This is a genomic window from Flavobacterium aestuarii (genome assembly GCF_040049115.1).
GTDB classification, from domain to species: Bacteria; Bacteroidota; Bacteroidia; order Flavobacteriales; family Flavobacteriaceae; genus Flavobacterium; species Flavobacterium aestuarii.
In genome coordinates, this window is record NZ_JBDLZZ010000006.1 from 1 (window position 1) to 57,671 (window position 57,671).

The 57,671-nt window shown below is 36.6% G+C and carries 45 protein-coding genes (1 of these 45 running past the window's edge); 24 read left to right on the forward strand and 21 right to left on the reverse strand.

Annotated elements, in window-relative coordinates:
* Positions 1-607: 607 nt before the first annotated feature.
* From xerA to serS, 8 genes are all read right to left on the reverse strand, one after another.
* Complete coding sequence (xerA, locus tag ABEG11_RS07925) at positions 608-1,645, reverse strand: site-specific tyrosine recombinase/integron integrase (protein ID WP_348823631.1); 1,038 nt, start codon at positions 1,643-1,645, stop codon at positions 608-610.
* A gap of 125 nt (positions 1,646-1,770) precedes the next feature.
* Positions 1,771-2,913 (reverse strand): SGBP N-terminal domain-containing protein, encoded by a 1,143-nt coding sequence (locus ABEG11_RS07930; RefSeq protein WP_348823632.1) that lies wholly within the window; start codon positions 2,911-2,913, stop codon positions 1,771-1,773.
* A gap of 462 nt (positions 2,914-3,375) precedes the next feature.
* Positions 3,376-4,152, reverse strand: coding sequence for a pyrroline-5-carboxylate reductase (proC, locus tag ABEG11_RS07935; RefSeq protein ID WP_348823633.1), 777 nt, complete (start codon positions 4,150-4,152; stop codon positions 3,376-3,378).
* Positions 4,153-4,300: 148 nt separating this feature from the next.
* Positions 4,301-5,653, reverse strand: coding sequence for a magnesium transporter (gene mgtE, locus ABEG11_RS07940; RefSeq protein WP_348823634.1), 1,353 nt, complete (start codon positions 5,651-5,653; stop codon positions 4,301-4,303).
* Positions 5,640-6,422 carry a 16S rRNA (adenine(1518)-N(6)/adenine(1519)-N(6))-dimethyltransferase RsmA gene (gene rsmA / locus ABEG11_RS07945; RefSeq protein WP_348823635.1) on the reverse strand — a complete coding sequence of 261 codons (783 nt, stop codon included), beginning with the start codon at positions 6,420-6,422 and terminating at the stop codon, positions 5,640-5,642. The genes mgtE and rsmA overlap by 14 nt, the downstream gene beginning before the upstream one ends.
* A 124-nt stretch (positions 6,423-6,546) precedes the next feature.
* On the reverse strand, positions 6,547-6,858 hold the full coding sequence (locus ABEG11_RS07950) for a DUF4286 family protein (protein ID WP_348823636.1): 312 nt from the start codon (positions 6,856-6,858) through the stop codon (positions 6,547-6,549).
* Positions 6,859-6,949: 91 nt separating this feature from the next.
* Positions 6,950-8,728 carry a tetratricopeptide repeat protein gene (locus tag ABEG11_RS07955; RefSeq protein WP_348823637.1) on the reverse strand — a complete coding sequence of 593 codons (1,779 nt, stop codon included), beginning with the start codon at positions 8,726-8,728 and terminating at the stop codon, positions 6,950-6,952.
* 247 nt (positions 8,729-8,975) lie between these two features.
* Positions 8,976-10,247, reverse strand: coding sequence for a serine--tRNA ligase (serS, locus tag ABEG11_RS07960; protein ID WP_348823638.1), 1,272 nt, complete (start codon positions 10,245-10,247; stop codon positions 8,976-8,978).
* 439 nt (positions 10,248-10,686) lie between these two features.
* Between serS and ABEG11_RS07965 the strand changes: the two genes are divergently transcribed.
* The 3 genes from ABEG11_RS07965 (at position 10,687) to ABEG11_RS07975 (ending at position 13,966) form a co-directional block, all read left to right on the forward strand.
* The gene (locus tag ABEG11_RS07965) at positions 10,687-11,214 is read left to right on the forward strand and encodes a ferritin (protein WP_348823639.1); all 528 of its coding nucleotides are present in this window, start codon (positions 10,687-10,689) and stop codon (positions 11,212-11,214) included.
* 671 nt (positions 11,215-11,885) lie between these two features.
* Positions 11,886-13,418: a GNAT family N-acetyltransferase gene (locus ABEG11_RS07970; RefSeq protein ID WP_348823640.1), complete on the forward strand. Its 1,533-nt coding sequence runs from the start codon at positions 11,886-11,888 to the stop codon at positions 13,416-13,418.
* Positions 13,418-13,966 (forward strand): YfiT family bacillithiol transferase, encoded by a 549-nt coding sequence (locus tag ABEG11_RS07975; protein WP_348823641.1) that lies wholly within the window; start codon positions 13,418-13,420, stop codon positions 13,964-13,966. Before ABEG11_RS07970 ends, ABEG11_RS07975 begins: the two co-directional genes overlap by 1 nt.
* 122 nt (positions 13,967-14,088) lie before the next feature.
* Here ABEG11_RS07975 and ABEG11_RS07980 read toward each other — a convergent pair whose 3' ends face one another.
* Positions 14,089-14,388: a GIY-YIG nuclease family protein gene (locus ABEG11_RS07980; protein WP_435302836.1), complete on the reverse strand. Its 300-nt coding sequence runs from the start codon at positions 14,386-14,388 to the stop codon at positions 14,089-14,091.
* A gap of 198 nt (positions 14,389-14,586) precedes the next feature.
* Entirely contained in the window at positions 14,587-14,907 is a 321-nt protein-coding gene (locus ABEG11_RS07985) for a single-stranded DNA-binding protein (RefSeq protein ID WP_348823642.1), read from the reverse strand.
* Between the two features lie 166 nt (positions 14,908-15,073).
* Here ABEG11_RS07985 and ABEG11_RS07990 point away from each other — a divergent pair, with 166 nt between their 5' ends.
* The 4 genes from ABEG11_RS07990 (at position 15,074) to ABEG11_RS08005 (ending at position 19,976) form a co-directional block, all read left to right on the forward strand.
* Positions 15,074-15,721, forward strand: a complete 648-nt coding sequence (locus tag ABEG11_RS07990) for a hypothetical protein (protein WP_348823643.1) — start codon at positions 15,074-15,076, stop codon at positions 15,719-15,721.
* A 188-nt stretch (positions 15,722-15,909) separates the two neighbouring features.
* Positions 15,910-16,944 (forward strand): serine hydrolase domain-containing protein, encoded by a 1,035-nt coding sequence (locus ABEG11_RS07995; RefSeq protein WP_348823644.1) that lies wholly within the window; start codon positions 15,910-15,912, stop codon positions 16,942-16,944.
* A gap of 280 nt (positions 16,945-17,224) precedes the next feature.
* Entirely contained in the window at positions 17,225-17,572 is a 348-nt protein-coding gene (locus ABEG11_RS08000) for a DUF2116 family Zn-ribbon domain-containing protein (protein WP_348823645.1), read from the forward strand.
* Between the two features lie 10 nt (positions 17,573-17,582).
* On the forward strand, positions 17,583-19,976 hold the full coding sequence (locus ABEG11_RS08005) for a M28 family peptidase (protein ID WP_348823646.1): 2,394 nt from the start codon (positions 17,583-17,585) through the stop codon (positions 19,974-19,976).
* 228 nt (positions 19,977-20,204) lie between these two features.
* On the opposite strand, the gene ABEG11_RS08010 is transcribed toward ABEG11_RS08005, so the two are convergent.
* Positions 20,205-22,007: a GNAT family N-acyltransferase gene (locus ABEG11_RS08010; RefSeq protein WP_348823647.1), complete on the reverse strand. Its 1,803-nt coding sequence runs from the start codon at positions 22,005-22,007 to the stop codon at positions 20,205-20,207.
* Between the two features lie 127 nt (positions 22,008-22,134).
* On the opposite strand from ABEG11_RS08010, the gene ABEG11_RS08015 reads away from it, so the two are divergent.
* The 3 genes from ABEG11_RS08015 to ABEG11_RS08025 all read left to right on the forward strand — a co-directional run bounded on the left by ABEG11_RS08015 (position 22,135) and on the right by ABEG11_RS08025 (position 25,372).
* Positions 22,135-22,896, forward strand: a complete 762-nt coding sequence (locus ABEG11_RS08015) for an exodeoxyribonuclease III (protein WP_348823648.1) — start codon at positions 22,135-22,137, stop codon at positions 22,894-22,896.
* Positions 22,897-23,134: 238 nt separating this feature from the next.
* The gene (locus tag ABEG11_RS08020; protein ID WP_348823649.1) at positions 23,135-24,073 is read left to right on the forward strand and encodes an OmpA/MotB family protein; all 939 of its coding nucleotides are present in this window, start codon (positions 23,135-23,137) and stop codon (positions 24,071-24,073) included.
* A gap of 261 nt (positions 24,074-24,334) precedes the next feature.
* Complete coding sequence (locus ABEG11_RS08025; RefSeq protein ID WP_348823650.1) at positions 24,335-25,372, forward strand: aldo/keto reductase; 1,038 nt, start codon at positions 24,335-24,337, stop codon at positions 25,370-25,372.
* A gap of 180 nt (positions 25,373-25,552) precedes the next feature.
* On the opposite strand, the gene ABEG11_RS08030 is transcribed toward ABEG11_RS08025, so the two are convergent.
* From ABEG11_RS08030 to ABEG11_RS08050, 5 genes are all read right to left on the reverse strand, one after another.
* Positions 25,553-26,980 carry a gluconokinase gene (locus tag ABEG11_RS08030; protein ID WP_348823651.1) on the reverse strand — a complete coding sequence of 476 codons (1,428 nt, stop codon included), beginning with the start codon at positions 26,978-26,980 and terminating at the stop codon, positions 25,553-25,555.
* The gene (locus tag ABEG11_RS08035; protein WP_348823652.1) at positions 26,968-28,287 is read right to left on the reverse strand and encodes a gluconate:H+ symporter; all 1,320 of its coding nucleotides are present in this window, start codon (positions 28,285-28,287) and stop codon (positions 26,968-26,970) included. The genes ABEG11_RS08030 and ABEG11_RS08035 overlap by 13 nt, the downstream gene beginning before the upstream one ends.
* A gap of 60 nt (positions 28,288-28,347) precedes the next feature.
* Complete coding sequence (gene gnd / locus ABEG11_RS08040; protein ID WP_348823653.1) at positions 28,348-29,247, reverse strand: phosphogluconate dehydrogenase (NAD(+)-dependent, decarboxylating); 900 nt, start codon at positions 29,245-29,247, stop codon at positions 28,348-28,350.
* Between the two features lie 165 nt (positions 29,248-29,412).
* Positions 29,413-31,068 (reverse strand): DUF4139 domain-containing protein, encoded by a 1,656-nt coding sequence (locus ABEG11_RS08045; protein ID WP_348823654.1) that lies wholly within the window; start codon positions 31,066-31,068, stop codon positions 29,413-29,415.
* A 187-nt stretch (positions 31,069-31,255) separates the two neighbouring features.
* Positions 31,256-32,416: a VWA domain-containing protein gene (locus ABEG11_RS08050; RefSeq protein WP_348823655.1), complete on the reverse strand. Its 1,161-nt coding sequence runs from the start codon at positions 32,414-32,416 to the stop codon at positions 31,256-31,258.
* Between the two features lie 612 nt (positions 32,417-33,028).
* Here ABEG11_RS08050 and ABEG11_RS08055 point away from each other — a divergent pair.
* Both ABEG11_RS08055 and ABEG11_RS08060 read left to right on the forward strand, forming a co-directional pair.
* Positions 33,029-34,846, forward strand: a complete 1,818-nt coding sequence (locus tag ABEG11_RS08055) for a tetratricopeptide repeat-containing sensor histidine kinase (RefSeq protein ID WP_348823656.1) — start codon at positions 33,029-33,031, stop codon at positions 34,844-34,846.
* Positions 34,843-35,589 (forward strand): LytR/AlgR family response regulator transcription factor, encoded by a 747-nt coding sequence (locus ABEG11_RS08060; protein WP_348823657.1) that lies wholly within the window; start codon positions 34,843-34,845, stop codon positions 35,587-35,589. Before ABEG11_RS08055 ends, ABEG11_RS08060 begins: the two co-directional genes overlap by 4 nt.
* 288 nt (positions 35,590-35,877) lie before the next feature.
* On the opposite strand, the gene ABEG11_RS08065 is transcribed toward ABEG11_RS08060, so the two are convergent.
* The 5 genes from ABEG11_RS08065 to panC form a co-directional block, all read right to left on the reverse strand.
* Positions 35,878-37,839 carry a transglycosylase domain-containing protein gene (locus ABEG11_RS08065; RefSeq protein ID WP_348823658.1) on the reverse strand — a complete coding sequence of 654 codons (1,962 nt, stop codon included), beginning with the start codon at positions 37,837-37,839 and terminating at the stop codon, positions 35,878-35,880.
* A gap of 40 nt (positions 37,840-37,879) precedes the next feature.
* Positions 37,880-39,241 (reverse strand): DNA repair protein RadA, encoded by a 1,362-nt coding sequence (gene radA, locus ABEG11_RS08070; protein ID WP_348823659.1) that lies wholly within the window; start codon positions 39,239-39,241, stop codon positions 37,880-37,882.
* A 2-nt stretch (positions 39,242-39,243) separates the two neighbouring features.
* Positions 39,244-40,506, reverse strand: a complete 1,263-nt coding sequence (locus ABEG11_RS08075) for an alpha/beta hydrolase (RefSeq protein WP_348823660.1) — start codon at positions 40,504-40,506, stop codon at positions 39,244-39,246.
* An 87-nt stretch (positions 40,507-40,593) separates the two neighbouring features.
* On the reverse strand, positions 40,594-40,944 hold the full coding sequence (gene panD / locus ABEG11_RS08080) for an aspartate 1-decarboxylase (protein WP_348823661.1): 351 nt from the start codon (positions 40,942-40,944) through the stop codon (positions 40,594-40,596).
* 6 nt (positions 40,945-40,950) lie between these two features.
* On the reverse strand, positions 40,951-41,799 hold the full coding sequence (gene panC, locus ABEG11_RS08085) for a pantoate--beta-alanine ligase (RefSeq protein WP_348823662.1): 849 nt from the start codon (positions 41,797-41,799) through the stop codon (positions 40,951-40,953).
* Positions 41,800-41,906: 107 nt separating this feature from the next.
* On the opposite strand from panC, the gene ABEG11_RS08090 reads away from it, so the two are divergent.
* The 12 genes from ABEG11_RS08090 to bioA all read left to right on the forward strand — a co-directional run.
* Complete coding sequence (locus ABEG11_RS08090) at positions 41,907-42,713, forward strand: glycogen/starch synthase (RefSeq protein ID WP_348823663.1); 807 nt, start codon at positions 41,907-41,909, stop codon at positions 42,711-42,713.
* Positions 42,714-42,734: 21 nt separating this feature from the next.
* Positions 42,735-44,360: a BamH family beta-barrel-assembly machinery protein gene (gene bamH, locus ABEG11_RS08095; protein WP_348823664.1), complete on the forward strand. Its 1,626-nt coding sequence runs from the start codon at positions 42,735-42,737 to the stop codon at positions 44,358-44,360.
* Positions 44,361-44,368: 8 nt separating this feature from the next.
* On the forward strand, positions 44,369-46,216 hold the full coding sequence (gene glmS, locus ABEG11_RS08100; protein WP_348823665.1) for a glutamine--fructose-6-phosphate transaminase (isomerizing): 1,848 nt from the start codon (positions 44,369-44,371) through the stop codon (positions 46,214-46,216).
* A gap of 309 nt (positions 46,217-46,525) precedes the next feature.
* Complete coding sequence (locus tag ABEG11_RS08105; protein ID WP_348823666.1) at positions 46,526-49,369, forward strand: TonB-dependent receptor; 2,844 nt, start codon at positions 46,526-46,528, stop codon at positions 49,367-49,369.
* 37 nt (positions 49,370-49,406) lie between these two features.
* Positions 49,407-50,993 carry an SGNH/GDSL hydrolase family protein gene (locus tag ABEG11_RS08110; RefSeq protein ID WP_348823667.1) on the forward strand — a complete coding sequence of 529 codons (1,587 nt, stop codon included), beginning with the start codon at positions 49,407-49,409 and terminating at the stop codon, positions 50,991-50,993.
* 259 nt (positions 50,994-51,252) lie between these two features.
* Positions 51,253-52,761 carry a F0F1 ATP synthase subunit beta gene (gene atpD / locus ABEG11_RS08115; RefSeq protein ID WP_348823668.1) on the forward strand — a complete coding sequence of 503 codons (1,509 nt, stop codon included), beginning with the start codon at positions 51,253-51,255 and terminating at the stop codon, positions 52,759-52,761.
* Between the two features lie 76 nt (positions 52,762-52,837).
* Positions 52,838-53,122 carry a F0F1 ATP synthase subunit delta/epsilon gene (locus tag ABEG11_RS08120; RefSeq protein WP_348823669.1) on the forward strand — a complete coding sequence of 95 codons (285 nt, stop codon included), beginning with the start codon at positions 52,838-52,840 and terminating at the stop codon, positions 53,120-53,122.
* Between the two features lie 223 nt (positions 53,123-53,345).
* Positions 53,346-54,467: a hypothetical protein gene (locus tag ABEG11_RS08125; protein WP_348823670.1), complete on the forward strand. Its 1,122-nt coding sequence runs from the start codon at positions 53,346-53,348 to the stop codon at positions 54,465-54,467.
* A 191-nt stretch (positions 54,468-54,658) separates the two neighbouring features.
* A complete protein-coding gene (locus ABEG11_RS08130) occupies positions 54,659-55,405 on the forward strand; it encodes a porin family protein (protein ID WP_348823671.1) in 747 nt (248 codons plus the stop codon).
* A gap of 80 nt (positions 55,406-55,485) precedes the next feature.
* Entirely contained in the window at positions 55,486-56,625 is a 1,140-nt protein-coding gene (locus tag ABEG11_RS08135; RefSeq protein ID WP_348823672.1) for an aminotransferase class I/II-fold pyridoxal phosphate-dependent enzyme, read from the forward strand.
* 45 nt (positions 56,626-56,670) lie between these two features.
* The gene (gene bioD / locus ABEG11_RS08140) at positions 56,671-57,288 is read left to right on the forward strand and encodes a dethiobiotin synthase (RefSeq protein WP_348823673.1); all 618 of its coding nucleotides are present in this window, start codon (positions 56,671-56,673) and stop codon (positions 57,286-57,288) included.
* A 104-nt stretch (positions 57,289-57,392) separates the two neighbouring features.
* Positions 57,393-57,671, forward strand: partial view of an adenosylmethionine--8-amino-7-oxononanoate transaminase gene (bioA, locus tag ABEG11_RS08145; protein ID WP_348823674.1) — the beginning only. It continues 993 nt past the right edge of the window; the window shows 279 of its 1,272 coding nt (coding positions 1-279); the start codon lies at positions 57,393-57,395; its stop codon lies off the right edge, out of view.

Consider the following 57,671-nt stretch of genomic DNA (forward strand, 5'->3'; position numbering starts at 1 on the left):
AGGGTTGTATTGCGGTTTGAGGACAGGTTTTTTGCCTTGCAACTATCGAAAAAAGAGGTTTTTTCACAGCCTGACGTTCTCGCGCTACAAGCGGTTTGGGACTAAAGTAGCTTTATTTTTCGGATTCACCAAATTCTCACAAATACAAGATCATTTTTAAATTAAGCCAAATGCCCAAATCGCTTGTAGCGTGTGTTAGGAGAGGTTGCGACACGGACGAAAAGCACGAACGATTAGCCGTTCCGATTTTCGATTCCAATTTCGGCAAGTTTTTCCGCCTTCCAATTTTCCGTTCCAATTAGTTTCAGCAGTTGAATTTTTAACTTCAGTTAAGCACAAAAAAATCCGCTTTCGTTTGTCCGAAAAGCGGTTCACGTTTTGCTTGTCCGCAATATTTTCCACGTCCAATTTTCGTCAGCTAGCTTTAGACGTTTTTTTTGTCTTTTCCGCTTTCAAAAACCTTATTAAATTCATCTGTTGTTCGTCCACGGAGCAATCTCTCCTAACTTGTATATACTCGCTGCTTCATAGCGAGTATATATCCCATTTTGGGTGTATATGCGCTGCTGAGTAGCGTGTTGTTACAAATATAGAGATAATATTTTTATTACAAATCATCAAATGGGCTTTTTATCTGCTGTAAGCTTTTGGTACTCACATGGGTGTAAATTTCGGTGGTTTTGCTGCTGTTGTGTCCTAGTAATTCTTGTATGTAGCGCAGATCGGTGCCGTTTTCTAATAAATGTGTGGCGTAGCTGTGCCGTAACCAGTGTAAAGTAGCTCTTTTGGCAATTCCTGATTTTTTCAGGGCATGTTTCAAAACCTGCTGCAGGCTGCGGTTATCATAAGGCTCTCCTTTGGTTTGCCCTTCAAACAGATAAGCTGCGGGTTTAAATAAAAGATAATATTCCCGAAGCATTTCCAGTATCTTTGGACTCAAAGGGACAATCCTGTCTTTTCTGCCTTTGCTTTGGCGTATAATCACAATATTTCTTTTAGAATCAATATTTGAGGGGCGCAGCGCCAATAATTCGCCACAGCGCAGGCCACAGCTGTATAGCAGCGACAGCATCGTTTTGTGCTTAATATTCGAATGGGCATTCAAAATCAATTTTACTTCCTCCTTGCTCAAAACGTTTGGCAAAACCTTGGCACGTTTTGGCCGGTGAATTTTATCTATTTCGATCTTTGTTTCCTTAATGGTGGCAAAGTACAGTTTGATTGCATTGACAATCTGGTTCTGATACGAATCCGAAAGGTTATTTTTCAGAATATGCTTGTTGTTGTACACAATAACATCCTCGTTAGTAATTTCGGCAATGGGTTTTTCCTTATAAAAAATCAAAAAGGATTTCAAAGCCTCACTATAAGCAGTAACTGTATTCTCGCTGTATCGCCTGGAGTGCAGGTATTGTTTAAATTGGTCAATATTTTCGATTCCTTCCCGCGATGGCTGTGGAGCAGGGGTTATCTTGAACCGCATCCGGTTTTCGTCGGTATCAGGAATGTGCCAGGCCTGAAGTGTCTGGCTCCATCTGGCGTCCTCCAGCTGCCTGATGCGTGCTATTAAGTCAATATTATTTTCAAAATATACAGCTATCCGCTGCTGTTCCCGATGCTGTACTACTTTTGCAGACCAATTCATTTGTATTGATTTAAAAACCAAGTGAATATATGAATTTTATGCATGTATTAAAATGCTTTTAGCAAAAAACATAAGGATTTTACGTCACTTTTTTCGGTTTTAAACTTTCAACTTTCAACAGTGCCTTACTCAATCAGATTTACTTGCACGGCAAGCTCAGATGGTTGAAGTAATTGTGCTGCATCTGGCGGCCAGTTAAGAATTTCAAAAAATCCTGGTGGTACTACTGCTGTAAATTGATAAGTTCCTGCTGGAACTGCTTTGGCCAGTGTCTTGTTCAATGAAAATTTTACATCGCTGCTTTCCCCCGGCAGGAGTCCGCCACCTGGTATCGTGAGGCTTATCAGCCCAATGTTGCTGGTGTCAAGATCAGGAATTTTGTTTTTGTAGGTATTGGCAAATGCCGTAATAGGGTGATTGCCCTGATTGGTAAAGGTGCCTATTTTTTCGAAAAAGTCTTCATTCTTTTTTACATTCGGGACCTCAACGGTTGCCACTTCAAATTTGATTGGATTCTTCACATCAACAATTACCGAATAAAACTGGCTTTTGGCACCAGCATCACTCTCTATCTGGATGCTGAAAGTCTTAGGGTATTTAAAATCGGTTTTCTTTCCAGCGGCAGGATATTCCTCTTTGGCGTTACCGTTTAGGATATAAAGCTTTTCCCCTTTGAAGGTGATTGTCGGGGTAAGGCTGCTAAAGTCGGTTCCGACAGGCACAAAGATAAACAGCTGCTTTTTTTCATTATCAATTTTTGCAGCAGCAATGTCCTGAGCCAGTGCATTGTTTTTGCTTTTTTCAAATTTAAATGCTGTTATTTCTGGTGTTTCTGATGTATGGGGGACTTCCAGTTCTATCAATACTTTGTAGTGAATAACCTGTTTAGGGTTTTTAAGCGATACAATGGTATACACTACAGGTTCTGTTGTCGAAAAAGTTTTTTTTGTGCCTGCTGCTGGCGTAATGCTGAAAGCGGCAGGATCAAGATTGGTTTTTTTCAGACTCAGTTCTAATGCTGATCCGTTAGGGACTTTTATTTTTATTTCGCCAGGTTTGGTTTCTAGATTATCCTTGATTTCGGGCTGGGTAATATCAATAGAAATATATGCAGCTTCCGAAAAAGAAAAGTCGTCCAATAAAGCTTCTTTCAAATCAACAGTTTTATCTGCCGCTGGTTCAGGATCCGAACTTTCGCTGCTGCAGCTGGTCAATAAGCTGCCAAATACTATCATAATCAAGCTGATTGGTTTAATAGAAAAATTCATAACGGTTTTTTTAAATTAATAAATTTCGTTTACAATTTTTCAAAAATAAGAAAAATAGTATCTATAACGCAACTATTTTTCTTATGATTTATTTATTATTTTTTTGTATAGAATTGATTAATAAATCGTTATCATCCTGAACTAGATTAATAATATATTTCGCTCCTATGGAGCTTAGATATCACAACAATTTGTTTTCTATAAATATTATGTTCTTACGGAGCTTTAATATTGTTAAAAAAAACTGAGGTGAACCACAAGGAGTACAATATTTATAGGAGCGAAATATTTTAATGATAATAATAATCGAGTTCAGATTATCAGTAAATACAGTTAATGGATTGTAATTTTTTGATTGAAAAAAGGGCAGGAGCAGCCCACAAAAAAAGAGGCTTACTGGCATAAAACCAGAAAACCTCTTATTTATTGCATGCGATGCAGATTTTAAGGGGCATATAATTTTTAACCCTTAATCTGTTTTAGAGAAGTCTTGATGCCTTTGATCAAAGAAGAACTGAAACCATGAAGTTCCATCTCGTTCAATCCTGCAATGGTACAGCCCTGCGGTGTAGTAACGCGGTCGATCAATTGTTCCGGATGTCCTTTTTCCTCAAGAAGCATTTCGGCTGCACCTTTAACAGTCTGTGCCGATATCTCCAAGGCAGTCTTCCAGTCAAAACCAATTTCGATTCCCGCCTGCATAGAAGCACGAATGTATCTCAAGGCAAATGCAGTACCACTTGCAGCAAGAACGGTTGCTGCATCCATCAGTTTTTCGTCAATGATAGGCGCTGTCCCTAATCCCTGAAAAAGAGTTACTGTTGGCTGCGCTTTTTCTTTGTTTTTTTCATGAAAAGCAATACAGGTAGCTGATGCACCAAATTGTGCAGCAATATTGGGCATAATACGTACCGCGCTGTGATTGTCGCCTATTTTGTTCTGTAAATTCTCAATAGAAAGCCCACTCACTGCCGAAGCGATTACTTTGTTGGAAATCACAGGCAGAATCTCAGCCAGAACTGTATCTACCTGATAAGGTTTTATCGTCAGGATAATAACATCTGCTTCCTGAATATTGCTGGTATTATCTGTAGTGACAGTAATTCCTAATTCTTTTAAATGCGAAATAGGAGCCAAGTTGCGTCTCGTTACTGTTACCTGGTTATCTTTAGTGAATTTTGCTATTCCGATTGCGACAGAAGCCCCAAGGTTTCCTCCGCCTATGATATGTACTTTCATTCTTGTATCTTTTTATTCTTTGATTGATTAATAGTATTTTCGGATGCCGAAAAAAAGGAATTACAAAGAACACAAATTATCCCGAATCTATTATTTTTAAATTTAAATAAATTCGGGATAATTGTTATATTCTAAAAGTTGCCGATGTTTAATATCCTAATATCAGTCTGGCTATCCCAAAATAAATCATGATGCCAAAAACATCATTTGTTGTAGTAATAAAAGGTCCTGTCGCTATAGCAGGATCAATTTTTCTTCTATATAAAAACAATGGCACCAATACCCCTAACGAAGCCGCAAATACGATAACCACAAGCATGGAAATAGAAATGGCAAATCCAACTAAATACTGCTGATACATTAGCGAATGGTACAAAAACAAAAACAATGATATTATCGTTCCCGAAATCATAGCAACCGAAAGTTCCTTAGAAAGGTACTGTCTGCTGTATTGTTTTAAAGTTCCGTTTGCCAGACCCTGCACCACAATTGCCGATGCCTGTACACCAATGTTTCCGGCTGTAGCCGAAAGCAAGGGAACAAAAATCATTAAAGTAAAATACTGCTGTCCCGTAGTCTGATTGCCTTCCAGAACCTTTGAAGCAATAATTTCAATCACCATTCCTATCAAAAGCCAAGGCAGTCTTGCTTTCATCAGTTCCAGAACAGTATCGCTGGATTCTACGTCATTGGTAATACCCGCTGCCAATTGATAATCTTTTTCGGCCTCATCTTTAATAACGTCCACGATATCGTCAATAGTAATTCTGCCTACTAAACGTCCCAATTCGTCTACCACGGGAATCGCTTCCAAATCGTATTTCTGCATGATTCTGGCCACCTCAACATCTTCGGTATCTACATTCACCGAATTCAGTTTTCGGATATACACATCGCTGATATTTGTCCGCGTAGAAGTCGTCAGCAGATCTTTGAGCGACAATCGCCCTTTTAATCGGTCTTCGTCATCGACTACATAAATAGAATGGACTCTGGAGATATTTTCGGCCTGAATACGCATTTCCTTTACACAGGTAAGCACATTCCAGTTTTCATTCACTTTTACAAGCTCCTTGTGCATGATTCCGCCCGCAGTATCTTCCTTATAGCGCAAAAGTTCTACAATGTCCTTAGCATGCTCAACGTCCTGCAGTTCTGATATTACTTCGGCTTTTTTTTCTTTCGAAAGTTCCCCGATAATATCCGCTGCATCATTGGTTTCTAATTCGTCAAGCTCTTCGGCAATTTCTTTTGGCGAAAGCCTGTTTAATATATTCTCCCGTAAATCATCTTCTAACTCTAAAAGTATTTCGGCGGTTTTTTCACTGTCCAGAACTTTAAAGATGTATGTCGCCTGATCGAAGTCCAGTTCATCAAGAACTTCGGCAATATCAGCATGGTGCATGTCGTTGAGTAAAACTTCCAGCTGCTGGTCATTTTTACTTTGAATGAATTCCTCCAGCTGTGCTATTAATTCCTTGCTGATTTTAAACTCCTCCATCGGCTTCAATTTTTTGGGTCAATGCTATAAATTCTTTGTAATCCAGTTGTTCGGGACGAAGATTGAAAACTTCGTCTTCTCTCAATTTATCCGACAAATTTAAGGTTTTTAAACTGTTCCGCAAGGTCTTTCTGCGCTGTTGAAAAGCAGTTTTTACAACATTGAAAAACAATTTCTCTCCGCATGGTAGACTAAAATCTTCTTTCCTGCGCATGCGCATCACACCCGATTTTACTTTGGGAGGTGGATTGAATACATTTTCATCTACAGTAAACAGATACTCAGTATCATAAAACGCCTGTGCCAGAACAGACAGGATTCCATAAGCTTTGGTTCCCTTCTTTTCACAGATGCGTTCTGCCACTTCTTTTTGAAACATTCCTGCAAATTCAGGAATCTGGCTGCGGTATTCCAATGCTTTGAAAACAATCTGTGTCGAAATATTATACGGAAAATTACCGATTATTGCGAATTGCTTCCCTCCGAAAACTTCATTGATATCATATTTCAGGAAATCTTTTGAGATGATTCTGTCCTTCAGTTTATCATAATGAACACCCAGATATTCAACCGATTCGGTATCAATTTCGATAACGTAAGTATTGATTGGTTTTTCCAATAAATACTTGGTCAGCACTCCCATTCCGGGGCCTATTTCCAGTACATCTTCATATCCCTCTAAATTCAAGGTGTCGGCGATGTCTTTCGCTACGCTTTCGTCTTTTAAGAAATGCTGTCCGAGATGTTTTTTGGCTGTTACTTTTTCCATATTATTTTTTTGAATTTTCAACGGATTAAAATCCGTTGCTACAACATGATTCGTTCCAACGGAACTTCTACATATCGTAAGAATCATAGGCTCAATTATTTTATAAAGCTGGACCTTAGACCAGTTAGTGCTCACTTATCACTTCCAACTCAGTTCTAAATGTCAGCATTTTATCGCCAAACAATTTCACCCCTTCTTCTCTTAATTTTGGTGCATCTTCCTGATAGTATTTTGCTAATGTCTCCTTACTGTCCGTTTCATACTGAACCGAATAAGTAACTCCTCCCATTTCTTCTTCTACCAAAACACGAACCAAACGAGCCGAAATAAATTTTCCGCAAGCCAGCATTTCCGGAATGTGTTTGTGCTGCATCCAGATCATCCATTTGTCGTGAACGCTTTCATGTATGTTTGTGGTAACGTTGTATATTATCATTATTTAGATTATTAGACTATTAGATTGTTAGACTAAATTAGATAGTTCGAAAAATCTAACAATCTAAAATTCTAGCAATCTAATAATCAATTTATAAATTCGTATCTCCTCTCAATTCCCTGAATTTCCTTCTGGCATCGACAAAATATATACTGTCCTGATGCGCAAAAATTATTTTCTCGTATAAAGCTTTTGCCTTATCAGGCTGCTGTAATTGTTTATTATAAATCTCTGCCGAGAAATACAAAGCTTCGTCAATATAAATTCCGTCGTTGTGATGATCAATAATATCTTGATATTGTGCCAAAGCCAGCGTATTATCACCCAGTTTTTCATACAATCTGCCCAATCGCAATAAAGTAACAGACTCTATTTCCTGTCCTTTGAAACTTTTCAAAATCTGCTGAAACTGAGCTATCGCTTCCTGATTTCTGTTTTGGTACAAAAGATAATCTCCTTTGGCAAACTGTTTCAGCGCCGTCTGAGACGAATCGGCAACGGTATTATCATTAATTAAAAGAAAATATTCCAGAGCATCATTCGCAATCAGCTGGGTAGTTGCTGATTTCAGTTCTTTGAACTGTTTCAAAGCCCATTCAAAATCGGTTTTAAAATAACTTGTTTTAGCCGATTTCAAACTTGCTTCATGCGAAAGCACATTGTTTTGCAGGTTTTCCTGAATCTGGGAATAATAGAGTAACGCCTGATTGAATTTTTCTTCAGAAAGCAGAATATCTGCCAATTCCATTTTACACTGCGCCTGATCAAATTGATTCAGCTGCATTTCCATTGCCCGTTTTACAATGGTTTTCCCCAAAGCGGGATTTTTCATTATGAAACTTACAAAATATGCTTGTTTTAACTGCAAAGATAAAGTAACTGGCGTTATACCGTATTGTTTTAACAGTGCATCAAACTGAGAACTGATGGCAGCAAAATCTTTTTCCTGCGCTTTTTCCATTTTCATCTGCAGTAAATAACTATGAGCCCTGACAATCAAATCTACATCAGTGGTGTTTTCTAAGACATAATTCATTACCTCGGTGGCTGTTTCCTGATTACCTTCTTCTATGGCCATTTGTCCCAGACTGATGATGTTGGATAATGATTCCGGATTTCGTTTATAAATCGCTTTTTCCTGAATAAAAGCTTTTCCAAATTCCTTCTGCTGCATATAAAACCAGCTCAAAAACTGATTCCAAAAAATATCCTGATTTTTTTGAACCCGGACAATCAAGTTTTTTCGAAGGCTTTCATTGAATTTAGAATCTTCGTCTTTCGACATATAACGTGTCAATTGATTTTGAATCATCAAAGCAGCCTGCTGATTTTCGAAAGCTTCCTCCAGAAAATTGGCAATCATCTGATCTGTATTTCCTAATTGCCCGTACAGCAGCGCAGTTTGGTATTTAAAATCAAGAGTTGGTACCATTTCGGCAGCTGTTACATACGATTTTAAAGCGTATTCGAGCAGTACTTTCTTTTCAAAATTATTGGCAATTCCATAGACTTCATTTGGATTTTTTCGGATCCGGTCTATGGCCTCGTCATAATATTTTTTGGCTTTGGCTTCATTTTTCTGCAATTGGAAATTATAGCCTAATTCGACCAGAAGTGTAGATTGTTTTGACCTAGCCAATCGTTCCTGAATTTCCTTTTCGGCCGGATCAAACTGAAGCAGCTGTTGCATACAGTCAATTTTTCGCTGAAAATAAAACGGATTGGATGGCAGGCTATTCGACAATTCCTGATAGCTGACCAGTGCTTTCTCAAAATCTCCTCTGTCATAATAATACTGCGCTAATTGTTCATTTTGGGCAAACCCAATTAATGAAAAAAACAGTGCGATATGTAGGAGGAGTTTTTTCATTTTTAATGCAATTTTTATAAAACATATAAGTCATATAAGTTTGCATTTGCTTTATTGTCAAGTTTTTTGCAATATCTTATATGACTTATTAAGGTGCTTTTTTAACCGCAAATTACACAAATTTTCACAAATTAAATTTAGTATAATTTGTTGTATATTATTTTATTTCATAAATCTTACATGCTCTTATATAGCCTTAAATAGTAAATCTTTTCAGCTGCAAACTTATATGACTTATATGTTAAAATTAATCTATAATATCAAACCCGCAGTATGGACGCAAAACCTCTGGGATTACGATTCCTTCCGGAGTCTGGTAATTTTCTAAAATTCCGGCCAAAACCCTTGGCAGAGCCAATGAACTTCCGTTAAGGGTGTGAGCTAATTGGTTTTTCCCGTCTTTGTCTTTGAAACGCAGTTTCAAGCGGTTCGCCTGAAAAGTTTCAAAATTAGATACTGATGAAATTTCTAACCAGCGTTCCTGTGCTGTAGAATACACTTCAAAATCATAAGTCAAAGCCGATGTGAAACCCATATCGCCTCCACAAAGACGTAAAATTCGGAAAGGCAGTTTCAATTCCTGAAGAATATTTTTTACATGTTCTACCATTCCGTCAAGAGCTTGGTAGGAGTTATCCGGATGTTCGATACGAACAATTTCTACTTTGTCAAATTGATGCAGACGGTTCAATCCTCTCACATGCGCCCCGTAAGAACCCGCTTCACGACGGAAACAAGGCGTATAAGCAGTTCGCAAAATAGGAAACTCATTTTCATTCACGATTACATCTCTGAAAATGTTAGTTACCGGAACCTCAGCCGTTGGAATCAGATATAAATTATCTGTTGCGTCATGATACATCTGCCCTTCTTTGTCCGGCAATTGTCCTGTTCCATAAGCCGAAGCTTCATTTACAAAATGCGGCACCTGTACTTCCTGATATCCGGCTGCTGTATTTTTGTCAAGGAAATAATTGATTAAAGCACGCTGCAGACGGGCTCCTTTTCCTTTATAAACAGGGAATCCTGCACCTGTAATTTTATTTCCAAGTTCAAAATCAATGATATCATATTGTTTTACCAATTCCCAGTGTGGCTGTGCTCCTTCGTGCAAAACCGGAATATCACCTTCCTGATAAACATTTAAGTTATCATCTGCCGATTTTCCAGCAGGAACAATAGCCGCAGGAAGATTAGGCAGTGTGTATAATTTCTCTGTTAATTCATTGGCTAAAACATCTGCGCTTTCAGCCAATGCTTTACTTTTTTCTTTCAGCAGAACTGTTTTTTCTTTAAGAATAGCAGCCTTGGATTTCTCGCCGGCTTTCATCAGTTCGCCTATATCTTTGGACAATTTATTAGATTCGGATAAAGTATTGTCCAGCTCCACCTGTGCTGCACGGCGTTTTTCATCCAGTTGGACCACTTCTTCAACAGTTTCTCTGGCATCCATATTTCTTTTGGCCAAAGCGCTGATTACTTTCTCTTGATTCTCTCTAATAAATGCAATTTGTAACATAGTTTGATTTTTATAACTCAATAATGGAAGCAAATTTAAGGAAATGTTTGCTAACAACGAGACAAAGTTTGTGCTGTGGGTTTATTTTAATTTTTGATACTGCATTTTAAAATAAACCCCATTTTTGATGTCCAAGATATAATTCTCGCAAAGGCGCTAAGACGCCAAGAAATCCGATCTTAACTTTGCGCCTCAGCGTCTTTGCGAGAGCGAAATACAACTTAACTTAATGACTTGTACGCGCAATTTGTGGCAGTTTCTTTTTAAAACTAAAAAGTAGACACACTGAAAGCACATAAGTTTTAGACAAAATTTGAAACCCATAAAAGACCATTTTATCAATAGAATGATACTAAATTGAAGCCTTCTGCTGGAATTTTAATATAAAAAAAAGACCGTTAAAATATTTTTTTTCTAATTTTACTAAAAACTAGAAATCATGTTATTAGAAAATATCGAAACCGCATTAAATAAACAAATCCGTATAGAGGCCGAATCTTCTCAGATTTATTTATCAATGGCCTGCTGGGCCGAAGTGAATGGACTGGAAGGAATCGCCCAGTTTATGTATGCCCAGTCAGATGAGGAGCGTCTGCACATGCTGAAATTAATCAAGTATGTAAACGAACGTGGCGGTCACGCACAAGTTACCGATTTGAAAGCACCAAAAACTACCTACGAAACTTTCAAAGGAATGTTTGAAGAATTATACAAGCACGAAATTTTTGTATCCAACTCAATTAATGAGTTGGTTCATATAACTTTTCAAGAGAAAGATTATGCCACTCATAACTTCCTGCAATGGTATGTAGCCGAGCAGATTGAAGAAGAAGCAACTGCCAAATCAATTTTGGACAAAATCAACCTTATCGGTGACGACAAAGGCGGATTATACCTTTTTGACCGTGACATCCAGCAGGTAGCTGCTGCTAGTGCTGCCGCAAATGGAGGCGCTGCTGCCAAATAGTTAAGATACCTCTTAATAAATACTATCCCCAAAATGCAAGAACAGCAATTTGGGGATTTTTTTGCTCTAAAAGTGTTAAATTTTATTTAGAATAGATAAAAACAACATACCTTTGCATTGGTTTTAAATTCTTTATACCACGATTCCGAACAGATTCATAACTATAATCCGCAGTTACCTTGAGCAAGAAAGAAAAAGAAAAGGAGAAAAAGGACAAGAAGAAGAAAAAGGATAAAAAAGAAATCCTCAAAAAACTGAAAGCTCTCGAAGGCTGTAAGTCGACTTGTATGTCAAGCTGTAAAGTGCCGTCAAACTGCAAATCCAGCTGTTGTGAAAAATACAAAAAGAGCGAAAAGAAACGCTGTAGCCGCTGTCCAATGTTTGATTTATTAAAAAAATCAGCGTAGTTTTTAAGTCAGCAGTTTATATAAACCTAAAAGTTTACTATTAGCATTTTCAAAACATCTTTTTCAAAGAACCGTCGTAATAGTTAATTTATAAATAATGCAAAAGAGTTTCGAAGCTTCGGAACTCTTTTTTTATGGGTAAAATTCAAACAACTTACTGAACTCTGCTAATCTGGCAATATAGCCCCGCATGCAATTACTTCTATAATATACCGTTTGTAAACCGAAACATATTTCGCTATATTTGAGATAAATCAGAATGTTATGCAGACCAAAATCAAAAAAGTAGAATTAAGAAATCTTAAGATTGAGGATTACAAAGAATTGAAAAAGTCAATGATTCAGGCGTATCCTGAAATGGAAAATCCATACTGGAAACAGCCCGATATCGAAAATTTACTTCAATTATTTTCTGAAGGACAAATAGTGATTCTGGCGGACGGAAAAGTCGTGGGCGCCGCTTTATCATTGATTGTCGATGAAATTCTGGTAGATAAAAATCCTAATTATGCCAAAATAACTGGAAATTATACATTTTCTACCCACAATCCTGAAGGAGAAATATTGTATGGAATTGATGTGTTTATTCATCCAGAGTATAGAGGCCTGCGATTGGGTAGGCGATTGTATGATGCCAGAAAGGAATTGTGCGAAAAACTGAACTTAAAAGCAATTGTTTTTGCTGGAAGAATTCCAAATTATAAAAAACATGCTGACAAATTATCTCCAAAAAAATACATAGAGAAAGTCAGAAAAAAAGAATTGCACGATCCCGTGCTGAATTTTCAGCTGAGTAATGATTTTCACGTAATGCGTATTATGAAAAATTATCTCGAAGGCGATGCTGATTCCAGAGAATTTGCGGTATTACTGGAATGGAATAATGTGTATTATGACGAAAGCCCTCAATTAATAAATACTGCAAAAAGCGTCATCAGGCTGGGATTGATTCAGTGGCAGATGCGTCCATTGGGAAATCTGGATGCTTTATTCGAGCAGGCCGAATTTTTTATAGATGCAGTTTCTGGTTATAAAAGTGATTTTGCACTGTTCCCCGAATTGTTTATAGCACCGCTTATGGCCGATTACAATCATCTGTCTGAACCGGAAGCCATTCGAGAACTTGCGAAATACGCAGATCCAATCCGCAAAAAGTTTCAGGAATTTGCTATTTCGTATAATATCAATATCATTTCGGGTAGCATGCCGTATATTGAAAACGGCAATTTATACAACGTTGGTTTTCTCTGCAAAAGAGATGGAACTTCGGAGATGTACTATAAAATTCACATCACGCCAAACGAAGTACTGCATTGGGGAATGAAAGGTGGTTCGCAGTTTAAAACCTTTGATACCGATTGTGGCAAAATCGGAATCATGATTTGTTATGATGTGGAATTCCCGGAACTTTCGAGGCTTTTGGCCAATGAAGATATGAAGATTCTGTTTGTGCCTTTTTTAACCGATACCCAAAGCGGTTACACTAGAGTTAAACATTGTTCACAAGCGCGAGCCATCGAAAATGAATGTTATGTTGCAATTGCTGGCTGTGTTGGGAATCTGCCAAAAGTAAATAATATGGATATTCAATATGCGCAAACCGCTGTATTTACGCCTTCGGATTTTGCTTTTCCAAGTACTGGAATAAAAGCCGAAGCAACACCGAATACCGAAATGATCCTTATTGTAGATGTAGATCTGGATTTGCTGAAAGAACTGCACGAACACGGAAGCGCCCGAATTCTGAAAGACCGGAGAACTGATTTATACGAAATTACAAGAATAACTAAAATATAATGGAAAACACTTTTAACCTAGAAAAACTAAGATTCCCGATTGGAGAATTTCAAAAACCTGATACTATATCACAAAATGATTTAGAAACCTGGATAACAGCTATTGAAAATTTCCCTCGAAAAATAAAGCTACTAACCGAGAATCTTTCTATAGAGCAATTGAATTGGATTTACCGACCAAATGGATGGTGTATAAAACAAGTCGTTCATCACTGTGCCGACAGTCACATGAATAGTTTTATACGATTTAAACTGGCTTTAACCGAAGATGTACCTACTATTAAACCGTATGAAGAAGACAGATGGGCAGAACTTGCCGATGGTAATTCAGATATCATTTTTCCATCTATTCAAATTATTGAAGGATTACATGCTCGTTGGGTCTTGCTTTTGAAATCTTTTGGAGAAAAGGAACTAAAACGCCAATTTACACATCCCGCAAATAACAAGACCTCTTGCTTAGATGAAATAATTGGTGTTTATGCCTGGCATTGCAATCATCATTTGGCACATATAGAACAAGCGATATTGTATAAAGGGCAGTTTTAAGTATGTCATTGGAACGAAGTCATCACGCTGCGTTGCTCCCGTTGTGTTCTTGTTAGTGTGATGGCTTCGTTCCTCAATGACTTTGATTGGGTTGTAAGGAGAATAGAAAAATTACCACTCAATCATAATTTTTGAATATCATCAAATAAATCTTTCCATGTAGGGTTTAAAGAACGAATCAGTTCATTTTTTGTTTCTCTTGAACCTGCTTTTATTTGTTTTTCTCTCGCTATTGCATCACCAATCCATTGAAATTGCTCGTAATAAACTAATATATTCACATTATAACGAGCAGAAAATGAATTTAGATATTTTTTTTCCTTGTGTTCTAAAATCCTTTGCGGAAGATTTGAAGTGACGCCAGTATAAACTACTGTTTGATATTTATTAGTTATGATATAAATAAAACCGGGTTTCATCATTTCTGTAATTTTTTAGTTATGTTATTGCGAGGAACGAAGCAATTACATTTAGCATATCATCTTGTTAGTGAGTTTGCTTTGCTTCGTTCCTCGCAACTCCTCGCAATGACTTTGATTGGGTAGTAAAAAAAGTACCCGCATTGCGGACACTTTTTTTGAGTAAATCCATTCGTAATTTGAAATTCATAATTCAAATTACTATTTCAGCAGCATAATTTCGTTTACGACAACCTCAGTTATATAGCGTTTCTCACCGTTTTTGTCTTCGTAGCTTCGGTGGGTAAGTTTGCCGTCAATAGCGATCTGTTTGCCTTTGGTTACGAATTTCTCGATAATCTCGGCGGTTTTTCCCCAAGCGACTACGGTATGCCACTCGGTTTGTTCTACTCGTTCGCCTTTGTCGTTTTTGTAAAATTCGTTAGTAGCGATGGTCAAATTGGCTAATTTTTTTCCTCCCTCAAAAGATTTGATTACTGGATCATTTCCTGCATTTCCGATTAATTGAACTTTGTTTTTCATGGCGTGTAAAATTTAAATGTTAGGCTTATATTTTTTTATTGAAATTGAAATTTGACATTGTTATTGTCTTTGTTCATTTCGACAGGGCAAAGATGCGACAGTCTCCAAAAAATATTCGGTTGCTAACTGTTTACTTTCGGTTGTAACTATTTGTAACCGTTTGTAAATGGAAATTTTTGTTTATATTTGGGAGTTATGCCTCAGTTTAGCGAACGAAAACCAAAACTTAAAATTGAAAGAAAAAAATCAGACTAAAAGAATAATTCAACTCATAATTGTTGGCGGTTTATTTATGTTTATTCTTTACAAATCATATCAAGTAGATAATATTTTCGCTGTCTTTTTCTATATCATTTTGGGGATTTTAGAAATAATTTTAGTATCTAAAGTAATATCTGAAAATTTGTTAGAATTCAACAATAACAAAAAAACAAAAAGTTTAATTCCGACTTTAATCGCTGTATTTACTATTTTTTCGACATTAGGTTTATACATTTATTATGAAAACCTGGAGAAATCTAAAACATATATCCACGCAGTTGGAAATGGGCTAATCATTGACTTAAAAGAAAATGGAAATTACATAATTAGAAGCGGAAGTTGGGGCGGAAGAATTCATCATTATGGAAGTTATATAAAAAAAGACGGTATAATAAAGCTCGATAAAAACAAGTTTGCCGATATTGAAATCAGTGGAGAATTTAAGGTCGGTAAGATTTACATCGACAAAGAAAATAAAAGTGAAAATGTACTTTTTCAAACTAATAAAAATGAAATAATAGAGAATGCTGAATTATTCTATATAGACAAATAAACTGAAGAAAAAACCGAAGGCATAACACTTGCTACAATAGATTTGGGCATTTGGCTTAATTTAAAAATGGTCTTGTATTTGGGAAGTTTAGGCAAATCCGAAAATAAGGCTTAATTTAACCCCAAACCTCTTGTAGCAAGGGAACGTTGTATGCTTTTTGAATGACAGAAGGCAAAAAATAAATTGAAATGAAGACAATATTTAGAATTACTTACTTAGCATCTTTTTTGATTTTGCTTACAAATTGTAATTTGTTTGCACAAAAAACCAATGAAAATTTTATAAAAATTGACAGCTTAATCAAAACAACTAATATTCGACAATTTAATGGAGTAATTTTAATCGGCCAAAATGGTAAAACTATATATTCCAAAGCATACGGTTTTGCAAATTTTGAAAAGAAAACATTATTGAATATTGATGACCAATTTGAAATAATGTCAAACAGCAAACAAATAACTGCCGTTTTAATTTTGAAAGAAGCAGAAAAAGGAAAGATTGATTTACAATCGTCAATTAGGAGATATTTACCAGATTTAACACAAACTTGGACTGATTCTGTAACGGTACATCAATTATTAAATCATACTCACGGAATTTCAGATATAGAAAAGCCTTTGTTATTTAAGCCAGGAACAGATTTTAAGTATGGGAACTTATCAAATATCCTGTTGGGAAAAATAATAGAGTTTTCATCAAAAAGAACTTATGCAGAAATGGCTAACGAATTGTTTAAAAAATTGAAAATGAAAAACACTTGGGCATATTCAAAAGAAAAAACACAAAAAGTTGTATTTGGACACATAAACAAAGAAAATTCATTTGAAGTTGTTAATTCAACACAAATAAAAGATGAAAGCATTCCAGCTGACGGAATAATTACAACAGCAAAAGATTTATTAATATGGAATGATAATCTTCATCAAGGCAAAATATTAAAACCTGAAACCTATAAATTAATGACTACTTCAACTGTATTTGCCCAACACGATGTTTTTGGGAAAGAGAAAGCTGGCTATGGATACGGAATAAGAATTTGCGAAAATGACAAAACAAAGTATATTGGACATACGGGTTTAGGCGACGGGTTTGCTTCAATGAACTTATATTTTCCAAAAAACAATTTAAGTTTAATCGTATTGGAAAACCAAATGAATGAAAAAATAGAATTAAGTTATTATTTTGGAACTGAAATAAAAAAAATAATTTTAAAATCGGAATAAATAAAAAAAACAGCTCCCAACAGTTAAGACGAATTTAGGCAAAAGGTTTAATCGAAAATTGGTTTTGTATATGGGGATTTAATAAATCTGATATTGTAGAACGTTAAGTGAAAAAAGTTTATTTAAATAAGATTGCCTAACCACTTGATGAGATTGCTCCGCCAGTTCGCTTTCGCTCGTGTCCTCCTCCGTTGGAATGACAATATTGTGGAAAGATCAACTAAAAGACTAATGCTGGGCACCAAAATGAACGAATGTTGAATGTAAAAATGACGAAAATATGAAAACCTGCCTTGAATGTGGTGATGCTATTGTGGGCCGTGAAGACAAAAAATTCTGCAGTGACGGATGCCGAAATGCTTATAACAACAAAATAAATAAGGACAGTACGAATTATATGCGCAATATCAATAACAAATTGCGCAAAAATTACCGAATTTTGTCAGAGCTGAATGTGGAGGGAAAATCCAAGACGACCCGGGCCAAGCTGATGAGCAAGGGTTTTGATTTTGAGTTTTTTACCAATGTTTTGAATACCAAGTCCGGGAATACCTACTATTTTCTATACGACCAAGGTTATATGGTTTTGGAAAATGATTATTATATGCTTGTTAAAAAAGATATTTAATACCCCAAATATGAAAAAAAATTACTCTTCGCTTATTATTGTTGCTCTCATTATTGGTGTTTTGGCCTTTTTGTTTGCTTTTCTAACACCGTCCTGGTCGGAAAACGAAGAGGAAAAAGTAACGGAGTTTTCGACTAGCCGGGCTTTGGAACATGTTGCGGCAATGACCAAGGAACCGCATTATGTGGGTACTCAAAACCACGAGGCTGTCGCTCATTATATTTTTAAAGAATTACAGAAACTGGGATTAGAACCTGCTTTTCAAGAGGGTTTTACGCTGAGTGATTGGGGGAATCTGGTAAAATCCAAAAACATTATGTGCCGTATTAAAGGAAGCGCAAAGGGTAAGGCTTTGCTATTGCTTTCGCATTATGACAGTGCACCACATTCATTTTCACATGGAGCGAGCGACGATGCTTCGGGCGTTGCCACAATTTTGGAAGGAGTTCGTGCTTTTTTGAATGCCAAAACTAAAAATGCAAACGACATTATCATTCTTTTTACAGATGCCGAAGAATTGGGACTGAATGGTGCCTCGCTTTTTGTAACCCAGCATCAATGGGCAAAGGAAGTGGGACTGGTTATTAATTTTGAAGCACGTGGTTCTTCGGGACCGAGTTATATGCTGATGGAAACCAACAAAGGAAATGCAGGCTTGGTCAAGGAATTTGCCAAAGCCGGCGCTGCCTATCCAGTTTCGAATTCGTTAATGTACAGCATTTACAAAATGCTTCCGAATGATACCGACTTGACGGTTTTTAGGGAGCAAGGGAATATTCAGGGGTTTAATTTTGCTTTTATCGACGGGCATTATAACTATCATACACAACAGGATGATGTAGCGCATCTGGACAAAAACTCTTTGAAACATCAGGGTTCATACTTGATGCCGCTGCTAAATCATTTTGCCAATGCGAATCTGGAAAGCACGGTTGCCGAGAAAGATTATGTGTATTTCACGATTCCGTTTGCATTTATCAGTTATCCTTTTGACTGGGTGTTGCCAATGACGCTTATTGCTGTGGGAGTGCTTATTCTGTTGGTTTTCATTGGCAAGGTAAAACGTATTTTGAAGCTGAAAGATATCCTGAAAGGTTTCTTTCCGTTTTTGGGAGCTTTAATTGTTACAGGATTGATTACCTATTATGGCTGGCAAGGATTACTGTGGCTGAATCCGCAGTACAATGATCTGCTTAATGGATTTACGTACAACGGACAGGATTATATTACTGCCTTTGTATTGCTTAGCGTTTCAATCTGTTTTTTCTTTTATCAGATAGCTTCGGCACGAAAAGTGATTATGAATCATTATGTGATTCCGCTTATCTTCTGGATTGTACTGAATGGTTTTCTGGCGAACAGTTTGCCGGGCGCAGGTTTCTTGATTATTCCTGTGTTTTTTGGATTGCTGTCTTTTGCTGTTTTTATTTTTAGCCAAAAATCCAATTGGATTGTAAATCTGATTTGCGCCATTCCTGCGTTGCTTATTATTGCTCCGTTTATTGAGATGTTTCCTATTGGTTTAGGTCTGAAAGTATTGTTTGGCAGTGCAATTCTGACTGTTTTAACCTTTGCAATTCTGTTGCCTCTCTTGGGAGATTTCCGTAAAAAAGGGAGCTGGTCTTTACTGTTCTTTTTAGTTGCTGTTCTGTTTTTTGCGAAAGCGCAATACCAATCAGGATATGAGTCAGGCAAAGCGAAATCTAATAGCTTAGTATATCTTTATAATGCCGATAAAAACAGGGCATATTGGACAACTTATGATACAAATTTAGATTCCTGGACAAAAACCTATCTGGGCGAAAACCCGAAAAGTGCCAGAACCCTGAATGATTTAAAATTGTTTAGCAAATACAATTCGGAGTTTACCTATGCCTCCGAGACTGAAGCCAAACCAATCGTTAAGCCTGCAATTACTTTTTTAACGGATAGTGTTATAGGCTTCAAAAGGTATTTGAAAATAAAAATCACTCCAAACAGAAAGGTAAACCGCTATGATATTTTTGCTGATGAGATTATGAGATTCTTCAACTTTAAGGCCAATGGCGTGACTGCTTTAGGACAAAAGGGAACTGAACTGGAAAGAAATGGCAAAAAATTATTGAGTTATTATGTCGTGAATAATGAACCGCTAGTGATGCAGTTTACCATTAACAGAGCTACTGTTTTGAACATGAATGTAATGGAAAGTTCTTTTGATTTGATGACTAACCCCTTATTTAACATGAGTGCAAGACAAGACTGGATGATGCCAACACCTTTTGTATTGAATGATGCAGTTGTAATTACTCAGAAAATAAGACGAACTCCAAAAGCGGCTGTTCCTGCAGTTATTCCAGATCCAGTGAAACCAGTAGTAAAGGATAGTTTGACCGTTGTGAAAGATAGTTTGAGAGTGAAATAAATACTGCTTAATACAAAATTTCAAACACAGATTCCACGAATCAGCACAGATTGAATTTGTGTTAATTCGTGGAATTCGTGTTTAAATATGAGTTTATGCACATTTAATTTTTTTGTCCTGAGTTGTTTTCGGTGGCGTAGCCGTCAAATTTCCCGCTATCGATAACCGCTTTTTTTGCTTTAAATCTGAGCTTAGTCTTATTTAATGCTCCTTTCTTTGGACGAAGTATTATTCTTCCTTGTCACTCAATTTTCGTTCCAATTCGGCTTGAAACTCTTCCATAACAGGTTTCATGGTGCTTTCGGGAATATCGGCTATTCTAATGTACATTAATCCATCTATAGCGTTATTGAATAATGGATCAACATTAAAAGCAATTACTCTTGCATTCTGTTTGATGTATTTTTTAATCAAAACAGGCAAACGCAGATTTCCGGGTTCTAATTCGTCGATTATTTTGTCAAATTTATTCAAATCGGCTTCAGCTTCATCTAAAATAAAGTCTTTGTCAGCGTCTTTAAGTTTTACTTTATATGCTTTTTTCGGATGTACATATTGTGCAATATATGGATCGTAATAATTAGACTTCATGAATTCAATCATTAACGATTTTGAAAAATCAGAAAACTGATTGCTGATACTCACGCCGCCAATTAAATATTTATGTTCTGGATAACGCAGAGTGGTATGAATAATCCCTTTCCAAAGCAGAAACAAAGGCATAGGCTTCTGCTGGTATTCTTTCACGATGAAAGCACGTCCCATTTCAATCGAACTCAGCATTAAATCATTTAATTCGGGTTCAAATCGAAATAAATCATTAAGGTAAAAGCCTTCAATACCATATTTTGGGTAAATTTCAGAACCCAATCCCATGCGGTAGGCACCAGCAATTTTTTTGGTTTCGTCATCCCACAAAAACATGTGATGGTAATATTGGTCGTATTTGTCAATGTCAATGGACTCGTTAGTTCCTTCACCTACTTCTCTAAAGGTAATTTCACGTAAACGGCCAATTTCATGCAGTATATGCGGTATCGATTTGGCATCTGTAAAAAACACTTCGTAATTTTTGCTCTGCAGTAAACGGCAGTCTTTTTTACGCAGATTTTTTACTTCAGCTTCAATTTTATTCTGATCACTGGCAGTAACTATTTCCTTGGGGCTTTTTGTTATTTTAAGCGATGGTGTCTGTAAAAGTTTGGATTCTTTTTCAAACGGATTCGCCAGCATATAGGTTTTCTTTCTCAGGAATTCCGTATAGTCTTCAATGGATTCGTATTCATTCTGTTCTGCAACTGAAATTGGTTTGCCAACACGCACCTTGATAATGCGGTCTTTTTGGGTAAGCAGTTCAGATGGAAGTTTAGCCGTTCGGAGTGTTGGATTGATTTTTGATAAAAAATAAAATAACCGGCTGTTTTTGGCATGAAAATAAATAGGTACTACAGGAACCTGTGCCTTTCGGATTACTTTTATAGCACCTTCTTCCCAGGCTTTATCAACTACTAATTTTCCGTCTTTGTAGGTCGAAACCTCACCTGCCGGGAACATGCCCAATGGTTTTCCGTCTCTTAGATGCCTCAGTGTTTCCTTAATTCCTACCACGCTGGATTTGGCGTCTTTGTGATTTTCAAAAGGATTTACCGGCATGATGTATGGCTTCATCGGGTCAATGCGGTGCAGTAAAAAATTGGCAATGATTTTAAAGTTTGGCTCTTTTTCAAGCAGCAGTTTCAGCAGCAGAATACCGTCAATTCCTCCAAGCGGATGATTGGATATGGTAATGTAGGCACCGTCTTTCGGTAAGCGTTTAAAATCTTCTTCCGGAATTTCAAATTTAATCTGGAACTCGTCCAGAATAGCATTCAGGAATGGAACCTCTTTCAGATGTTTGTTGCGGTCGTATATTTTGTTTAATGTAGAAATCTTCAAAATTTTCATCAGCAGCCAACCCGAAAAGGTACCGAAAACCCCGTACTTATCCGTATTTATTGCTTTTGCAACTTCTTTCGCGGTAACTAAACCCATTTATTTTTCTTTTTTGAGCAAGAAGCAAAGATAGCAAAATACTCCATTTTTTTATGTTTTTTTTTGAATCAATCTTTCTGCTTTTTACTACTTTTGGATTCCACAGTAAAAAAACAAATTTATACAAATGAAGATAATCTCATACAACGTAAACGGAATTCGTGCTGCAATTACCAAAGGATTTATAGAATGGCTGCAACAGGCCAGCCCCGATGTTATCTGTCTGCAGGAAATAAAAGCTACCGAAGAGCAGATTCCCGTTTCCGATATTACCGCTGCAGGTTATCCTTATCAATATTATTATCCTGCAACCAAAAAAGGCTACAGCGGTGTGGCAATTCTTTCTAAAATAAAACCCAATAGTGTCGTATACGGAACAGGAATCCAGCACATGGATTTTGAAGGCAGGAATCTTCGTGCCGATTTTGATGATTGTTCCGTTATGAGTTTATATCTGCCATCGGGAACCAATATGGATCGCTTGAGCCACAAATTCATGTACATGGATGATTTTCAAAATTACATAGATACCCTCAAAAGCACTATCCCTAATCTGATTATTTGCGGGGATTACAATATCTGCCATGAGGCGATTGACATTCATGACCCGATCCGTAATAAAAATGTTTCTGGTTTTTTACCCGAAGAAAGAGCCTGGCTTGATAAATTCATGAAATCCGGATTTGTGGATAGTTTCCGTCATTTCAACAGTGAACCGCATCAATATTCGTGGTGGAGTTACCGCGCGGGAGCACGTGGGAATAACAAAGGCTGGCGTATCGATTATAATTTGGTCAGTGATTCATTAAAGCATAAACTCAAAAGAGCCGTTATACTGCCGGATGCGATGCATTCTGACCATTGTCCTGTTCTGGTTGAAATTGAATAGAAAAAAATTCAATGTCAATTGCAATGACAATTTAAAATAAAAAAATGAAAATTTTTAGGAGCAAATCCAGCTATCCGCTGCAAACGGAGTTCACTGAATACCTATGAAAATAAAAGCTAAGGAAGTAATCTTATGAACCGAACACCAGCTTATTTCTAATGCTATCTGGGCTAGGGCGTTCCATGTTACAAGAATTTTTGACCTCAAATACTACAATAAATAATAAAATTTAAGAAAAATGATAAAAAGAATTTCCATTGGACTTTTAATTCTCGCATTGAGTACTTCTTGTGTTTCTAAGAAAATCTACAATGATCTTGAGAACCAATTTGCCAATCTAAAAAGAGAAAACCGAGCCATTTCTGATGAAAACGCAGCTCTTTTAGCTTCCAAAAAACAACTGGAATCCGAAAAAGAAGCTTTGAAAAAGAATCTGGATGATGTAAATTCCAATCTAGCCAAAGTTCAGGCTGATTTAGAGGCTGCAAAAAACAAAATGAAAGTGATGCAGGATTCTTATGCCGCTCTTGAAAAAAACAGCAATGAATCATTGGAGGCTAACATGAAAAAGAACCGTGATCTATTGGCTCAATTAGATGCTAAAGCAAAAGCTCTGGCAGATGAGCAGGAAAAATTGAATGCCAGCAGCCAGCGTTTGAAGGAACTGGAAGATCTTATCGCAGCCAAAGAAGCCAGCATGAAAAAATTGAAAGAAACACTTTCAAAAGCATTGAACGGTTTTGAAGGCAAAGGTCTAACGGTGGAACAGAAAAACGGAAAAGTATATGTTTCCATGGAAAACAAACTGCTTTTCAATTCAGGAAGCTGGGCAGTTGGTGCCGAAGGTAAAAAAGCAGTTGTTGAGGTAGGGAAGGTATTGGGCGATAACCCGGATATTTCAGTACTGATTGAAGGACATACTGATAATGATCCTTATGAAGGTTCAGGGCCAATTGCAGACAACTGGGATCTTTCTACCAAAAGAGCAACAGCAATTGTGGCTATTTTGGGTGAAAACAAAAAAGTAAACAAACAAAATCTTACTGCAGCTGGAAGAAGCGAATATTCGCCATTGGCAAGCAATACAACGGCCGAAGGAAAATCTAAAAACCGCAGAATCGAAATTATCCTGACTCCAAAACTGGATGAAATTTCAAAAATGCTTAATGAGTTTTAGGAGGAAGTTGCTTAGATTCTAAATCACTAAGTTACTAAGATAAAAAGGGTTCGCGTGAAAACGTTGAACCTTTTTTTGTAACCGTAATCAATATCTTAAATCGGCAAAAGTTATTTGTTAGAATTAAAATCTGCTTTATCTGCAAAATCTGCGTGCTAAAAAATAGCTAATTCCAAAAGGAATCCGAATAACTAATTTTTATCTTTGCTCTGAATAAAACTTAGCAACTTAGTTTCTCAGAAACTTAGCCACTTAAAAAAAATGAAATACACCACTTTACCAAATACCGATATAAAAGTCAGTAAAATATGTCTAGGCACAATGACCTTCGGACAGCAAAACACCGAAGCCGAAGGACATGCCCAAATGGAGTATGCGCTCGAGAAAGGAGTCAATTTTTTTGATACAGCCGAGATGTATTCAATCCCAAGCCGTGAAGAAACCTACGGTAGCACCGAGAGAATTATTGGTACTTGGCTTAAGAAAACAGGAAAAAGAGAAGAAATTGTTTTGGCATCCAAAATTGCAGGGCCGAATCCTCTTTTTGGCTATATGCGCGAAAAACTTGATTTCTCGCCGGCAAGTATACAATATGCTTTGGATAAAAGTCTGCAGCGTCTTCAAACTGATTATCTGGATATTTATCAGCTGCATTGGCCGGAACGAAAAACGAATTGTTTTGGACAGCGGGGGCTTAAAATGCAGGACGATGCCTGGGAAGATAATTTTCACGAAGTCTTGGAAACATTGGACGGATTGATAAAAGCGGGAAAAATAAAGCATGTTGGAGTTTCTAATGAAAATCCCTGGGGAATGATGCGTTTTCTGGAAGAAAGCAAATACAATAATCTGCCAAGAATTAAAACCATTCAAAATCCATATTCTTTGCTGAACCGCCTTTTTGAAAATGCTTCTGCTGAGGTTTGTCTTCGTGAAAATGTGGGATTATTGGCGTATTCGCCATTGGCTTTTGGTGTTTTGTCAGGAAAATTTTTGACAGGCGAAAGTCATCCCAATGCGAGATTGACTTTGTTTCCGCAATATGCAAGATACAGCAGTGCTCAATCTACAGAAGCGACTAAATTATACCAGAAAATTGCCCATAAACACGGATTGACATTAACACAATTAGCTCAGGCCTTTGTATTGCACCAGCCTTTTGTGACCAGTTCAATTATTGGTGCTACAACAATGGAACAGCTCAAAGAAAATATTGGTACAATTGATGTTGTATTGTCTAAAGAAATTTTTGACGAAATTAATGCAGTGCAGGCTGTTATTCCTGATCCGGCGCCGTAAAATAATATCAGATTTTAGTAAGCAACCCTGTAAGAGTCCAAACCTCTTACAGCGTTTCCAGAATAAGAAATAATAATAAATCCGACAGGTTTACACAATATTGTCAGGAAGGACAAACTAGACAGGTTTAGGCATGATACGTGGGAGATTCCGAAAATGACACTGCAGGGACATGAATTTTTATAATACTTTCAATGCAGCATATACTTTCTTGAATTTAGCAAAGGAATTATTGTAGATTTCTTTATTTGCTGGATTTGGGGAAAAGGTTTTTCCTGTTTTGTTATGGCTTTCTGCAGGAATATTTAATGCGTCCAGGCCTATTAAAACAGCACCCCAAGCAGAACCTTCGATAGTTTGTGAGGTTTGTACTTTCATCTGAAAAATATCGGCTACAATCTGGAGCCAGAATTCGCTTTTCCCAAAGCCCCCACTGGCCATAACGGTTGTTGCTTTTCTTTTTTCGGGATCGGGCAATAGAATTTCTGTAATTTGAAATAAGCCAAATAAAATGCCTTCCAGAGTAGCTCTGACCAAATGTGCCTGTGTATGCGTAATCTGCATTCCTAAAAGAGTTCCTTGTGCAGAGGCATCCCAGATTGGCGCTCTTTCTCCCAATAAATAAGGTACAAAAAGCAGACCTTCGGAACCTGCTGGAATTGCTGAGGCTTCTTCAAAAAGTGTTTCATACGAAGCAGTCGTTTTCAGAATTGTCTCTTTTAGCCACTGTAAAACTATTGCTCCATTATTTACAGCACCCAAGGTTAGGTATTGGTTTTCTTTGAGATGATAGCACTGTGTACGCATTTGAGGGTCGAGAAAAGGCTGATCTATCGGCAGGCGGACTGCTCCGCTGGTACCAATTGTCAATGCCATAAATCCCTTATTCATTGCTCCCGTTCCCAAATTTGCCAGAGCGCCATCGCCTCCGCCAATTACGTACAGGAAATTATCCAAAACTCCTTTGCATTCATGTGTCACCTCACAAACTGCAGACAGCTGTTCTGGTTTTATTTTTAAAAATTCGAGAATTTCGTCATCCCATTGCAGCGTATGGATATTCAATAATCCTGTGCCCGAAGCCATGGAAGTATCTGTGGCATATTCGCCTGTAAGATGATGCCAGATATATTCTTTAACACTGATGAATTTATAGGTTTTGGAAAAAGTTTCAGAATCAGATTCTTCGAACCATGCTATTTTGGTCATGGGCGAAAAAGGATGAATCGGGATTCCTGTTTTCTGATAAAAAAGCTTTCCTTTTTCGGAGTTTTTAATTTTTTCGGCTATTTCGCCTGCTCTGTTATCTGCCCATAAAACAGCATCTGTTAGCGGTTTTCCAGTTTCATCAACTGCAATAATGCTCTGCATCGCCGAACTGAAACTTATAAATTGCGGCTGGATATCTTTGGTAATTTTTTTGATGCATTCTAAAACAGTATCTAAAATCTCCTGCGGTTTTTGTACGCTCCAATCGGGTTTTGGATGATACATTGGATATGAATGCGAAATCTGATTAATTACATTTCCATGCAGGTCAAAACATACCGCCTTTGTAGCTGTAGTTCCAATGTCAATGCCGATAAAAAGTGATTTTATTTGATCCATATATTCAGTATCAATACGCCAATTAATCCCATAATTCCAATAATTGTTTCCATGATTGTCCAGGTTTTAAACGTGTCGGAAACGCTGATGCCAAAATACTCTTTGAACATCCAGAACCCTGTATCATTGACATGAGAACACATTAAACTTCCTGCGCCTATCGAAAGCACCATTAATTCAGGACTTACGCCAGATGCCACAACTAAAGGCTGTACAATTCCAGCTGCGGTTAATCCCGCAACAGTGGCTGATCCCAAAGCTATTCGGATTATTGTAGCGATGAGCCATCCTAAAACCAGCGGAGAGAGGGATGATTTTTCGAAAAATGTGCTCAAATCTGTTCCTATTCCGCTGTCTATAAGCACTTGTTTAAAAGCACCGCCGGCAGCAATTATCAAGATTATCATTGTGGCGGCGCTTAATGCAGCACCGGACTTGTCCATAATGTCCTGCATTTTTCTTCCGCGAAAAATACCTAATGTAAACACTGCAAAAAGAATAGCAAGCAGCATTGAAACAGTTGGGTTTCCAATAAAAATTATAATGGAACGCAGTGAATTTTCTTCTGCTAAAAACAATTCGCTGAATGTTGCTGCTGCCATTAAAAATACTGGAACCAGCGCAGTTACAATGCTGATCTTGAAAGAAGGCATTTCAGCTTCTGTAAATGTGCTGCTTTCAAATAATCCTTTTGGAGGAAAGGCATTGATTTTTTTTATGAACTCTGGAAAAACAATTCCAGCGGCAAGAAGCGAGGGTATAGCAACTATTAATCCGTACAGAAGTGTTTTTCCAATATTAGCTTTGAAAATAACGGCAATTGCCGTAGGTCCGGGATGCGGGGGCAAAAATCCGTGAGTTATCGAAAGTGCCGATGCCATTGCAATTCCCAAATAAATTATAGATTGCTTGGTGCTTTTGGCTACTGCAAAAACCATTGGAATCAAAATAATAAAACCTGCATTGTAAAACATTGAAATTCCAACAGAAAATCCAGTAATTACCATAGCCCATTTGATGTGCTTAATGCCAAAAGAGCCAATCATCACCGAACTTATCCGCTGTGCTGCGCCGCTGTCTGAAAGCAGATTTCCTAAGATAACGCCAAGCGCAATGATTAAAATTAAAGATCCCAGCGTACTGCCAATACCCTGCTGAAACGAATTTATTAATTCTGCGAAAGGCATGCCTTTTAAAATTCCCGCAAAAAATGCGGTGATTGTTAGGGCTATAAAAGCGTTAAGCTTTGCGCCGGAGATTAAATATAATAATAGCAGAATACTTGCAATCAGAATCAGTAAGGACATGAATTATAATTTTATTAGGAGTATATATTCAATTGACATTAGCCGTATTAAAAATTATAATTACTCATTTTTCTCAACTGCATGGCCTCCAAATTCATTTCGAAGGGCTGCCACAACTTTTCCAGAAAAGGTATCCGACATTTGAGAACGGTAGCGCATCATAATAGAAAGAGCTATTACGGGAGTTGGAACACCTAAATCCAAAGCAGTTTCCAATGTCCATTTGCCTTCACCGGATGAATGCATAATTCCTTTGATTCCGTCCAGTTTGGCATCTTTAGAAAAAGCATTTTCGGTCAGTTCCATCAGCCAGCTGCGCACAACTGAACCATGATTGAACAGTTTGGCTGTTTTATGAAAATCAATATCAAATTCGGAATGCTCAAAAACCTCAAATCCTTCTGCAATAGACTGCATCATACCGTATTCGATTCCGTTGTGAACCATTTTAGTAAAATGTCCGCTTCCGGCCGCTCCCGTATAAAGAGATCCGTTTTCGACCGAAATATCTTTGAAGACTTGGGATACATATTCAAATACTTCGGCATCACCGCCTATCATTGTGCAGGCACCATTAAGCGCTCCAGAAGTTCCTCCCGAAGTTCCGCAATCCAGAAAATCAATACCGTGTTCTTTCAATTTTGAATAACGATGTTTGGAATCATTATAATTTGAATTGCCGCCATCAATAATAATATCATTTTTTGTCAAATGAGGCACTAATGAATCAATAACGGCATCTACAATTTCGCCGGCAGGAACCATCAGCCAAATTACTTTTCGGTTATTTAATTTGCTGCATAATTCTTCTATTGAATAAGCTGTTTCAATTCCTTCATCGCCAATTTTAGAAACAAAATCTGTGTTGACATCCTGAGCAACAACTTCATAATTGTTTCTTTTTAAATTCAGGGCTAGATTGAACCCCATTTTTCCTAATCCGATTATTCCTATTTGCATTGTGTTTAATTTCTGTTTGATTTGTAAAAATATTACTTTAGTTTAATTGCTATTAATAATTTCGATATTTAAATTTTACTTTTGAAATGAATTATGTTAAATAATTGAAATTTAATAATCTAAAAAATAATAACCCTGTCAAAAATCAATCTGACAGGGCTAAATTTACAAATTCTCTATAACTTCATCCTTTGGATACCGTACCTTGTAACTGATCCTGATTTTCTTGGTTTCATTTGGTTTCATCTGCAGTTGCCAAGTGAGGATTCCTGAATCTGGATTTACTTTAGCACGATCACTCTGCAGTAATTCTATTTCAATGTCTTTGTTAGAACTCAATGGATATTGGTCTTTTAATAACATTTCAATCGCTTCTTTTTTGTTGTTTCTAACGGTAATATCAAATGTGAAAGTCTGTTCTTTTTTAGAAGATAAAAGTTTGGTACCCGACTGGTCAACTACTTTTTCTCTTTTGATACTTACTTTTTTATCACGTCCCATGCTTAAACTCAACGTATCGCTGGTTTGATTTGGTTCGATGAAAGTTTTGCCCACATACATGCCTTCAAAAATGATATTGGCTTCTCCTCTCAGCAGATTGTATTTGCTGTAATCAGCAATCTGAGCCATTAAAAAAGCGTCTTTTTCTGCTTTTGGTACAGCATAAAATTTATAAGATGCCGGAAGTTTAATTTCTTTTAATGAAACGCTGTGTACTTTTCCATTGGATAAAATATCATAAGGAATGTCAATGTCAAAAGAAATATTCAATTGGTTTTCAGAAACTGTTGTGAAGTCAGAGACAGAAGATTCAGCCATCATTATCGGTTGTGCATTCATTTCTTCCTTGGTAATCTGAACTCCTGCAACTCTTCCCTGCAATTGATTTGTAATTCCTTTTTTCTTAGCACCATAACCCATCACAACTACTTCTTGTAATCTGTTGTCAGTTGGTCTGTAAGTTAAAAACCATGAATTTAGTAAAGGAGCCTGATTATTTTGATTGGGAACACCGCTTGATAAAGTCAGTTTTACTTTTTTCCAATCGATTCCGGTGTTTTGAATAACCTGCGCTTTATACATCATATTGATTGGTGCGGTTACACTTTCGATGCGTAAATCGTAGAAGGGAGTCCACGAAGCGCTATTCGACAAATAAGTAATATCCAATGGAACGGCTCCAGCCAGATTATTCATCACCTGAACAATCAGTTTTCCTGATGAGGTTTTTTCTTCTTTGCTTGTATCTACTTCGAGTTTGTTGTTCAGCCTTTGAAGAGTTTCATTAAGTTTTTGCTCTTTTTCGGCTAATGAATTTATCGTATTGGCGATTTCGATTTGTTTGGCTTTGTAATAATCGACCATTTTCATTAGTTCCAATACATTCAAACCCGAATTCACTCCTGAAACCTGCTGATTTCTGTCTAATAATGCCAATGTTTTGGTTTCCGAATTTTTGGTATTGCCCACTTTTAAAAGTTCTTTCTGCACCAAAACGATACTGTCTTTCACTTTTTTTAAAGCCGGAGATTTTAAATCCACTTCATATTCCGAAACGTAGTCGTTGGTAAATTGAACCGAAAGCACTGTTAGGCTCGCAGGTGCGCCTATCTGTACCGAGTTTTCATTTAAATCGACGGCTACATTTTTGATGACAATCTCACTTGTGCCTAATGGCAGATTTACATTGGCTGTCTGCGAAATTTCTGCAGCATTAAAATACACCGTTGCTGCTTTTACTTTGGCAGTCGTGAAAATTGGTTTTTGTGCAAAAGCAAAAGTTGAAACCAATAACGCAAAGAGGAAATAAATTTTTTTCATGAGGTAGTGAGTTAAGATTATATCTCTATAGATGGCAAAAAGCTGAAAAAGGTTGGGTCTCTGCTCAATTTTTTTATAATTTTTTTGCCACAGATTGCACAGATTCACACAGATTTTATAAGCATCATTAAAAAAATCCGTGTGAAACCATTATCGTTTTGAGGCCATTACGAATACTTTGTAAGGTTTATTTTTCTACCGTGTAGCCTTTCACTTTTGCCAAAGCCACTATAGAAGTATTGATTGCTTTCCCCAAATCGTCCTGTGATTTCGTTTTTTTGGCTTCAGCATCAATATATTGCTGGCGTTTTTTGCCTAATTCACCGATTTCTTTTTGAATTGCTTCTCTCTCCTTGGTTTTTTGAGTAATAATTTCTTGTACTTCAGCTTCGGATTTGTTTTGAAGTTCGGCTGGTAATTCTTCTTTTTTAATTTTTGCAATCGCTTTTGGGTCTTGTTTTACTCGGTCAATCAAATCCCAGCTTTCGTTTTTGTATACAGCTTTGGATTTACTCACAGCACGTTCCGCATAATTGGCTGATGATACACCCTGTGCGTTTTTGTCTTGTGTTTCCTGATTCATCTTTTTGGAAGAGCCTTTAGATCCATAGCCGATATAGGTCGAATTTATCTTTACATTGCATTTTGATATTTGATCGTCATAAGGCGTTGATACGTATTGAATAGATTGATTAGAGTCAATGTTGAAGTATTTTCCCTTGCCATAATCGGCTCCGTCTTTCCAAAAAGTGTTGATGCCCTCTAAACTGCTTCCGCAGAAGATAGTATTCACGTAAATATCGTTTTTCATTGCATCGTTAATGGCTTCCTTGTAGTTTATTCCGCCTTGGTTGAAAGCTTCGTTTCCCGCAATATATATAAGTTTCATATTACTGTTATCTTTACCCCATTGTAGTTTTTTGGTAGCATCTTGGATTACCGCACCGCAATATTCATTGCCTCCGTTGGTTCTTAGGGCAAATAATTTTTCGGAAATCAAGTCCAAGTCGGTGGTTAGTGGCGTTACTTGACGAATGTAATTGGATTGCTGTGCCAATCCGTCGTTGCCGTATTCGTACAGCGCAATTTCGATATCAGGAGTTTTGCCGGAATACTTTAGGGTTGTCAAAGTGTTTACGATATTCCAAAGTCTCGACTTGGCTTGGTCGATCAATCCGTCCATACTGTTGGAAGTGTCCAATAAAAGGGCGACTTGTATTTTGTTGTTGTCTTCTCCTTTTGGTTTTTCGGTATTGGTTTTTTCTACGGGTTTTGCATTCGTATTGTTACAGCTTGCAAACGAAATTGTAGTAGCCAAAAGTGCGGAGATAAATAGTGTCGATTTCATAATTTCTAGTTTTTAAGGGTTGATTACAGATCAAACTTAGAAACTAAAAACACTCCTTTTTGGGATAAATGGTGAAACGGGCTTTTGACTTGGTGAAACGGGTTGCGAAAGGATTTTAAAATACTTTACTTTACAAAGTGGAAATTTTTAGAAAGTTACTTAATGAAAAGGTAAACACGAATTACACGAATTAGCACGAATTTAAAATGTAGTCTCGCAAAGACGCAGAGACGCAAAGAAACTGGCTCTAAACTTTGCATCTTTGCGCCTTAGCGAGAAAAATTTGGCTTTTGAAATTTGGTGAGAATCTATGTTTTTATGATGTCAGTAATTATTGGCAATGGATAAATTAGCCACAGATTAAAGGATTAGCACAGATTTTTGAAGTGCTTGCAAATTAAATCTTTTTAATCTGTGTTAATCTGTGGCAAAAAAGCCTAATCTATCCCTTTAGCCCCGATTGCAGTGGAAATCCTCTTGTACTGGGGTTCAGTACAAGAGATTGTAACGGAAAGCGGGATCAATGTTTGCAAGAATGCCAAATGTTTCCGCTTCAAATAAAAATAATTAGCTTAGTAACTTAGTATCTCAGAGACTTAGAAACTTTAAAAAATGCGTTTACCGACTCTGTTTTTCTTCTTTTTTGCCCTGTTGTTGTTTCCTTTTGGAACAATGGCACAGGATTCTATATCCAAAAAGAAAGCGATGCCAGTTTCAAAAATCCGTAAAGTGAGCAATGATTTGAAAAAGTCTTTGGAAGTAAATGACGAGGACGAAATTGCTCAGAATTATGAACGGTTGGGCAATGAGTTTCTGAGTAAAAATGATCTTCCCAGAGCAGAAGAATATTTTAAAAAAGCGGTTGCAAGTTATACCAAGCTGAAGCTGACAGATGACAAAACGCGCGTCACCAGAAGCCTTGCCAAGGTGCAGGAATCACAGAAGGATTATAAGTCGGCGATTAGTAATTATGAAGTGGCAGGATCGATGGCCGAGGATAAAAGTCTCGAAAAGATTAATACTAATGATGCGAACCGTCTGCGATCGTCTGCGAGTCCTGTGGCTCAGGAAAGTTATGTGAATTCGAATATTGAATTGCTTAAGAAGGAGAAAAAAAGTGAAGAGGTTTCGGATGCGTATGTGAAAAAGGCTGAAAATTCGCTTCAGCAAAAAAACAAGGAAGTTGCGATAGAAAGCTACAAGCAAGCGATCGCTTACGCAAAAGGGAAGCCGGCAACGGTCATCAAAATCAACAATGAAATTGCAAAGGTTTACGCTTCGGACAATCAGTTTGATAAGGCGATCGGGATTAGCGAAAAGCTTTTGGCGGATGCCAAAACCAAACAGGATTTCACTACTCAAATCAAGCAACTGCAGTCGCTTTCGGGTCTTTATTTTCAAAAGGAAGAACCAAACAAAGCTGTTGAAGCCTTAAAGGAAGCCTTTGCTCTGGCATTGCAAAAAGGCAATTCGGCTGAAGCAAAAACAAGTTTGACGGCATTGACACAGTATTACAATAAAAAAGGAAACAATAAGGAAAGTTTGGCTTTGTACGATCAATTTGTTCAGAATTTCGATCAGTTAATTCATTCGGACACGACTTTGATTGATGCCAAAACATTTCAGGTGAGTGAGGATAAAATTCGCCAGCTGGAAAAAGAAAAATCGCTGAAAGATGAATTGATTTCAAGAAAAAACACTTTTAATTATTTTCTTTTGGGTTCGATTGGATTGCTTTTATTGTTTTTTGTATGGATTGTAAAATCATTTTTTGCCATTAAAACCAAGAATAAGGAAATCGCTCTGCAATCGTTGCGCAGGGAAATGAATCCGCATTTTATTTTCAACAGCCTTAATAGCGTCAATCAGTTTATTTCCGAAAATAAAGAGCTGGAAGCCAATAAATACCTGACTTCGTATTCTACGCTGATGCGAAATACAATGGAGAATTCCAACAAGGATTTTGTTTCACTGGATAACGAACTGGAGCAATTGAAAAAATATCTGGAGTTGGAACATTTGCGTTTTCAGGATAAATTTGATTTTAAAATTAGTGTTGATCCCGAGCTAGATGCCGAAAGAACGATGGTTCCGAATATGGTTATTCAGCCACATTTGGAGAACGCCATTTGGCACGGTTTGCGTTATTTGGACACCAAAGGACTGCTGTTGCTAAAAGTGGAATTAATCAACGGAAAAGTGGTGATTAGGATTGAGGATAACGGTATTGGTCTGTCCAAAAGTCAGGAGCTGAAAACGGCCAATCAAAAAGTACATGAATCGCGCGGAATGAGCAATACCAAAGAGCGCATCAGCTTGCTTAATGAACTGTACAAACAGCATATTTCTTTTCGGATTTTTGAAAAAACATTACCGGAAAGAGGAACGATTGTCGAAATTAGCAGTCCATTAATTGATAAAATAGGATGAATTTTCAGAAGATAAAAAGCGTAATTGTAGAAGATGAGTTGACCGCGCGTGAAGTGCTCAAAAATTATTTGGGTAAATACTGCCCGCTGGTGGAGGTCATTGGCGAAGCCCAAAACATAAAAGAAGCCGTTCCGCTGCTGCATGAATTACAGCCACAATTGGTTTTTCTGGATGTCGAAATGCCTTTCGGGAATGCTTTTGATGTACTGGAGGCTTGTAAAGATCTGCATTTTGAAACCATTTTTGTAACCGCTTTTTCGGAATATTCGCTGAAGGCTTTGAACCAAAGTGCTGCTTATTATTTACTCAAACCCATCAGTATTGAAGAGCTGATTGTAGCGGTAAACAAAGTGCACCATCAAATCCTAAATCAGGAAATTTTTAATAGAAATAAAATCATCGTTGAAAATTTTAAAGAATCCAAACCAGAAAAACAGCAGGTAATTCTGCCCACATTGGAAGGTTTTGAAGTGGTAAAAATGGAAGAAATTGTTCGGCTTCGCGGTAACGGCAATTTCACCGATTTGTATCTTCATAACGGAAATAAAAAGATGGCGTGTCGTTTTTTAAAACATTTTTCCGAAATTCTGCCTTTGCCTTTTATCCGTGTCCACAAATCCCATATCATCAATCTGAATTGTGTGAAATCGTATAATAAAGGCGGTATTATTACGCTGAACGATGCCACTGAAATTGAGGTTTCGCCGACTTATAAGGAGGATTTTTTGAGGAATTTTAAGTAGAATCCCTAACAGGATTTTTAGCCACAAGAGTTCGGAAAGATTACAAAAGTTATCTATTTTGACAACATATTACCCGTAAAGTTTGTCATTCCGAGGAACGAGAAATCTCCGTTAGAAGTTCGACAAAGATTGGAGATTTTGATTGCGGAATTACTTGCTGAGATTCCTCGTTCCTCGGAATGACAATATTGTGCGAAAATCATGTGAATATTACCTTACTCAATTCTTTTGAACATTCTTTGTTTCTAACAGGTTTTTCAACCTGTTAGTATTTGAGAAGACTTATAATTAAAAATCAAACTCTTCTATTACTTTCAAGGAATCAGCAACAGTTGTATCTTTTATCTTGATATTCAATAACGAATGAGCGCGTCCTGTAAGCGTTACATTTGGTGACAAGCCAATCGTGTCTTCAGGAACTAATAAACCACGTCGGAACATTAAATTTCTCAAGAAAGTCTGATGTTTGACGGCGTACGATTTTTGAAGGCCTTCCTGATCAAACTGCCACATGAATTTCTTTGGTTTTGGGATAATCGTTGCCAAGTATAAACATTCCTGAACATTTAAATCGGCCGGTTTTTTTTGGAAATAGAATTCGGCGGCTTCACCAATTCCATATACATTTGGTCCCCATTCAATAATATTGAAATACACCTCAAGCATACGCTGTTTGCTGGTAATTCGGTTATTTTCTATAATGTAAACCAAAAGGATTTCTTCCAGTTTTCGGGATAAAGTTTTTTCGCGCGTAAGGAAAACATTTTTAACCAGCTGCATACTAATGGTGCTAGCTCCGCGCGAGAATTTTTTGGTACGGATGTTTTTAAGAATTGACTGTTTGAAGGCTTCGTTTATAAAGCCTCGATGCGACATGAACGAAGGATCTTCCGAAGTTAAAACACATTTTTGAAGATAAGGGGAAATCTGGTCCAAAGGAGTGTAATACGGATTGCTTGCGCCAACAAAAACAGGGCGCTGCAGTACGCCGTTATCAACTGCTCTATAAGTGAATTCTCCGTTTAATTTGCCCAGATCGATATTGCCGTATTTGGTTATTTTCAGGTTTTGCTTATTGATATTGCTTTTGAAAACAATAGTATTCGGTTTATTTTTGTTAAACATGAAGTCCAATTTATAATCAAATTCCCCAGTAGCTTCCATGCCTTGAAAATGGGTAAATAAGCCATCTGGGAGCGAGCTTATAAAATCCTGCGCCTTCATTTTTGGAATCTCTACTTTCAGTTTATAAACGGTATCTTCTTCGGTGTTATAAGATAAATAAGGCTTGAATTTTATTTTATTAAAATGAACCGTAGAACTGCTGTCAATCGAAATAAAATCTGAACCTAAAAGAAAACGATAATCAAAACGTGCATTTTTGATTGTAACATCTTTATTAGCAATACGTTTATGATTCATTTTTAAGTTCGCAATTGAACTGTAGCCATCAATGTGCAATTCTCCACCACTCATATCGATGTTTTGAATATTGAATCGAATAGAGTCAAAACTGGCTTTCAGATTATAGCGTTCGTCAAAATAAGGCACTTTGATGGCTCCTGTGTCAATGTTAAAGAAACGCAGATCTCCTCTTTTATTCCTTGGGTCGGCAATTCCGTTAATTCTCCATCTTTGTGCAAATGTATTGGTTTTGACCTCAATTGCTGATTCCAGTTTAGTTTCAAATAATGTTAGTTTCTTGAAATTGACTGTTGCTTTTTTGCCATTATCATCGAGTTTGAATACTAAATTTTCCAATGTCATATCCGTTGGAACTAAATTGAGTACTTTCGAGATGATTCGGTAAGCAAACTCAGCGTAATCTCTTTTTTTATCTGATTTTGGTTCGTTTTTGTCTCTTTTGAGGAAAGCTCCAAAGTTTTTGATCTTTCCTTTTTTGGTCAATTGAACATAACCGTTTTTGATTTCAAGAGTACCAAGCTGTACATCTCCAATCAATAATTTCCACAGATTGACACTGGTCTTTATTCGCTGAATTTTAAAAATCGTATCTAGATTGTGTGGCGCTAGTGTAATCTCTTTTAATTCTATTCCCGAAACACCATCAAATGTAGCTTCTTTTATAGCGAAATCACTATTGTATTCCAGTTTCATTGTTGTCGAAGCTTTGTCGATAGCCTGGTCTAAAAGTTCGTCTCTAAAAATTAGAAAACCAATTAAGAGTACAGCAATGACAACGCCAACTATTTTGGAAGCCAATAATAACTTTTGTTTGTTAGTTTTCATGTTATGAATGGAAAAGAATTCTTTTTTAAAATAATGATAATTACCCAAATAATTGGCTGGCTATATCTTCAATTTTTGCAACTAATTGAATTTTAATACTCGTGTTTTTTAGCGCTATTTTATTGTATTTGGATACAAAAATAGTTGAAAAGCCTAGTTTTTCTGCTTCCTGAATGCGCTGATCGACACGGTTCACAGGCCTTATTTCTCCAGAAAGGCCAACCTCGCCTGCAAAGCAAACACCTTTTTCGACAGGAATATCTTCATTGGAAGATAAAATGGCGGCGACAACGGCCAAATCGATGGCGGGATCGTCTACCGAAATTCCTCCTGTTACGTTAAGAAAAACATCTTTGGCACCAAGCCTGAAACCGGCTCTTTTTTCTAAAACGGCCAAAATCATGTTGAGTCTTTTGGCATTATATCCTGTGGTGCTTCGCTGTGGTGTTCCGTAAACTGCGGTGCTTACCAGTGACTGTATTTCAATCATGAGCGGGCGCATGCCTTCGAGGGTCGTGGCGATGGCTGTACCCGATAATTCTTCGTCTTTGTGCGAAATCAATATTTCGGAAGGATTCGAAACTTCGCGCAAGCCGCTTCCCAGCATTTCATAAATTCCAATTTCGGCAGTTGAACCAAAACGGTTTTTCAGCGAGCGCAGAATTCGGTAAACATGATTTCGGTCGCCTTCAAATTGGAGCACTGTATCGACCATGTGTTCCAGAATTTTTGGTCCTGCAATAGTTCCGTCTTTTGTGATGTGGCCAATTAAAATTACCGGAATGTTAGTTTCCTTTGCGAATTTTATTAGTTCAGCCGTGGTTTCGCGTATTTGCGAAATGCTTCCGGCTGTAGATTCGATATAATCAGTATGTAAGGTCTGGATGGAATCAATTATGACAATTTCGGGCTGAATGGCTTCAATCTGCTTGAAGATATTCTGAGTTTTGGTTTCGGTAAGAATGTAGCAATTGTCCCCGTTTGGAGTTATGCGTTCGGCACGCATCTTAATCTGTTTCTGGCTTTCTTCTCCCGAAACATACAACGTTTTATAGGGCAGTTTTAATGAAATCTGTAACAACAGCGTGCTTTTTCCGATGCCTGGCTCACCTCCCAAAAGAATTAGAGAACCAGGTACTATTCCTCCGCCCAAAACCCTGTTGAGTTCATTGTCGGTAGTGTTTAAACGGATTTCTTCTGCGCTGTCAATTTCATTAATCAGCAAAGGTTTTGGTGTTTTGCCAGTTATGGAAGATTCGCTTTTCCAAGCTGATTTTTCCTGTTTTTGAATAATTTCCTCAGCAATAGTGTTCCATTCTTTACAGGAATTGCACTGGCCTTGCCATTTAGCATATTGAGCACCGCAATTCTGGCAAAAAAAGGTTGTTTTTACTTTGGCCATTATTATTGTTTTTGTTCTTCGGCAGGAATTTCTGTTGCAGGAGTTTCAGAGGCTGGAGCATCTGCTTGCACTTCTGTTGATGTATCCTGTCCAACTTTACCTTTAATTTTAGGTTTTTTAGCAAAAGTCTTTTTCAATTCTTCGGCTTTGGCAAACATCATATCTTTGGTAAGATCAGCGATTTCTTCTTTGTTAAATCCTGACATATAATAACGTACAGCTCTGGGATTGTCGCCTTTCTTTTCGAACATTATGGCAAGTTCATAATCGCCTAGCATGCTTTTCGGATAACTTTTGTCTGCAAGAATAGCCAGAGCATCGAGCTCGTTATAGTCTTTGTTTTCCAGAATTGCAGCTTCAATAGCTTTGAAATCATTGATTCTGATTGGGTTTTTTATACCGAATGAATTTTCTATAATATCGTATTTCTTCTTCAGATAATCGACATAGCCTTCTTTAAGAGTAACTATTTTTGTGTTATACTCGTGTACTGATATAGGCTGTATAACTGAGAAAATTTGATACAATGCCGTAGGAATTGAGTTTAAAACCATCGAATAATGAGAGGTTTCAGGAAAATATTCAAATTTATAGTTCAGTTCTGGACTTTTATTTGCATTAAAATTTTCATCAAGCTTTTTAATTCTTTGCTGCATTTTGGGTTCATCTCCTTCGGAAACGGATAGATAATAAAATGATGATAATTGAGACGAGGCAATTATTTCTGGAAGTTTATCTTCCATTTCAGCAGGCAATTCAGGACTTAGCGAAATATAAGCATTGAAGAGCGGTTTTTCTTGATATAAAAAGAAATTCAAATAAGATGCTGTAATACCGTGGCCAGCTATGATTTTAAAATTAGTAGTTCTATACTCTTTTTGAATCATTGGAATAAGCTCTAGTGAAATAAAATCAAAAAAGGCTACACTTTTTTTCTCAGGCATTCCGGTAATATGGTCTACTCCGCAATCTAAATCTCTTTGATTATTTTTGTTTTGACTGATTCCCACTACAATAACTTCGGGGAGTTCGTCCCAATGAGAACCATAATTCAAAGCTCCTGTAAAAGGATTTGTCAAATAATCACCGTCTAATATAATTAGCAAAGGGTAGTGTTTTGCTGTGTTTTTTTCATATGAAGCAGGCAATGAGACATAGAGTTCTCTTTTCTCATTTAGTTTTTCAGAGTTAAAACTCACTGTATTTACCTGCGCAAAACCGGAAATAGAAAAGAATACAAGAAATGCTATTAATGAATGTTTCATATAATTTGGGGTTGTTTATTTATGTAAATAGAGCAGCAATATAAAACAATTATTTATTGTATGAAGAACGATGAAATAGACAGTCTATTATGTCAAGGAATTATCTTCTTCGTTAGGAAAAACAATCCATGGCTTGAAAGTTTTTGCTTCCTCAAAGTCTAATGTTGCATACGATATGATTATAATGATATCGTCCTTTTGGACTTTTCGTGCTGCGGGGCCATTCAAGGTAATTATTCCTGAATTTTTCTCTCCAACAATAGCATAGGTATCAAAACGCTCTCCATTGTTAATGTTTACGATTGATACTTTTTCGCCCTCGATTATATTTGATGCTTCTAATAATGCTTCGTCTATAGTAATGCTCCCGATGTAATTTAAGTCGGCTCCTGTGACTTTTACTCGATGAATTTTTGATTTAACAACTTGAATTTGCATGGTATTTTAATTTAAAGAAATAGTATCTATTAAACGGACATTATTGATAAATACCGCAATAAACGCTCTATATTTTTTGTTTTTGTTTTTTCTGATACAGGTCGAAAGAGTGTTTTCATCCGCAATTTCAAAGTACTCTAAAGTGAATTCTTTATTTTTAGTAAACTCGTTTTTAACCCATTGTGATGTTTCCTGGGCGCTATGATTTATAAATTTGTTCTTGGCATTTATTAATATTTTATAAATAATTCCAGCCTCTTTTCTCTGCTGCAAAGTTAAGCGTTCATTTCGAGAACTCATAGCTAAGTTGTTGGTTTCTCTCAAAATAGGGCACATAACTATAATTACAGGCAAATGATTTTTTTTAACCATTTTCTTTACAATCTGTACCTGCTGGAAATCTTTTTCGCCAAAATAGGCACGTGTAGGCTTTACGATTTCAAATAAAAGCTTTACAATTGTTCCAACTCCATCAAAATGGCCTGGCCTGAATTTGCCCTCCATTTTATTTTCTAATCCGTCAAAATCAAATGATTGCGACAAAGTTTTTCCCTCATACATATCATCTACAGTTGGTGCAAAGACAATTATATTTGGGTCAATCTGAGAGATTCTGATCACATCCTGATCTAATGTGCGAGGGTATTTTTCTAGATCTTCAGCATTATTAAATTGTGTAGGATTCACAAATATGCTGACAACCGTAATGTCATTTTCCTGAACGGATTGTCTCATTAGCGATTGATGGCCTTCATGCAATGCACCCATGGTTGGGACAAATCCAATTGAAGAATTTGTGGTCTTTACTGAATTCAAATAATTCATTAAAGCTGTTTTTCCATCGAAAATTTCCATGGCTGTTTTGTTTAAATTAGTTGCAAACTTAATATTTTAGTCTATAACTGCATAAATTTTTGTAATTTTGCATGGTTTTTATTGCCAATAATTAATCAATTTATATTATGAAAGAGAAGAGGATATTGTATGTATCATCTGAAGTTGTACCTTATCTAGCTGAAAATGAGGTTTCATTAATGTCTTATGACGTACCAAAAATGATTAATGATCAAGGAGGGCAAATTAGAATTTTTATGCCTAGATATGGAAATATTAACGAGAGAAGACATCAATTACATGAGGTAATCAGGCTTTCGGGAATGAATTTGGTGGTGAATGATTTGGATATGCCTCTAATTATTAAAGTTGCTTCGATTCCAAAAGAAAGAATTCAAGTTTATTTTATCGATAATGAAGAGTATTTTAAGAGAAAAGCCACATTTGCTGATGAAGAAGGAGTAATGTATGCTGATAATGATGAACGAGCTATCTTTTTTGCCAAAGGTGTAGTTGAAACTGTTAAAAAATTAAACTGGGTTCCAGATATAATTCATGTTCATGGCTGGATGGCAGCAATGCTCCCTGTATACATGAAGCATTTTTATAAAAACGAAGCTTTATTCTCGGATACTAAGATAGTTACATCTGTATATAGCCAGTCTTTTGATGGTACATTGGATCCTGAAATGATTAATAAAGTGCGTTTTGATGGCATTCCTGATGAAGCTATTGCTGAGCTTGAAGTGCCAAATTATGAGAATATTATGAAAACCACTGTCCGCAATTCTGATGCTGTTATCATTGCTTCAGACAGCCTTTCTTCAAGTTTAACAAAATTTATAGAATCTTCAAACAAACCTTTTTTACCTTTGAAATTTAAGGATGAATTTGCGGTAGCTTATACGGAATTCTATCAAAATATGTTGTTATAAATCAATCTTTTACGAATAAGTATGCTTAAAAATTCTGTTTTTAAAATAATCCCATTTCTTTTATTTATTGTTCTTTTTAATTCCTGTGACAAAGAATTTAGTGTTGTTGGTGAAGAAATTATTGGTAATAATTCTTTTGGTATAATAAAAGATGAATTTCCGGTTGTTGCATATAATCAAAAAATTGGTCCTGTTCAGTCAAACAATTTGAATGTAAATGCTTTAGGAGTCTATAATAATCCATCTTTTGGAACGACTACAGCAACTTTTGTTACGCAATTGGTAATGGCGTCTGTTAATCAGACATTGCCAAAAGAGCCAAAAATAAAAAGTGTTGTGTTGTCAATTCCTTATTTTTCTACTAAGACTGCCACAGATGCTTCAACGGGGGTCAGCACTTATGTTTTGGATTCAATTTATGGTCCAGATAAGGCAACAATGAAACTCAGTGTTTATGAGTCCAATTATTTTATGAGAGATTTGGATCCTGAAGATCAGTTGACTCAGCCACAAAAATATTTTAGTGACCAGTATGTTGATTTTAAAGGAAATATAATTGGACAGGCTTTGAATAATAGTACGAATCCTTCTGAAAACACTGCATTCTTTTTTAACCCAGCTGAAAATTCAGTAACTACAACTGTTGACGGTAAAGAAACGATCACAAGGTCAGCACCTGCCATGCAATTAAATTTGGATACTGCTTTTTTTAAAGCAAAAATATTCAATGCGCCAGCTGGTTCTTTGGTTGATAATATTGCTTTTAAGAACTATTTTAGAGGATTATTTTTTGATATAGAATCTAACGATGGTTCTGGAAATCTGGCAATGATTGATTTTAAAAAAGGAACAATAACAATTACCTATACAGAAACTGCTGAAGCAACAGAGGAAAAGAAATTTGTATTGAATTTAACTGGAACTACAGGAACGACAGTTAATACTGTAAATTTATTAACGCAAAGCAATCCGAATGTTAAGTACACAAATGCGACGAATCCTGCTAATATAGATAAAGAAAAAGGAGATGCTGATTTATACCTCAAAGGAGGAGAGGGTTCAATGGCTATAGTAAAGCTGTTTGGAGAAGATAAATTTGGAGATAATGGTGTAAACGGTACTCCAAATGAAGTGCCTGACAAGTTGGATTATCTAAGAGCTAACGAATGTCTTATTAATCAGGCAGAATTAACTTTTTATTTAAATAGTGATTTGATGGGAAATTATGTGCCTCAAAGAATTTATCTGTATGATTTTGATAATAATAAAGTTTTAGCAGATTATACTAATGATATATCAGTAGCGTCTAATTCTAAAAATAATAAATTTGTTTTTGGAGGTATAGTTTATAAGCCAGCCACAGAAACTTATAAGGGTTCTTATTATAAATTTAGAATAACGGAGCACATTAGAAGTCTTGTTAAAAATAAAACTTCTAAAAATGTCAATCTTGGATTAGTAGTTACAGAAGATATAAATAGGTCAAATGTTTTCTATTGGCTAAAAGATGAAAACGGAATTCCTCTAAAAGTGCCTATGGCTTCTGTTATGAATCCGTTAGGAGCTATTGTGTATGGTAATAATGTCGAAGAAATTGACAAAGCAAAGAAATTAAAATTCGAAATCTATTATACTAAAACTAATTAAGATAAACTATGTGTGGAATTGTTGGATATATTGGTCATAGAGAAGCTTACCCTATTATAATAAAAGGACTTAAGCGATTAGAGTACCGCGGATATGACAGTGCAGGTGTGATGCTGTATGATGGTGAGTCTTTGAAACTGTCAAAAACTAAGGGCAAAGTTTCAGATCTTGAAACTAAAGCTCAAAATGAAATTACTCTAAATGGCTCTATTGGTATTGGCCATACACGCTGGGCTACACATGGAGTTCCAAATGATGTAAATTCACATCCGCATGTTTCTAATTCAGGGGATTTAGTTATAATCCATAACGGAATTATCGAAAATTATGCACCTTTAAAAGTAGAGCTTATAAAAAGAGGTTATAATTTTATTTCTGATACTGATTCGGAGGTTTTGATTAATCTTATAGAAGATGTTCAGAAAAAGGAGAAATTGAAATTAGGCAAGGCAGTTCAGGTAGCTTTAAATCAAGTAGTAGGGGCTTATGCAATTGCTGTTTTTGATAAAAAAAATCCTGATGAAATTGTTGCGGCAAGGCTTGGGAGTCCTTTGGCAATTGGAATAGGGGAAGGAGAGTATTTTATTGCTTCTGATGCATCTCCATTTATTGAATACACTTCAAATGCAGTGTATCTCGAAGATGGTGAAATGGCAAATATCAGATTACATAAAACAATGAAAGTTCGAAAAATTAAGGACGACTCTATTGTTGATCCTTATATTCAGGAACTGCAAATGAACTTGGAGCAGATTGAAAAAGGGGGTTATGATCATTTCATGCTCAAAGAAATTTACGAACAGCCAAGTGTAATTAAAGATACGTATCGCGGAAGATTGCATGCTAATGAAGGTATTGTTCAGCTTGCAGGTGTTGAAGATAATATTGAAAAGTTTCTTAATGCGGACCGAATTATAATCGTTGCTTGCGGTACTTCTTGGCATGCTGGGTTAGTAGCAGAATATGTTATTGAAGAGTTTGCCAGAATCCCTGTTGAAGTGGAATATGCTTCTGAATTTAGATACAGAAACCCAATTATTAATAGTAAAGATGTTGTAATTGCGATATCACAATCAGGTGAAACAGCTGATACAATGGCTGCTATTAAATTAGCTAAAGATCACGGAGCATTCGTTTTTGGTGTCTGCAATGTTGTGGGTTCTTCTATTTCTAGAGAATCTCATGCTGGTGCTTATACACATGCTGGTCCCGAAATCGGCGTAGCTTCGACAAAAGCTTTCACTACTCAGATTACTGTGTTGACAATGCTGGCTTTGCGTTTAGCAAAGGCTAAAGGAACTCTGAATCAATCTGATTTTCATACTTATCTTCAGGAATTGGAAATCATTCCAGAAAAAGTTAAAGAAGCGTTGGAAACGAATCCGAAGGCATTGGAAATTGCTGGGGTTTTTAAAGATGCACCAAATTGCTTGTACTTGGGACGTGGGTATAATTTTCCTGTAGCGCTCGAAGGAGCCTTAAAGCTTAAAGAGATTTCATATATACACGCCGAAGGATATCCTGCTGCAGAGATGAAACATGGTCCAATTGCATTAATTGATGAATTGATGCCTGTTATTGTAATTGCGCCAAAACAGGGGCATTATGATAAAATTGTTAGCAATATTCAAGAAATTAAATCGCGAAGCGGTAAAATTATCGCTGTCGTGACTAAAGGAGATACGCAAGTACGTGAATTAGCTGATTATGTTATCGAAATACCTGAAACATCTGACGCTTTATCGCCACTTATTACAACAATACCATTACAGCTTTTATCATACCATATTGCTGTTTTAAGAGGCTGCAATGTTGATCAGCCTCGAAACTTGGCTAAGTCAGTAACTGTCGAGTAACAGGAAAAAAAACATATAATATAAATTTATAAGCGAGATTTATTCTCGCTTTTTTTATGTTTTTATGTTTTACGAAAACGTTGTAAATTTTATCATAAATTTAATATAACTATTAAATTATTATGTATGCATAATAATTTATACGAATAATTTATTATTTTATTAATAATTATGTAATTTACATAAATACAATATTGTTATACATATTGCCTTTTTGTTGGTAATAACAATAAAATTTTTTATTTTTTTTATTGATAATTAAAAAATATATGTAATTTGGCGTACTTAATCAAGAAAACTTAGCCAATTATGAGATTGTATTTATTTTTTTTAGCATTGTTCTTTTGTAGTATATCTTTTGCCCAAAATTCTATCAAAGGAGTTGTTACAGATGAAAAAAATCAGCCTGTACCAGGAGCCAATATTAATGTGGCGGGAGTAAAGGAAGGGACAATTACGGATTATGACGGATCTTTTGTTTTAGTAACAACACTGACACCTCCATTTTCTCTTGAAATAACTGCTGTAGGGTATAGCTCTTCCAGTGTTGATGTAGGATCATTAAGCCAGAAAATTGCGATAAAATTAAATGCTGAAGAAACTAAATTAAATGAAATTGTTGTCTCGGCTTCAAGAGCACCGGAAAAGGTTCTGCAGTCGCCAGTTGCTATTGAAAGAATGGGGCTTCAGCAGATAAAAACTACAACTGCACCCTCATTCTATGATGGATTAGAGAATTTAAAAGAAGTGCAGTTCAATACGAGCAGTATCTCATTCAAAACTGTTAATACTAGAGGTTTTGCTACAGTTGGTAATACCCGTTTTATGCAATTAGTAGATGGGATGGATAATTCATCACCTGCACTTAATTTTGTATTGGGGAATTTGATTGGCCTATCTGATATAGATGTGGCGAGTGTAGAGCTTCTGCCAGGTGCTTCTTCTGCTTTGTACGGTGCTAATGCCTTCAATGGAATTTTATTCATGAACAGTAAAAGTCCATTTGTTTATCAGGGAATCAGTTCGTACGTAAAATATGGTCAGACTTCTCAAGATGTTGCCGGTACTAATGATTATTTTGATATGGGAATCAGGGCGGCTACCGCTTTTAGTAAACATTTTGCCGTTAAAGCTAATTTTAATTATATGAAAGCTACTGAGTGGATCGCTGATGATCGACGAAGTGTTACTGGTGGTTCTATCGGTCATGGGAACAATCAAAATTATGATGGTTTGAATTCATATGGTGATGAAGTTACCTTTTTTATCAATAATGTTGGGCAGGTCAGCAGGACAGGATACCGCGAAAAAGACTTAAACGATAATAAAGTAAATAGTGTAAAAGCTGATTTCTCCATGCATTTTAAGCCGTGGGCAAATGATACAGAGATTATTCTTCAATATAAACTAGGTTTAGGAAATACAATTTATCAAGGAGCTAATAGATATGCTTTGAATGATTTTTTTATGAGCCAGACTAAAATCGAGGTAAAAGGGAAAAACTTTTTTGCAAGAGCTTATCGTTCTAATGAAGATGCTGGAAATTCTTATGATATGCGTTTTGCTGGCTGGAATGTACAAAGACTGGCGAAATCAGATACAAACTGGTTTACAGATTATGGAACAGCATTTCAATTATCGTCAGCAGCATTGGGGCTTAATGCAAACGAAGCTGCTAACTATGCAAGAACTTTTGCAGATACCAATGTTTCGCCTGGATTAAATTTGGTGCCTAATACTGATCCAAATAATCCTTCAGCGCCAAGGGGAGCTCGTTTTGAGCCAGGCAGCCCAGAATTTGTATCAGCATTAAATAGTGTAAAAAGTAATCCTGATTTGACTCAGGGTGCTAAATTTACTGATCAGTCAAAAATATATAATTCTGATGTAAACTATAATTTTAAAGAATTAATCAAATTTGCAGAAATTCAAGTTGGTGGATCAGCACGTCAGTATGAAATGAATTCAAGCGGGTCTATTTTTACCGATTATGATGGGCCAATCCGTTACAATGAATATGGAATTTACACTCAAGGTTCAAAACTTTTATTGGAGGATCGTTTAAAATTAGTTGCTTCCATCCGTTATGATAAAAGCCAGAATTTTGACGGAAATATATCGCCAAGAGTTTCTGTAGTATATTCTGCTGGAGCTCAGAAAACTCATAATTTTAGAGCATCATATCAAACCGGTTTTAGAAATCCAACTACTCAGGATCAGTATATCGGGTTAGACTTGGGGCCTTTTGCCTTAATTGGTTCCGCTCCGGAAAATTTAGTTCGTTTTTCTGAGACTTTAAAGGTGAGTACTGCGGGTCAAGCAGCGGGTGCGGGCAGTACAGTTGTAATGGATGGTGATGATGCTTACAATCAATCTTATACTTTAGCTTCTGTTCAGGAGTTTGGTGCTGCATATGCTGCGGCAACAAATCCAACTGAAACGGCAGCTGCTATTGCTTTATTGAAAGCTGCAAATATCCAGTTGGTTCGTCCCGAAGAAGTGAAAGCTTTTGAAGTAGGCTATAGAACCATAATTAACAATGATTTTTCTATAGATATTAATGGATATTACAATAAATACAATCATTTTTTAAGTGCTTCAAGGGTAGCAGGAGTTTATTATGGAAATGTAAATGCAGCATTCAATCCAGCAGATCAATTAAATTCTGTATATGCGCTGGCTAGAGGTGATAGAAGAATTTATCAAGTATATAGCAACACTTCTGCCGATGTTGCTTCGCTGGGTTTTGGTGCTGGAATTTCTAAGAAAGTTTACAAGGATTTTGAAGTTGGGGTGAATTATAATTATTCGCAACTAGATTTTGATCAATCGGAAGATCCTGCATTTGTAACCGGTTTTAATACTCCAAAACACAGGGTAAAAGCATCTTTAGGGAATACAAGGCTGTTTAAAAATTTTGGTTTCAATACCAATGTCAGATGGAATTCCGAGTATTTGTGGCAATCTTCTTTTGGAGATGGTATGATCGAATCAGCAACTGTTTTTGATGCACAGGTAAATTATGCAATTCCACAATATAAACTGCTTTTCAAAGTAGGCGGTACTAACATTGGCGGTAAAGATTATATTCAGGTAATTGGTTCAGGTGCAATTGGTCAGCAATGGTTTGCTTCATTGACGATTAATCCTTAAATTAAAAAAGACAAGTCAAAAACTTAAAAGATATAGTATGATAAATAATTTCAAATGGCTGCTGTTGGTTTCTTTAAGCTTTGTAGCATGTAATAATAACGATGATGATTCTGCGCCTGCAGAAGTTCCTGTGACTTCTGGTTCGGCTTCATTTGCAAAATATGTGGCATTAGGAGATTCCTTTGCTGCGGGTTATAGCGATGGTGCGCTTTTTAAAGCGGGTCAGGAAACTTCATATGTAAATATTTTGGGGCAGCAATTTATGGCTGCTGGCGGTGTAGCTGTAACCACTCCATATATGGCAGACAACCTTGGAGGTTTGCTGTTGGGTGGAAATGTAATAATTGCTGATACCAGAAAAGTTATATTAGGTTTTAATGCCGATAAAACACCCAAAATTGCTTCGATGCCAGGAACACCAACTACGGATGTTGCCAATCATTTAACTGGGTCATTCAGTAATTTAGGGATTCCTGGTGCTAAAAGTTATCACTTGCTTGCGCCTGGTTATGGAGCAGTTGCTGGAATAGCTTTGGGGAAATCTAATCCGTATTATGCCCGCTTTGCAACTTCTGCAAATACTACGGTTTTGACAGATGCCTTGATGCAATCGCCAACTTTCTTTTCTCTATTTATTGGAGGAAATGATGTTTTGGGCTTTGCTACCTCTGGAGGTGTTGGGATAAATCAGACGGGAAATATGGATCCATCTTCTTATGGCTCAAATGATATTACAGATCCTAATGTCTTTGCCAATGTCTATGATGTATTGGTGACTAAATTAACAGAAAAAGGAGCTAAGGGGGCTGTTGCAAATTTGCCTTATATTACAAATTTGCCTTTTTTCACAACAGTACCATTTAATCCTCTTTCTGCTAAGACACTAGGCAAAGGGAATGTCGAGGCTGGTAATGCGGCTATTGCTGATTTAAATGCTAAATTATATGGGCCATTAAAGCAAGTGTTAACAGGTTTTAATGCGGGAGACAGAATTAATTTATTGGCAGTTACTGCCACCACGCCTGGAGCAGTTGATGTTCCAAACCCATTATTGATATCAGATGAAAAATTGCCAAACCTGTCAGCTCAGTTAACCGCGGCTTTTACCCCTATGTTGGGCGCTGCTAAAGCAGCAGTGTATGGGCAGGTCTTTGGGCAGGCAAGACAAGCTACAAAAGCAGACTTGATATTATTAACTTCCAAAGATGCTATAGCGGGGCCAACTGGGTATCCCGAGCCGCTTGATAAATTTGGTGTTACTTTTCCTTTTTTAGACAAACATGTTTTAATCGCGTCCGAAGTTGAGGAAGTTAAAGTGGCTACTGATGCTTATAATCAGACTATAAGCTCAATTGCCGTAGCAAAAGGATTGGCATTTGTTGATACTAAATCAGCTTTGGCTCAATTGACTTCAACAACAGGAGTTCGTTTTGGAAATTACCAAATGACGGCTTCTTATGTAGCAGGAGGTGCTTTTTCGCTGGATGGAGTTCATCCTACACCTAGGGGATATGCTTATATTTCCAATCTTTTTATAAATGCCATCAATGCAAAGTATGGATCAACTTTGAGAACTGTTGATTTAGCTCAGTATCAAACGCTTTTTCCTGCAGCAATAAAATAAAGCCCAGTTTTAATTGATGCTTGAAACCACCCGTATATAACGAGGTGGTTTTTTGATTTTTAAGACTAAATGGGGGGATTTGATAGTTTGAAACCGCTTAATAATCAATCTCATAAAATTTTAGCTTTTTTTGTAAAAAAAAATATTGATTTTATATTTTAAAAAATTATCTTTGCACTCTGAAAAAAGTATCCATTCGATGAGTTTCGATGGTCTGTATTTCATAAACCTAAATAGCTATTTAATAAATACATAAGCAATGTCAAAAGTAATAGGAAAAGTTGCCCAAATCATTGGACCAGTAGTCGATGTAGTTTTCAACGGAGAAGTTGAACTTCCAAAAATTTATGATTCATTAGAAATCACTAAAAAAGACGGAACATTATTAGTTCTAGAAGTACAATCCCACATCGGTGAAAACACAGTTCGTACCATTTCGATGGACTCAACAGATGGTTTGAGCAGAGGTTATGAAGTAGTTGGAACAGGAAATCCTATCCAAATGCCAATCGGAGCAGATGTTTATGGACGTTTGTTTAACGTAATCGGTGATGCAATTGATGGTTTGCCAGAATTGCCTAAAACAGGTGAGAACGGAACTCCAATTCACAAGCAAGCGCCAAAATTCGAAGATTTATCTACATCTTCTGAAGTTTTATTTACGGGTATTAAAGTAATCGATTTGATTGAACCTTATGCAAAAGGAGGTAAAATTGGATTGTTTGGTGGTGCTGGAGTAGGTAAAACAGTATTGATTCAGGAGTTGATTAACAATATCGCAAAAGGTCACGGAGGACTTTCAGTATTCGCAGGAGTAGGTGAAAGAACACGTGAAGGAAATGACTTGCTTCGTGAGATGTTGGAGTCAGGAATTATAAAATACGGTGAGGATTTCATGCACTCTATGGAAAATGGAGGATGGGATTTATCCAAAGTTGATTTGCAAGGAATGAGAGAGTCTAAAGCTACTTTCGTTTTCGGACAAATGAATGAGCCTCCAGGAGCTCGTGCTCGTGTGGCACTTTCTGGATTATCTATCGCTGAGTATTTCCGTGATGGAGCTGGATCTGATCAAGGTAAAGATGTATTGTTCTTCGTTGACAATATCTTCCGTTTTACTCAGGCAGGTTCTGAGGTATCGGCTCTTTTAGGGCGTATGCCATCTGCGGTAGGTTATCAGCCAACATTGGCAACTGAGATGGGTGCGATGCAAGAGCGTATTACATCTACAAACAAAGGATCTATTACATCTGTACAAGCGGTTTATGTGCCTGCGGATGACTTAACTGACCCGGCGCCAGCAACAACGTTTGCCCACCTTGATGCTACTACTGTATTGTCTCGTAAAATTGCTGAGTTAGGTATTTATCCTGCTGTGGATCCATTGGACTCTACTTCAAGAATCTTAGCACCGCATATTATTGGTGATGATCATTATAACTGCGCTCAAAGAGTAAAAGAAATTCTTCAAAAATACAAACAATTACAAGATATCATTGCTATCCTTGGTATGGAGGAATTGTCAGAAGATGATAAATTAGCCGTTGCCAGAGCAAGACGTGTTCAGCGTTTCTTGTCTCAGCCTTTCCACGTTGCTGAGCAATTTACAGGGTTAAAAGGAGTTTTAGTAGATATCAAAGATACTATCAAAGGATTTAATATGATTATTGACGGTGAATTAGATCACTTGCCAGAATCAGCTTTCAACCTTAAAGGGACTATCGAAGATGCTATCGAGGCTGGAGAAAAAATGTTGGCAGAAGCTTAATTGGTTGTCAGTTGTCAGTTGTCAGTTGTTAAAAACAACCACCAGCCATCAACCATCAACTACTAACTAAAAAAATATGATTTTAGAAATAGTATCACCAGAAGCGAAATTATTTTCAGGCGAAATCACTTCTATCTCTGTACCTGGAGTAGATGGCCGTTTTCAAATGCTGAATAACCACGCGCCAATAGTTTCACTGCTGCAAAAAGGGACAATTAATATTACTACAGCTCAGCAATTTGAAATAAACGAAGAAACAGTAAGTTTGTTTATAAAAGTGAGTGATAATAATTACACTTTGGAAATTAACTCTGGTACTCTTGAGTTAAAAGATAATAAAGTAATTGTTTTAGCAGACTAAGATAATTTGGATTCAAAACAGAAATGCCTGACGAAAGTTGGGCATTTTTTTTGATTGAATGTTATTTAGAAAAGCAACACAGTTTTTTTAATTTTAAGTAAAAGCTGCAATTTAATTTAGTGGATATGAAATCAATTAAATGCAAGAAATTGGAATGTTTGAGGGATTTTTTTTAACTTTACCTTGTGAGTTTAAGCGTACATGATATATCAAATTTTAGAAAATGAAAAATAATAAATCTTTACTATTACTGTTTTTATTAACCTTAAGCGTTAGTTATTCCCAAGTTTACACTAATAAGGTTGTGGGAAAAAAAAACATCGAACTTCGTGATAGTCTTAAAGTTGCGGACTATCCTTATTCATTGCCTATCTGGGGAGATAAGGCTACCAAAAAAGGATATCAATTACCTTATTCAGCTGGTATGTCTGTGAATTATTTCTGGCAGGAATCGGAATTGACGATACAGAATTTAGAAGTAGGATTTAATAATGGCCCGATGGTTAATTTGGATCAGATTGTACGTTTTAATAACGCAGAGGCATCTGGTTATGCACTCAATGTGAGGCCTGATATCTGGCTGTTTCCATTTTTGAATGTGTATGGTATTTTGGGGAAAACCAAAATGGCTACGTCGATTGATGCTGGAATTTGGGCTCCAGATGCTGATAATAATTGGGAGCAAATTTTGCCATTTAAAACTAAAGCCAATTTTGAAGGCACTACATTTGGATTGGGATTAACCCCTACAATTGGTGTTGGTGGTGGCTGGCTGGCACTTGATATGAACGTTGCCTGGACAGATATACCAGCCTTGGAGAAACCTGCGATGAGTTTTGTATTTGGACCTAGATTGGGAAAAACTTTCAAGTTTAATAAGCCTGAGACCAACATTGCTTTTTGGGCTGGGGCATTCAGAGTGCATATTAAAAGTGATACCAATGGATCATTATCATTGGATGATTTGATAGATACTAGTGGAGCGCAGGCGAGAGTAGATGGAGCACTCGCCAAAGTAGATCAAAAACAATCGCAAGTTGATGCTTGGTGGAATGGACTGTCAAATGCTGATCAGGCTAAGCCGTCCAATAAAGCAAAATACGAAACGGCTAATAAGGCTTTGGGTAGTGCAGGAAATCTTTTAAATGGTATTGATGGTGCACTGAGTACTGTTGAAGCGTCAACAGTGCAGTATTCGCTTGAAAAAGCGCAAAAAAACATGTGGAATTTTATTGTGGGTAGCCAATACCAGTTTAACAGACATTTTATGTTACGTGCTGAATGCGGATTTTTGGGAACACGCACACAAGTTATGACTAGTTTTCAATATCGTTTTGGTCTTTAAACTGACTTTCACTTGAATTGTAAATGCCCGCAAAAGCCAAATATTTATCTTTAGCCCTGATCGAAGCGGCATCCTTTTTCTTTTTCCTTTAAAAAGAAAAAGATAGAGTGGAGAGCAGGAAATCATAATGGCTAAAATGCCCCATCTTGCTGCTTCTAAAAAATAATTATGAAAATTGTCAAATGTAACCGATGAAAAAGATTCTGTTCTTGCTTGTATTATGTTTTGGTTTTCATAATGCACACTCTCAAGTTTTAATGTCACTGATTTTTGGCGATAAATTAAATTCTCCCAACATTGAATTTGGTCTGGAGGGCGGTGCCAATTTCTCGACAATAACAAATCAAACTGGAGCTGATTATCGGAGTGATTTTAACTTAGGTTTTTATTTTGATTTTAATTTGAAGAACCCTTCCTGGATTTTCAACACAGGCGTTATTGTAAAGTCAACAATGGGTGCCGATGAATTGCCGGTTTATAGTTTAAATGATGCTAAATTGGATGCGGCTTTTGCTGATGGCTCAGTCAGCAGGAAAATTAACTATTTCAATGTGCCATTGATGATCAAATATAAATTTGATAATAATATTTATGTCAAGGCGGGTACACAATTGGGATTGCTGTCTACTGCCAATGATGTATTCACGCAAGGATACAATGGTGACGATTTAGAATATAAACATAATATACGAGATAGAATTCATGTTATTGATGCTGGTTTGGCATTTGGTTTAGGTTATCGGTTAAAAACTGGGAAATACGGTATGAACCTTGGTTTGCAATATTATCATGGTCTGGTTCCGCTTTTAAAGGGTGAGGACAGTCTTAACCAGTTTAACCGTTCTTTGTACATAACTGCAGGTCTTCCGATTGGAAAAGCAAAAGCGGCCAAAAGAGCTGCAGAGAAAAAGAAGAAGGCCGAAGAGATGGGTGAATAATACAAACTGGCCTAACAGGTTTTTTTGAAAACTTGCTTGGCTTTGTAATAAAAATACAATTGGTTTTATAACTTTGTTTTATGAATTTTCCCCAAAGCCTTTCAGACAAACTCGAAATAAGAAAGCAGCATAAATCACTTAGGGTACTTCCGGTACCTAAAGATTTAATTGATTTTTCTTCGAATGATTATATTGGTTTTTCAAAATCGGAAGTGATTTTCAATGAAACTCATCAGTTTTTATTGGATAATAATATAAAAAGCAATGGTGCGACCGGTTCTCGGCTGATTTCTGGTAATCACGCTTTGTATTCCGAAACTGAAAGTTATATAGCTCAATTTCATCAATCGGAATCGGCATTGTTGTTCAATTCGGGTTATGATGCGAATGTTGGTTTTTTTAGCTCAGTACCCCAGAAGGGAGATCTGATTTTGTATGACGAATTGTGCCATGCTTCTATTCGTGATGGAATTCAAATGAGCAATGCAAAATCGTATAAGTTTAAGCACAATGATTTTGAGGATTTGGAGCGAATGCTCCTAAAACAGGATTCAAAGACCACTATTTATATCGCAACCGAATCGGTTTTTTCGATGGATGGCGATTGCCCTAATATGGAGGAACTGATAACTGTTTCGGAAAAGTTCAATGCTTATCTGGTTGTTGATGAAGCCCATGCTTTGGGAGTTTTTGGAGACAAAGGAGAGGGGCTGATTCAGCATTTGCAATTGCAGGATAAGATATTTGCCCGAATAATGACTTTTGGCAAGGGTTTGGGTTGTCATGGAGCTGTTGTTTTGGGTTCGGAAAAATTAAAATCGTATCTCGTTAATTTTGCCCGAAGTTTTATTTATACTACAGGACTTTCTCCACATTCGGTAGCCACTATTTTGGTTGGATACCAACATTTGGAAAAAGATAAAAATACACTTGGATTGCTCCGGGAGAATATCATATTTTTTAATCAGGTGAAAAGGATGCTTTCTTTAAATCCGCTTTTTATCAGAAGCAAATCGGCTATCCAGAGTGTTATTATTCCAGGTAATGAAAAAGTAAAAGCTATAGCAAATTCTCTTCAGGAAAATGGATTCGATGTCAAAGCGATACTTTCACCGACTGTTGCTGAGGGTCAGGAACGGCTGCGGTTTTGTCTGCATAGTTATAATAGCAAGGAAGAAATGACACAAGTATTGACGTTGTTGAGTAACTTTGTGAAATAGAATTTATGGAAGACATTTGGGAATATTTGCGAAATAAAAGAATAAATGAAACTATTTATCACAGGAATATCTACCGATGTAGGCAAGACCGTTGCCTCAGCTATTATTGTCGAAGCTCTCGAAGCTGACTACTGGAAACCAATACAAGCAGGTGATTTAGACAATTCGGATAGTCATAAGGTTAAATCTTATGTTTCTAATGCCAAATCAAAATTTCATGCAAATGCCTACGCATTAAACACGCCAGCAAGCCCTCATCTTGCGGCTGAAATTGATGGTGTTACAATCGATTTGAAACAAATAAAAGAACCGAAAACCCAAAATCATCTTGTTATAGAAGGTGCTGGAGGTGTTTTTGTTCCGTTGAATGATACTGAATGTGTTATAGATTTGATTCAGCCTGATTATAAAGTGATATTGGTTTCGAGACATTATCTGGGAAGTATCAATCACACTTTGCTTACAGTCGAATCATTGCTTAATCGTAAAATAGCGATTGGAGGAATTATTTTTTCGGGTGATGAAAATCAGTCCACGGAATCTATTATTTTGAATAAAACAGGTCTTAAATGCATCGGCCGAATTGAACAGGAACCTTATTTTGACAAAAATGTTATCAAGGAGTATGCAGAGAGGTTTCGAGAGGAACTTCTGAATTTATGAGAAAATAGAAAATAGAATAAAGAGAATAGACTTTCCTATCTTTGTCAAAAAAATACAGTGTATAATCTTTTTTCTATGCTCTATTTTCTATATTCTATTATCAAATGACTTTAATTGAAAGAGATAGCCAACATCTTTGGCATCCTTATACACAGCATAAAACAGCGGCGCTTCCAATAGCAATAACCAAAGGTGAAGGTGCTTTGCTTTGGGACGAAAACAATAAAGAGTATGTAGATGCTATAGCTTCTTGGTGGGTCAATCCTTATGGACATTCCAATAAGTTTATTGCTGATGCTATTTACAAACAGCTCACCACGCTTGAACATGTTTTGTTTGGAGGATTTACACATGAGCCTGCCATTGTTTTGGCCGAAAAACTT

Coding starts and splice junctions, on each gene's coding strand:
- xerA (WP_348823631.1), bottom strand. CDS start 1,645: ATGAATTGGTCTGCAAAAGTAGTACAGCATCGGGAACAGCAGCGGATA.
- ABEG11_RS07930 (WP_348823632.1), bottom strand. CDS start 2,913: ATGAATTTTTCTATTAAACCAATCAGCTTGATTATGATAGTATTTGGC.
- proC (WP_348823633.1), bottom strand. CDS start 4,152: ATGAAAGTACATATCATAGGCGGAGGAAACCTTGGGGCTTCTGTCGCA.
- mgtE (WP_348823634.1), bottom strand. CDS start 5,653: ATGGAGGAGTTTAAAATCAGCAAGGAATTAATAGCACAGCTGGAGGAA.
- rsmA (WP_348823635.1), bottom strand. CDS start 6,422: ATGGAAAAAGTAACAGCCAAAAAACATCTCGGACAGCATTTCTTAAAA.
- ABEG11_RS07950 (WP_348823636.1), bottom strand. CDS start 6,858: ATGATAATATACAACGTTACCACAAACATACATGAAAGCGTTCACGAC.
- ABEG11_RS07955 (WP_348823637.1), bottom strand. CDS start 8,728: ATGAAAAAACTCCTCCTACATATCGCACTGTTTTTTTCATTAATTGGG.
- serS (WP_348823638.1), bottom strand. CDS start 10,247: ATGTTACAAATTGCATTTATTAGAGAGAATCAAGAGAAAGTAATCAGC.
- ABEG11_RS07965 (WP_348823639.1), top strand. CDS start 10,687: ATGTTATTAGAAAATATCGAAACCGCATTAAATAAACAAATCCGTATA.
- ABEG11_RS07970 (WP_348823640.1), top strand. CDS start 11,886: ATGCAGACCAAAATCAAAAAAGTAGAATTAAGAAATCTTAAGATTGAG.
- ABEG11_RS07975 (WP_348823641.1), top strand. CDS start 13,418: ATGGAAAACACTTTTAACCTAGAAAAACTAAGATTCCCGATTGGAGAA.
- ABEG11_RS07980 (WP_435302836.1), bottom strand. CDS start 14,388: ATGATGAAACCCGGTTTTATTTATATCATAACTAATAAATATCAAACA.
- ABEG11_RS07985 (WP_348823642.1), bottom strand. CDS start 14,907: ATGAAAAACAAAGTTCAATTAATCGGAAATGCAGGAAATGATCCAGTA.
- ABEG11_RS07990 (WP_348823643.1), top strand. CDS start 15,074: ATGGAAATTTTTGTTTATATTTGGGAGTTATGCCTCAGTTTAGCGAAC.
- ABEG11_RS07995 (WP_348823644.1), top strand. CDS start 15,910: ATGAAGACAATATTTAGAATTACTTACTTAGCATCTTTTTTGATTTTG.
- ABEG11_RS08000 (WP_348823645.1), top strand. CDS start 17,225: ATGAAAACCTGCCTTGAATGTGGTGATGCTATTGTGGGCCGTGAAGAC.
- ABEG11_RS08005 (WP_348823646.1), top strand. CDS start 17,583: ATGAAAAAAAATTACTCTTCGCTTATTATTGTTGCTCTCATTATTGGT.
- ABEG11_RS08010 (WP_348823647.1), bottom strand. CDS start 22,007: ATGGGTTTAGTTACCGCGAAAGAAGTTGCAAAAGCAATAAATACGGAT.
- ABEG11_RS08015 (WP_348823648.1), top strand. CDS start 22,135: ATGAAGATAATCTCATACAACGTAAACGGAATTCGTGCTGCAATTACC.
- ABEG11_RS08020 (WP_348823649.1), top strand. CDS start 23,135: ATGATAAAAAGAATTTCCATTGGACTTTTAATTCTCGCATTGAGTACT.
- ABEG11_RS08025 (WP_348823650.1), top strand. CDS start 24,335: ATGAAATACACCACTTTACCAAATACCGATATAAAAGTCAGTAAAATA.
- ABEG11_RS08030 (WP_348823651.1), bottom strand. CDS start 26,980: ATGGATCAAATAAAATCACTTTTTATCGGCATTGACATTGGAACTACA.
- ABEG11_RS08035 (WP_348823652.1), bottom strand. CDS start 28,287: ATGTCCTTACTGATTCTGATTGCAAGTATTCTGCTATTATTATATTTA.
- gnd (WP_348823653.1), bottom strand. CDS start 29,247: ATGCAAATAGGAATAATCGGATTAGGAAAAATGGGGTTCAATCTAGCC.
- ABEG11_RS08045 (WP_348823654.1), bottom strand. CDS start 31,068: ATGAAAAAAATTTATTTCCTCTTTGCGTTATTGGTTTCAACTTTTGCT.
- ABEG11_RS08050 (WP_348823655.1), bottom strand. CDS start 32,416: ATGAAATCGACACTATTTATCTCCGCACTTTTGGCTACTACAATTTCG.
- ABEG11_RS08055 (WP_348823656.1), top strand. CDS start 33,029: ATGCGTTTACCGACTCTGTTTTTCTTCTTTTTTGCCCTGTTGTTGTTT.
- ABEG11_RS08060 (WP_348823657.1), top strand. CDS start 34,843: ATGAATTTTCAGAAGATAAAAAGCGTAATTGTAGAAGATGAGTTGACC.
- ABEG11_RS08065 (WP_348823658.1), bottom strand. CDS start 37,839: ATGAAAACTAACAAACAAAAGTTATTATTGGCTTCCAAAATAGTTGGC.
- radA (WP_348823659.1), bottom strand. CDS start 39,241: ATGGCCAAAGTAAAAACAACCTTTTTTTGCCAGAATTGCGGTGCTCAA.
- ABEG11_RS08075 (WP_348823660.1), bottom strand. CDS start 40,506: ATGAAACATTCATTAATAGCATTTCTTGTATTCTTTTCTATTTCCGGT.
- panD (WP_348823661.1), bottom strand. CDS start 40,944: ATGCAAATTCAAGTTGTTAAATCAAAAATTCATCGAGTAAAAGTCACA.
- panC (WP_348823662.1), bottom strand. CDS start 41,799: ATGGAAATTTTCGATGGAAAAACAGCTTTAATGAATTATTTGAATTCA.
- ABEG11_RS08090 (WP_348823663.1), top strand. CDS start 41,907: ATGAAAGAGAAGAGGATATTGTATGTATCATCTGAAGTTGTACCTTAT.
- bamH (WP_348823664.1), top strand. CDS start 42,735: ATGCTTAAAAATTCTGTTTTTAAAATAATCCCATTTCTTTTATTTATT.
- glmS (WP_348823665.1), top strand. CDS start 44,369: ATGTGTGGAATTGTTGGATATATTGGTCATAGAGAAGCTTACCCTATT.
- ABEG11_RS08105 (WP_348823666.1), top strand. CDS start 46,526: ATGAGATTGTATTTATTTTTTTTAGCATTGTTCTTTTGTAGTATATCT.
- ABEG11_RS08110 (WP_348823667.1), top strand. CDS start 49,407: ATGATAAATAATTTCAAATGGCTGCTGTTGGTTTCTTTAAGCTTTGTA.
- atpD (WP_348823668.1), top strand. CDS start 51,253: ATGTCAAAAGTAATAGGAAAAGTTGCCCAAATCATTGGACCAGTAGTC.
- ABEG11_RS08120 (WP_348823669.1), top strand. CDS start 52,838: ATGATTTTAGAAATAGTATCACCAGAAGCGAAATTATTTTCAGGCGAA.
- ABEG11_RS08125 (WP_348823670.1), top strand. CDS start 53,346: ATGAAAAATAATAAATCTTTACTATTACTGTTTTTATTAACCTTAAGC.
- ABEG11_RS08130 (WP_348823671.1), top strand. CDS start 54,659: ATGAAAAAGATTCTGTTCTTGCTTGTATTATGTTTTGGTTTTCATAAT.
- ABEG11_RS08135 (WP_348823672.1), top strand. CDS start 55,486: ATGAATTTTCCCCAAAGCCTTTCAGACAAACTCGAAATAAGAAAGCAG.
- bioD (WP_348823673.1), top strand. CDS start 56,671: ATGAAACTATTTATCACAGGAATATCTACCGATGTAGGCAAGACCGTT.